Below are 57671 nucleotides of genomic sequence, written 5' to 3' on the forward strand. Positions count from 1 at the left end.
GGGGACTCGAACCCCTCGGGGACAACCTGCTGGACGGACTGCACGGCCTCTGGCGGATCCTGCTTAACGGCGCGCCGGCCAGCACACTGGGCCTGGTCCACGTTTTCGCCCTGAGCGCCGCAGCCCTGCTGGGCGCCCATCTGGTGTTCACGCTGCTGCTGACCTACTACCGGATCCTGCGCGGCAGGCGGCGGCACCGTGACATGCTGAACCTGCTCAGCAGCCCTTCCGCGGATACTCCTGCCACCCTGGTCATCCAGCATCCGACTCCGGTGGCCTACTGCCTGCCCGGCGGTGCACGATCGGTCACCGTGCTCTCCGACGGACTGTTGAACATGCTTTCCAAGGAGGAGCTGGCAGCGGTCCTGACCCACGAGCGGGCCCATCTGGCCCAGCACCACCATCTGCTGCTCTGGGCCTTCGCCGCCTGGCGCGCTGCCCTGCCCTGGCTGCCGACATCGCTCCTCGCGCAGCGTTCGGTCAATGAGCTCATCGAAATGCTCGCCGACGACGAGGCACTGCACGAGGTGGACCGGAGCACCCTTGTCCGCGCCGTGGCCATTGTCGCTTCCGGAACCGCCGCGCCTGACCCGGGAGCGGACACGCCGCGGTCCGGGCAGCCCGGCCCCCGAAACGCCCCCCTGCTCCTGGGAAGCCCTGAGGCTTCCGAACCGCTGGGCACAGCGGGCAGGCTCAGCCGCCTGCTGACGCCGCGGCCGCCGCTGCCCCGCTGGCAGCAGTGGGCCGTACTGGGCCTCTCGCTCCTGCTGCTGGCCGTACCGACCACGCTCCTGATCGCCCCGGGGCTGCTGGACTAGCGCTGCCGGACTGGAGCTGCCGGACTTGAGCTGCCGGACGGCGCCCCTGCAGCGCGCCGTGCGGCCGGAGTCATCTACTGCTAGGCGTCAATCCGGTCCCGGTCCAGCATGGCGGCACCGGCAATGATGAAGTCCTTCCGCGGGGCCACGTCGCTGCCCATCAGCAGCTCGAACGCCCGCTCGGCCGCAGCTGCTTCGGAAATGCGCACCCGCCGCAGCGTACGGTGCCGGGGGTCCATGGTGGTCTCGGCCAGCTGGCCCGCGTCCATCTCGCCCAGGCCCTTGTAACGCTGGATCGGTTCCTTGTAGCGCTTGCCTTCCTTCTCCAGCCGGGACAGCACCTGGTGCAGTTCCTTTTCACTGTAGGTGTAGACCATCTCGTTGCTCTTGGAACCGGCGTTGATGACTTCCACGCGGTGCAGCGGAGGAACGGCCGCGTAGACCCGCCCGTCCTCCACCAGCGGGCGCATATAGCGGAAGAACAGCGTCAGCAGCAGTGTCCGGATGTGCGCGCCGTCGACGTCGGCGTCGGTCATGAAAATGACCTTCCCGTAACGGGCCGCGTCAAGCTGGAAGCTGCGGCCGGACCCGGCACCCACCACCTGGATCAGTGCCGCACACTCGGCATTGGAGAGCATGTCCGCCACGGATGCCTTCTGCACATTGAGGATCTTCCCCCGGATCGGCAGCAGCGCCTGGTAGTCCGAGGACCGGGCGAGCTTGGCTGTGCCCAGGGCGCTGTCACCTTCCACGATGAACAGTTCCGAGCGTTCCTGGTCATCGATGCGGCAGTCCGCCAGCTTGGCCGGCATGGTCGAGGTTTCGAGCGCGTTTTTCCGGCGCTGGGTTTCCTTGTGCACGCGGGCGGAGATCCGGGACTTCATCTCCGCCACCACCTTTTCCAGCAGCTGCGATGACTGGGCCTTGTCGGCACGCGCGGTGGAGTTCAGCCGGGCCGTGATTTCCTTCTCCACGACCTTGCTCACAATGGCCCGCACCGCAGAGGTTCCGAGGATTTCCTTCGTCTGGCCTTCAAACTGCGGTTCGGCCAGCCGGACGGTGAGCACGGCGGTGAGGCCGGCGAAGACATCATCCTTTTCAATCTTGTCGTTGCCGGCCTTGAGCTTGCGGGCATTGGCTTCAATAACCTTGCGGAAGGTTTTCAGCAGGCCCTGCTCAAAGCCGGTCTGGTGGGTTCCGCCCTTCGGCGTCGCGATGATGTTCACGAATGAACGGATGGTCGTTTCGTAGCCGATCCCCCAGCGCAGGGCGATGTCCACCTCGGCCTCGCGCTCGATTTCGGTGATCCGGCTGTGTCCGCTGTCATCGAGCACAGGGACGGATTCCTTGAACTTCCCCGAGCCGTGCAGGCGCCAGACATCGGTGACGGCGGCGTCCGCGGCCAGATAGTCGACAAACTCCGCGATCCCGCCGTCGTGGTGGAAGACCTCTTCCACGGGGCCGTTTTCTCCGGGCGTTCCCGGCAGCCGCCGTTCATCGCGGAGGGTGATCCGCAGCCCGGGCACCAGGAACGAGGTTTGCCGGGCCCGGGCCTGCAGCTCCGTGTAGGAGAACTTGGCATCCGGCGTGAAGATCTGCCGGTCCGCCCAGTAGCGGATCCGCGTGCCCGTGACGCCGCGCTTGGCCTTGCCGACCACTTCCAGGCGTGAGCCGTCCAGGTACGGAGAGAATTTGGCCTCAGGTCCGGGTTTCCTGCCGGTGTCCTCAAAGCGGCCGGGCTCTCCGCGGCGGAAGGCCATCTGGTACGTCTTGCCGGCACGGTCCACCTGCACGTCGAGACGGGAAGACAGGGCGTTGACCACGCTCGCACCCACACCGTGCAGTCCGCCGGAGGCCGCATAGGATCCGCCGCCGAACTTGCCGCCGGCGTGAAGCTTGGTGAACACCACTTCGACGCCGGAGAGCCCGGTTTTGGGCTCGATGTCCACGGGGATGCCGCGTCCGTCGTCGTGGATCTCCACGGAACCGTCCGGGTGGAGGATGACCTTGATACTCTGCCCAAAGCCTGCAAGGGCTTCGTCGACCGAGTTGTCGATGATTTCCCACAGGCAGTGCATCAGGCCGCGCGAGTCGGTGGACCCGATATACATGCCGGGACGCTTGCGGACGGCTTCCAGTCCTTCCAGAACGGACAGGTGCCGGGCGTTGTAATCAGAACTTGGGGGCGCCACGTGCGTTGAAACTCCTTGGTGCCGGCTGCAGTGCCGGTAAAGATATCCGGGAACAATCGGGGACTCCTACAAGGTTAATCCCCACCGGTGACACTTCCGTCCAACGACTCAGCCGCGTGAGACTGCCCACACGGGGATGCTGAAAGGCTACGCGCAGAGCGAAAGGCGGTCCGTCCTGCAAGGGAGTGGGGGTCAAAGATGGTTATATGAAGTATCAACACCCTTGAGGAGGCAACTCATGACAGCAGCAGTAGCAACCCGTGAGCTGAATAGCTTGGACCGCTGCGATCGTTGCGGCGCACAGGCATACGTACGTGCCGTACTGGAATCCTCCGGTGGGGAACTGCTTTTCTGCGGGCACCACGCCCGGGCGGTGGAGGCTAACCTTCGTCCGCTCACTTCGGAATGGCAGGACGAGACGTCACGCCTGAACGAGAAGGCACCGGTCTCCGCAGAGTAGACCCGCAGTGGCCCCAACGGCCGGCGAAGCCACGGAGTAACGTCCGCGACGACGCGGCGCACCAATCTTGAAGAAGTCCCCTTCCGAGCCGGAAGGGGACTTCTTTTTGTCCTGTTCCCCGGGCAGATCCCGCACCCGGGGCACGGCCGGCTTTGGCACGGAACGACTGCACCCCGCCCGCAGAAGCGGACGGGGTGCAGTGTGCAGTTGTCCCGGCTGGCGGGCAGCTGCCTCCTAGTCCAGGTAATCCCGAAGGACCTGGGACCGGGACGGGTGGCGAAGCTTGGACATGGTCTTGGATTCGATCTGGCGGATACGCTCCCGGGTGACCCCGTAGACCTTGCCGATTTCATCCAGTGTTTTCGGCTGGCCGTCGGTGAGGCCAAAGCGCATCGCCACGACACCGGCTTCGCGCTCGGACAGCGTGTCCAGAACGGAGTGCAGCTGTTCCTGCAGCAGGGTGAAGCTGACGGCATCCGCGGGAACCACGGCTTCGGAGTCCTCAATGAGGTCACCGAACTCGGAGTCGCCGTCTTCACCCAGCGGGGTGTGGAGGGAGATCGGCTCGCGGCCGTACTTCTGGACCTCTACGACCTTCTCGGGGGTCATGTCCAGTTCCAGTGCCAGCTCTTCGGGCGCAGGCTCGCGGCCCAGGTCCTGAAGCATCTGCCGCTGGACGCGGGCCAGCTTGTTGATGACTTCCACCATGTGCACCGGGATGCGGATGGTGCGGGCCTGGTCTGCCATGGCACGGGTAATGGCCTGGCGGATCCACCACGTGGCGTACGTGGAGAACTTGAAGCCCTTGGTGTAGTCGAACTTCTCAACGGCGCGGATCAGGCCCAGGTTGCCTTCCTGGATCAGGTCCAGGAAGAGCATGCCGCGGCCGGTGTAGCGCTTGGCCAGCGACACCACGAGGCGAAGGTTGGCTTCAAGCAGGTGGTTCTTTGCGCGCTTGCCGTCATGGGACACCCACTGCAGCTCGCGCTTGAGCTTGGGGTCCATCTGCTTGTCTTCGGGCAGCAGCGCGTCGGCTGCAAGTTTTTCTTCGGCGTACAGGCCGGCTTCGATCCGCAGGGCGAGGTCGACTTCCTGCTCGGCATTCAGCAGGGCAACCTTGCCGATCTGCTTCAGGTAGTCCTTGACCGGGTCAGCTGTCGCACCGGCGGACACGACCTGCTGTGCAGGGGCATCGTCATCGTCGGCGTCGGAATAGACGAAACCGGATCCCGTGGGGGCGGCTGCGGCATCCGAAGCGTCAGCAGCGTCAGCGTCGGGCTCGACCTCGGGGCTGTCGACCTCTTCATCCACCTCGGCCTTGGCAGCCTTGGCGGTTTTCACAGCGGTCTTTCGGCCGGCTGCGGTGGTGGCGGCCTTCGCCGGAGCCTTACGCGAGGCAGCAGGCTTGCGGGGCGTCTTGGCAGCGGTCTTTTCGCCGGAAGCAGCCTCCTTGGCGGCCGCCGCGGACGGGGCCTGCGTTGCAGCAGTGCGCTTATTTGCAGTGTCAGTCTCTTCGACTGCAGTTGTCTTTCTCGGCGACACAGAAAACCTTTCATACGGCGGGTTGTGGCACCGCCATTGGGGGCAACACCACTATGACCCTGTCAAGTCCGTGCTTATTTCCAAGTGTGACGGCTAGGCATGTCCTGATAGAACACGCAGCGCCGGTGTTTTGTTCCGCCTGTCACTGGGACTGGCAGTTCAAAGGACACTTGATACACGAACCCGACCGGGTCTCGGTTCCCATTGTCGCACGTTTTCCGTTCCGGCACAGCATGCCCCGCACCGCCGCTGCGTGTCCCCCTTCCCCCTTAGCCGTCCGGAATGCCGGGCCACGAGCCGGTCCGCGAGCGGGTCCAGTCAGGAAGAATGCCCGTGCCAAGCAGTTCCCGCAGCAGCAGGGCCAGGCGGTATCCGGCACGGGCCTCCAGAGCGTGTTCCAGGTAAATCTGGGCCCGGGACCCCCGCCCCCGGGCCCACTCCATCCAGGCAAGAAGCGATAACAGGGCAGCCTTGGAATCTCCGCCGGCAACGGGTACCAGATCGGTGAACACCGCGTGTGCCCGGTCCAGCAGTGTCCAGTCCGGAGCATTGATCCCCTGGCCCACGAGGATGCTGCGGAACTCCGCGGCCGCCCGCTGCGGACGCCGGGCCCGCGGCACCGGGAACGCAACGGGTTCCCTCAGGCCGGCAGGGGCAGCGCCGGGAAGCAGCGGAGGATGAAGCTGCCGGCGGACCAGTCCGTTCGCTTCGGCACCATGGAACGCTGCCTCTTCCCCCACCGCCGCCAGCACCAGCAAGGTGTCCCGGACCTGCCGGTCGGCAAGGCTGGCAAGGAGGAACCCGGCGCATTCCGCGTTACGGTGCGGCGGCTCCTCCCGGTTTCCGGCCTCGGACCCGGAAATGTCTTCCGCATACGGTGCAGCCCCGGCGCCGGGGGCGTGGTCGGCGCCCTGCCCGGCACTGCGGGGCAGTGCGCCGGCGAAGCATTCGGTCCACAACCTCAGGGTGAGCCGGAACTGGTCCCGTTCACACCAGCGCCCGGCAAGCTGCCCGGCGAAGCGTTCCTGCTCCCGGGCCACTGTGCTGCCGTTCGGCCACTGTCCGGGGAAGGACTCCGCCACCGCGCGCTCGAGGGTGGCGGCAAAGGCACTCCCCCGGTACACCAGTTCCGTGTTGAGCATGCTGTCCGCTATCCGTGACCGGGGCGTTCCGGGCCAGGGACAGCAGCCCGGGCGGAGGCAGAAGTAGTCCCGCCAGGTATGCTCGCCTACCAGCCATCCGTCCTGCAGGGGGATGCCGGCCTTGTCCAGTTCCTTCTCCAGGCGCCGGACCAGCGGCCTGTACGGCGGATTTGCGGGGTCCTGCCAGGGGGCGTCCGTATACATCGCCAGCAGGACGCCGTCGGCCTCCGTGTCCGCGGCCAGGAAACGGCAGGCGGTGGCCGCATACGCTGCGTTCCCCGCTCTGGCGGCCTGACCGGGCGGCAGGTCCAGCCGCAGCGTTGCCCCCAGCCTGCCCCCGCAGAGGCCCATCAGCACCAGGGACTCCCGCGGCTCAAAGCCCAACGTATGGGGGATCAGGCTGAGGATGTCTGCCGGAGCGCTGACGCGGTAGGGATTTCGCGGGGTGCCGTCGGCCGGTTCTGTACTCATGGCCCAAGCGTGCCCGGCTGCCTGCCCGCAGCGCAGAGTCTTCCCGGCGCCTGTGCATCCGCCGCCGAAGGAGCCCCCGTGTCCGGGGCGGTGGAGGACAAGTGGCCGTCCACGGCGGTACGGACACGCCGGCAGCCACCGGGCTCACTTCCAGCGGAAGACCCTCGCCGCCACCAGGGCGCAGATGACGGCCCAGCCGAGCATGACCGCGAAGGGAGCCGCCGTGACGGCGCCTCCATACCAGGCTGCCGTGAGTGCCTGGGTCATGGCACCCAGCGGAGTGAAGGCCGCCACCTGCCGAACCCCTTCGGGCATCAACGGGCCCGGTGTCCAAAGCCCGGCAGTGAACATGCACACCATGAAAACCAGGAACCCGATGCCATAGGCATTCTGGGCAGTGCCGGCGACGGCGGCGATGAGCGATCCCACGGCCATCATGGCTGCGGCTCCGCAGACCAGGACGAGGACAACCAATCCGGCCCTACCGGGCATCCGGCTGGCAAAAGCGATTCGCGCCAGCAGGACGGTGACCGCCACCGCGACGGTGAGAGATGCGGCGCTGACGATCCATTGGGCAAAGAGGATGCGGTGCGCCCCCACGGGTGTTACACCCAGGCGGCGCAGGACCCCGCTTTCCCGGTAGCCGCCGATGGCCGACGGATAGTTGGTGACTGCCACACTGGACAGTGCCACCGCAATGGACAGCGGCACGAGAGGGTCGATGGGCCGCAGGACAGAGTAGACGGGATCTGTGCCTCCCAGCGGGGTCCTGGTACCGGGGATCACGAAACCCTGAAGCAGCAGGATTGCCGAGGGCAGCACCAGTGCCATAAAGACGCTGAGCGGGTTGCGCACGTACAGTGCCGCCTCAGTTCGGGTCAGGGCTCCCAGTGCCCGCATTGCTCATCACCTCACTCGGCTGCCGCCTGCTCCAGGAAGGCCAGGTACGCCTCTTCCAGCCCCCCGGGTCCTGAAGCCCCCGTACCGGCGGCGGCCAGCAGGTCCGCGGGGCTGCCGACGAAGCGGGTCCGGCCGGCGTCGATGATGGCCAGGCGGTCGCACAGGCGTTCGACGTCGTCCAGGTAGTGGGTGACGAGCACCACCGTGATGCCGTCCTCCTTTACCTGCTGTATCAGCTGCCTTACGTCACGCCTGCCCTGTGGATCGAGTCCCGTGGTCAGCTCGTCGAACACAACGACGTCGGGTCCGCCCACGAGGGCGAGAGCAATCGAGAGGCGCTGCTTCTGCCCGCCGGAGAGCTTGCCGAAAGGGCGTTTGCGGTGTCGGTCCAGCCCGACCGTCCGCAGCAGTTCCGATACGTCTGCGGGCTCGGGGTAAAAGGCGGCAAACAGGCGCAGGGCCTCCTCCACGCGCAGCGCCGGGGGCAGTGCTGCGGCCTGAAGCTGATAGCCCACGCGTCCGCGCACCGTTGCCCTGTCTTCGGCGGGATCGACTCCGAGAACGGTGACCCGGCCGGCATCGGGCCGCACCGTGCCGGCCACGCACTCCACCGTAGTTGTCTTGCCGGCCCCGTTGGGTCCGAGGATGCCGAAGGTTTCACCCGCTTCAATGGAAAAGGTGACGTCCTCGAGGGCCGTGACCTTCCGAAAGGATTTAGCGAGTCCGTTCACGCTTACCACTGTGCCGGCGGGCACCTGCGCCCTGGTCATGCCGTTCATTCTGGCGGCCGTGCCGCCGGAGGGTCAAGGGTGCCCGGGCGGAGGCGGCGCCGTCCCGGAGAAGGAGGACCAGCGGCGGGCGGAAGCCGGCTAGGAGGCTCCCGGTCCCCGGCGTTCCTCACGGCGGCGCTGCCGTTCGCGGGCCAGGGCGGCACGCAGCGGCGGCAGCGGCGACCCTTCGTCGGCGAGCCGGGCGCGGATCAGGCCGCGGGTGCGCAGGATCCCCAGCACACCGACGGCCATCACGGCGAACTGCACGGCCAGGGCAATCCGGAACGAGCCCAGGGCGTACAGGTCTCCGCCGGAAAAACCGCTGCTGTTCAGCGCATCCAGCACCACGCCGATCAGGTACATGCTGACCAGGGACGCAATGAAGCCGCCGATGTTGACGATTCCGGTGGCGGTGCCCAGCCGGTGGCTGGGATTGAAGGTCCGGGCAAAGTCGAAGCCGATCATGGACCCGGGACCTCCGACGGCCAGCAGCGTCACCAGGAGCACCAGCAGCCACAGCGGGGCCGGTCCGGGGTACAGCAACACGGCGGCCCATCCTGCGGCCATGGCTGCAGCGATCAACAGCACCATGGTTGACCGGCGCAGCGGGTGCCGGCCGACCCACGAACCCATCCAGGGACCGCAGATAATACCCACCACCACGAAGTAGGTCATCAGCCCCGAGGCGACGGCCGGTGACACGCCCTCGGCGCTGACAAGATAGGGGAACCCCCACATCATCACGAACACCGTGCCCGGGAACTGGACCGTGTAGTGGGTCCACATCCCCAGGCGGGTCCCCGGCTGGGCGAAGGCATCCGCCAGCGAGGTGCCGGTCTGCCTCAGCGGAAGCGGCACCGGTGCCTCGCTGCCCTCGGGCCGGTTCCGCACGCAGGCCAGAGCCAGGACAAACGCCAGGAGGGACAGGGACGCGGCAGACAGAAACGCCGGGCTCCAGCCGAACCGGTGCAGCACGAAGGCAAACGGAACCGCGCTGACAATCTGGCCCAGCTGGCCCACAATGCCGGTGTACTGGGTGAGGACCGGGATCTTCCGCCCGGAGAACCATGCCGGAAGCAGCCGAAGAACGGAGATGAAGGTCAGGGCGTCTCCGGCTCCCACTAGCGAGCGTCCCAGGATGCCGGCGCCGACGGATTCGGCGGTGGCGAGTTGGAACTGGCCCGCGAACATCAGCGCCGCACCCGCGGCGATCAGCAGCCGGGGACCGAACCGGTCCACCAGCACGCCCACCGGTATCTGCAGCCCGGCGTACACCAGCAGCTGGACCACCGTGAAGATGGACAACACTGAGGCGGTGGCGGAAAAACGTTCCGTCGCTTCGATTCCTGCCACGCCGAACGAGGTGCGCTGCGTGACGGCCACCATGTAGGCGAAGACGCCCACCGCCCAGACGATCCTGGCCCGCGGCCCGTTCATCGGTTGACCTGCCCCGTGCAGAGGCAGGCGAACCCGCTGTCAGGCTGCCCCGGGGCGTCCGTTCCCGTGCTCGCTGCCGTGGCCTTCTGCCGTGCCCTCGCTGGCATGTGGTGCAATCTCCTGATCCGCGTCTTCGCTCGGTTCGCTACTGCTGTCGGCACCGTGGGTTTCCGGCCACAGCGCCTCGGATTCCTCTTCGGCCTGCGGGCTCGCCAGGTAGGCCTCCACCGCCGCTCCGATTTCCTCGGCATCCGCCAGCTCGTCATTACCCTTGACCAGCAGGGAGCGCCGGACGGTGCTTTCGGTGTACTGGTCATAGCGCTTCTCGAGCGTGGCCACCACACCCTTGACCTCGGCCGAGGCCTCGACCTGCTCGGTGATCTGCCGGTCCACGTCGCGGCCTGCCTCGCGGAGCCTGTCTGTCGGCAGCACCAGCGACGCGGCGGCACCGAGATACTCGAGCCCGGCGACGGCGGCCGGCGGGAACTCCGCTTCGGCCAGGTAATGCGGTACGTGCACCACGTGTCCAACGACGTCGACGCCTGCCTCCACCAGCCGAAGCTCCAGCACGTGCCCGACGGCGGCCTGTACCTGGGCGATCGGGGTCCAGGAACTGATGCCCTCGACCAGGTCCGGACGGTTGCCGTGTGTCGTCACGCCGATGGGACGGGTGTGCGGGACAGGCATCGGAATGGAGTGGACCCAGCAGACCAGGCTCACGTCGAAGGACTTCACCAGGTGCAGCACCGCCGCAGTGAAGCGTTCCCACTGCAGATCCGGTTCGAAGCCGGTCAGGAACAGGAACGGCTCACCCAGTCCGTCGTACATCCGGTGCAGCTCGAGCCTCGGCGGCTCGTAATCGCTGAGGTGGTCCTCGATAAAGGAAATCTGCGGGCGCCGGTTGCGGTAGTCAATCAGCTGGTCCACGTCGAAGGTGGCCACCAGGTCATGGTCCAGGGCGTCAAAGAGCTCATCCCGGATCTGGCTGACCACGTGGCCGGCCTCCGCGAAGCCGGTGAAACCGGCAATGAGCTTCAAGCCGGAGAGGTCCCCGGAGTCCGCGACCTCCGGATTCAGATTAAACAGGGTCAGCGGATCAAGCATGTCTTACCCCTTCCGGGAACTCATGTGCTCTCGGCACAGAACGCTGTCCGCCGGTGTTCCCGGCTGCCGCAGACCGCTGCTGTGCCCTTCTCCAAGGGTAAACGCCCGGACAGGTGCGTTTCATTCCGGGTCCGGACCGCAGGGCCCGCGGCGGGCCCCGAACCGGGAGCAACGTTGCCGCGTGCGGGTGTTCAGAGACTACGATCGGTGGAATAAGTGCAAGGAAACACAGAAACGTAAGGAAGCAGCTTCGTGAACAAAGCCAGTGAACCCAGCCTGTCGGCAGTATCCAGGGACGGGCGGAAGGTGTCCGCCAGCGCACTCGTGATCGGTGTCGGGCAGACCCCCGACGGTCCCGTCCTCATCGAAAGCCCGCTGTCCCCCAAGGCCTCTGCCGCCCTGGCTGCTTCGCTGCCGCTGCTCGGCATCACCGGTGCCGCCGATGAAGTCCGCCGCCTGCCTGGCCTGCCCGAGGCCGATGCCGACATGCTGGTCCTCACGGGCCTGGGCAAGGTCTCCGCCGGCACCGCCCTGACCGAGGAAGCCCTGCGCCGCGCCGCCGGATCCGCCGTGCGCCAGATCGCCGGCACCGCCTCAGTGGCCCTGGCCCTGCCTGCCGGCACCGTGGCCGACGCTGCCGCCGTCGCCGAAGGCGCCCTGTTCGGCGCCTACAGCTTCACCGAACACCGCAGTGCCGCCACCGCCGGCAAGGTCCCCGCTCCGGTCCCGGAAATCATCGTCATTACGGCAGCCGCCGATGAGAAGGCCCTGAAGCCCGCCTTCGACCGTGCCCGCATCCTGGGCCGCGCCGTCAACGCCACCCGCACCCTGGTCAACCAGCCGCCGAGCCACCTTTACCCGGAGACCTTCGCGGCAGCAGCCAAGGACCTGGCCAAGTCCCTGCCGGTGAAGGTCACCGTGATGGATGAGAAGAAGCTGGAACGTGAAGGCTTCGGCGGCATCCTCGGCGTCGGCAAGGGCTCGGCCCGCCCCCCGCGCCTGGTCAAGCTCGAATACTCGCCGCTGCGCTCGAAGGCCAAGCTGGCCCTCGTCGGCAAGGGCATCACCTTTGACTCCGGCGGACTGTCCCTGAAGCCCGCCGCCGGCATGCAGGCCATGAAGTCGGACATGGGCGGCGCCGCCGTCGTCCTGAATGCCCTGCTGGCCATCGCCGAACTCGGACTGCCCGTCAAGGTCACCTCCTGGCTCTGCATTGCGGAGAACATGCCCTCCGGCACTGCCCAGCGTCCCTCCGACGTCATGACCACCTACGGCGGCCGCACGGTCGAGGTCCTGAACACCGACGCCGAGGGCCGGCTGGTCATGGCCGACGGCCTGGTCGCCGCCAGCGAGGAGTCCCCGGACGTCATCATCGACGTCGCCACCCTGACCGGCGCCCAGATGATTGCCCTGGGCAACCGGGTATCCGCAGTGATGGGTGAAGAGGGCGTCCGCGACGCCGTCAAGGCGGCAGCGGACCGTGCAGGCGAACTGTTCTGGACCATGCCGATTCCCGAGGAGCTGCGCGCCAGCCTGGACTCCCAGGTGGCGGACATCGCCAACCACGGCGAGCGTTTCGGCGGCATGATGACAGCCGCCACGTTCCTGCAGGAATTTGTCGGCGAGGTCAACGGAACCAAGATCCCGTGGGCACACCTGGACATCGCCGGGCCGGCGTTCAATGAGGGCGCCCCCTACGGCTACACGCCGAAGGAAGGCACCGGCGTCGCCGTCCGTACGCTGGTGGCCTACGCCGAAGACGTCGTGGCGCGCGCCTCATAACATCCACATCCGTTCCGTGAAACGGAATTGACCCCTGTGGCAGGTGTTTCTCCTTACACTTCGCCTCCTACCGCCTGTCTCCAAGTGGATGCCGGTGGTAGGGGGCGATAGGGTGAGACCTGATCACAAACGCCCAATAACTCACCGGCGCGCATGGGCGCGTCAACGAAAACGCGAGGGAGCGTCCAAGTGGCCGATAAGGCAGCTGCGCAAGAGTTCGACATCCTGATCCTCGGCGGAGGCAGCGGCGGCTACGCCGCAGCGCTTCGCTCCGTGGAGCTGGGATTCTCCGTAGGTCTGATTGAGAAGGGGAAGCTGGGCGGGACCTGCCTGCACAACGGCTGCATCCCCACCAAGGCGCTCCTGCACTCCGCTGAAATTGCGGAGAACGCGAAGACCGCCTCCAAGTACGGCATCAACGCCACGTTCGACTCCATCGACATGACGGCTGTGAACTCCTACAAGGACAACATCATTGCGGGCAAGTTCCGCGGCCTGCAGGGCCTGATCAAGTCCAAGGGCATCACCGTCATTGAGGGCGAAGGCAAGCTCACCAGCGAAAAGACCATCGAGGTCAACGGCGAGACCTACACGGGCAAGAACATCATCCTGGCCACCGGCTCCTACTCCCGTTCACTGCCGGGCCTGGAAATCGGCGGCAAGGTCATCACCTCCGACCAGGCCCTGAAGATGGACACCGTGCCCAAGAGCGCGGTCATCCTCGGCGGCGGCGTCATCGGCGTCGAATTCGCCTCGGTCTGGAATTCCTTCGGCGTGGACGTCACCATCGTGGAGGGCCTGCCCTCCCTGGTTCCGAACGAGGACGCTGCCATCATCAAGCAGCTCGAACGCGCCTATAAGAAGCGCGGCATCAAGTTCAGCACCGGCATCTTCTTCGACAACGTCCAGCAGAACGACGACGGCGTCGTCGTCACGCTGGCGGACGGCAAGAAGTTCGAAGCCGACCTGCTGCTCGTCGCCGTGGGCCGCGGCCCCGTCACCGCCAACCTGGGCTACGAAGAAGCCGGCCTGACCATGGACCGCGGCTTCGTCATCACCAACGAGCGCCTCCACACCGGTGTCGGCAACGTCTACGCCGTGGGCGACATTGTCCCCGGCCTGCAGCTGGCCCACCGCGGATTCCAGCAGGGTATTTTCGTTGCCGAGGAAATCGCCGGCCTCAAGCCGGTGGTCGTTGACGACGCCAACATCCCCAAGGTCACTTACTGCGAGCCGGAAATCGCCTCTGTCGGCCTGACCGAAGCCAAGGCCAAGGACAAGCTGGGCGCCGAGAACGTCGAGATCCAGGAATACAACCTGGCCGGCAACGGCAAGACCTCCATCCTTGGTTCCTCCGGCCTCATCAAGATGGTCCGCGAGAAGGACGGCCCCATCGTAGGTGTCCACATGATCGGTGCCCGCATCGGCGAGCAGATCGGTGAAGCCCAGCTGATCGTTAACTGGGAGGCGTACCCTGAGGATATTGCCAGCCTGATCCACGCCCATCCGACGCAGAACGAGGCGCTCGGCGAAGCTGCTATGGCCCTGGCCGGCAAGCCCCTTCACGGTTAATACAAAAGCTTCACTCCCCCGGGCCGCACGCCGCGTGCGGATGCGGCCCGGGGACATCATCACCAGCACCAGCGGCACGGCTGGTCACAAAAGATCTAACAAGGAGAAACGGGGACAATATGTCTGAAACCGTGAACTTACCCGCCCTCGGCGAAAGCGTCACCGAAGGCACCGTCACCCGCTGGCTGAAGAACGTGGGCGACCGCGTCGAGGTCGACGAGCCCCTGCTCGAAGTATCCACCGACAAGGTAGACACCGAGATCCCCTCCCCCGTGGCCGGCGTGATCGAGGAAATCCTCGTGGCCGAAGACGAAACCGCCGAGGTCGGTGCGGCACTCGTGCGCATCGGCGACGGTTCCGGCTCCGGTGACCAGCAGGACGACGGCGGCAGCGCAGCCAACCAGGAAGCTCCCGCCGCTGAGGCCCCCGCCGCCGAAGCTGAAGAGGCTCCGGCAGCCGAAGAGGCTCCCGCCTCTGAGTCCGGCTCCGATTCCGGCTCCGGCGAAGGCACCGAGGTCACCCTCCCCGCCCTTGGCGAGTCCGTCACCGAAGGCACCGTCACCCGCTGGCTCAAGGCCGTAGGCGACGACGTCGAAATGGATGAGCCGCTGCTCGAGGTGTCCACCGACAAGGTCGACACCGAGATCCCCTCCCCGGTTGCCGGCAAGCTGCTGGAAATCCGCGTGAACGAAGATGACACCGCCGAGGTTGGTGCGGTCCTCGCCGTCATCGGTTCCGGTTCCGCCGCTCCGGCCAAGGCCGAACCCAAGGCCGCCGAGCCCGTGGCAGCAGCTTCCAAGGACGAGCGCGAAGCTCCGGCCGTCGAGCCGGAGAAGAAGGAAGCCCCGAAGCAGGAAGAGAAGAAGCCTGAACCCAAGGCCGAGGCTCCGAAGCAGGAAGCACCCAAGCAGGAGGCACCCGCCTCCTCCGATTCCGAGGGAACCTACGTCACTCCGCTGGTCCGCAAGCTCGCCAACCAGCACGGCGTGGACCTCTCCACGGTCAAGGGTTCCGGCGTGGCCGGCCGCATCCGCAAGCAGGACGTCCTGGCAGCTGCCGAAGCCATGAAGGCCGAGGCCTCCGCTCCTGCCCCCGCCGCCGCACCGGCCGCTGCCGCGTCGTCGGATAAGGCAGCTCCGGCCAAGGTCAGCGACGAAAGCGCGAAGCTGCGCGGCACCTCGGTCAAGGCACCGCGGATCCGCCAGACCATCGCCCGCCGCATGGTGGAGTCCCTGCAGGTGTCGGCCCAGCTGACCCAGGTCCAGGAAGTGGACATGACGCGCATCGCCAAGCTGCGCGCCTCGGCCAAGAACTCCTTCCTGGAGCAGAACGGCGCCAAGCTCACCTTCCTGCCCTTCATCGCCAAGGCCGTCACCGAGGCGCTGAAGCAGCACCCGAAGTTGAACGCCTCCTATGACTCCGACGCCCAGCAGATCACGTACCACGACGCCGAGCACCTCGCGATTGCCGTGGATACCGAAAAGGGCCTGCTGGTTCCCGTCATCGCCGATGCCGGCGACCTGAACATCGCCGGCCTGGCCAAGCGCATCGGCGACGTCGGAGCGCGCACGAAGGCAGGAAAGATCGGACCGGACGAGCTGTCCGGCGGAACCTTCACCATCACCAATATCGGTTCCGTGGGTGCCCTGTTCGACACTCCGATCATCAACCAGCCGCAGGTGGGCATCCTGGGCACCGGCGCCATTGTCAAGCGTCCCGTCGTCCTCACCGACGCCGAGGGCAATGACACCATCGCCATCCGGTCCATGATGTACCTGTCCCTGTCCTACGACCACCGGCTGGTGGACGGAGCGGACGCGGGCCGGTTCCTGCAGACGCTGAAGGCACGCCTGGAAGAAGGCAACTTCGAGTCGGATCTGGGACTCTAGTTCCCACCGGCACCGCCTGAACAGGGCGTCCTCCCCCGCAGGGAGGGCGCCCTGTGCCGTTAACGCCCTCCGTGATTTTCTCTACATGTTGTAGAAAAGTTACGCGCGCGGCCGCTGATCCGGCATTGAAGCTGACAGTGCGTCAGTAAGCTGGGAGTATGGACATCCTTCACAGCTTCCTTGTTTTCCTGCACATCCTCGGTGCCGCAATCATCGTTGGCCTCTGGTTCGCACGGATCAAGAATCCGACCGTGCTGCCCGGCCAGTTCCACGGTGCCCTGCTCCAGCTGGTCACCGGGCTGGCCCTGGTGGGTCTGAACGAAGCCGGGGACGGTGACGTGAACCACCTGAAGGTGGGCATCAAGCTGCTGATTGCCCTCGTTATCGCCGTACTCGCCTTCATCGGCCAGCGCCGCTACAAGAAGGACGAAAAGGTCTCTTCCGGACTGGCCAACAGCGTGGGTATCCTCGCGATCGTCAACATTGCCGTAGCCACTATGTGGTAGTCCGCACAACTGCGGAAATAGGATGGGATGGTGTGCCGGCTTCTGCCGGCCCCGTCCCATCCCTGTTTTAAGGAGACCCCCATGGCTACAGTCCGCTCAGCCCACACCGTCTGGAACGGCAACCTCTTCGACGGGAAGGGGAATGTCACCCTGGATTCCTCCGGCCTGGGAACCTACGACGTCACGTGGAAGGCCAGGGCCGAGGAGGCCAACGGCAAGACCAGCCCCGAGGAACTCATAGCGGCCGCACACTCGGCCTGCTTCTCCATGGCCTTCAGCAACGGCCTGGCCGAGGCCGGCAAAACCGCCGAGCGGATTGAAACGTCCGCGGACGTCACCTTTGTGCCCGGCACCGGCATTACCGAAAGCCGGCTCAAGGTGACCGCCGTTGTTCCCGGCCTCACCGCCGAGGAGTTCACGGATATCGCCGAAGCCGCCAAGAGCGGCTGCCCGGTCTCGCAGGCACTGGCCGGCATTACCATCACCCTGGACGCCACTCTCGAATCCTAGGATTCGCGCCCGAAAAGCAGCGCAGAGCGGCCCCTGTTCCCCTTCGGAACAGGGGCCGCTCTGCGCTGTTTTCGGGACCGGCCGTGACCGGGCCGGACCTAATTACCGCTGCACAGGACCGGTCCGGGCCGGCAGGGTGTTGGCCGCTGAACGGGGCGCGTAGCCTCGGTTTGAGGCGAGCCCGGAGACTACGCCGGAGACCGCTTTCGATCCCATCGCAACTGCGTCTAAAGGTGGAGCAATGAACCTCACGCCCAAAGAAATAGACAAGCTGTACGTGTACCAAGTAGCTGATCTGGCCCGCAAGCGGCGCGAACGGGGAACCAAGTTGAACGTCTCCGAGGCCACCGCCCTCATCTGTGAGGCGATCATGGAAGGCGCACGTGACGGCCGGACCGTCGCCGAGGTGATGGAACTGGGCAAGACCATCGTCTCCGAAGGGCAGTGCATGGACGGTGTGCGGGAGCGCCTGCCGCTGCTGCAGGTCGAGGCGACCTTCGTTGACGGCAGCAAGCTCGTCTCCTGCCACGATCCCATCGGGGTGTGATTGATTTGACCCGGCCCGCCGAACCGCGTGCGACGGTGGTGCTGGTCGGCGGACATGAAAGCGGCAACGGGACGGATTTGTCATTCCTGACGGGGGCTCTTCCGGACGCCCGCATCTCCGCTGCCGGCCGGCCATTGCACAATATGCTCACTCAGCTGAGCGGGGGGCCCGGCAGCGGGGCCGGGCGCGCACCCGTCGTCGTGCTGCCCATGACCTTCGGCCGCAACCCGACCCTTGTGGCCGATGCCGCCAAGACCCTTCGGTGGCTCAGCGCGGGGGCGACGTCCCGCGAGGCCGCTGCGCCGCCTTTGGCCCTGGCCGACCCGTTTGGCACCGGTGACCACCTCACGGCGTGGCTTCGGGCCGCCGCCGCCACCGTGCACCGGCGCGCGCCCCGCGCCGCGGTCCTGATCACCGCGGATGCTGCCAACCCCTTTGACGACGCCGAGCTCTACCGGATTGCGCATCTGGTCCGTACGCACGGGGCGGGGAATCCGGTGGAGACAGCCACCGTCGAGGACACGGGCGGGCTCCTGGCGGCCCTGCGCCGGCTGCGGCTGCTCGGCAGCACGGAAACGGTCCTCGTTCCGGCAGGATTCCGGCGGACGGCCAGCGTTCACGGGGAGGCCGTGCCGTTCGGGGAAGACGGTTTCGCCGGCGCCGGGTTCTACGGACCCCTGCTCGGCGAGCAGGCGGTGCTCCGCGTCATCGGTGAGCGTGTGCGCGACGCCCTGCACAACCTCGGCCACGGCCGCACCGGCATCGAAGCCGGCCTGACGGCGGACCACGGTCATGGCTACGCCCACTCGCATGCCTTTGAGGAGTCCAACGGCGCCTCCCACACGCACAGCCACGGAGCGGCCGGCGGCCACACCCACCACCCCACCCCGATCGGTACGAGCTGACCGGAATCGCATCTAAACACACCGCGTGCAGCGACGCTGCGCCGCCAGGGAAGGAACAACCATGCTGGGCAGCCCTACCTACCACCACCGCGAAGAAGACATCGAGATCAACGCCGGCAGGCCAAGCGTCACCCTGCTGGTGAGCAACACCGGCGACCGGGCCGTGCAGGTCGGCTCGCATTTTCACTTTTTCGAGACCAACAAGGCGCTTTTGTTCGAACGCGAACTGGCCTACGGCATGCACCTCGATGTGCCGGCAGGTACCGGAATCCGCTTCGAAGCAGGTGACACCCGCGAGGTGACCCTCACCGCGTACGCCGGAAACCGGCGGGTCATTGGCTTCAACAACCTCGTCGACGGCGGGCTCGACTCTGCGGCAACGAAGATCCGGGCCATGGCGCGGATGAAGGAACTCGGATTCCAGGACGGAAAACCGAGCTCCAAACCCAGTGCAAACAATGCGGGCCCTGCAGCGCAAACGGGCCGCCCAGAAGAGGGGAAGAAGTGATGGCGAAAATCTCGCGCAAGCAGTATACCGATCTCTTTGGTCCAACCACCGGAGACCGGGTCCACCTGGCCGATTCCAATCTGGTGATCGAGATCGAGAAGGACTACAACGAGGGCCATTACGGTGACGAGGTCGTCTACGGCGGCGGCAAGACCGCACGCGACGGCATGGCGGCCGATCCCCAGGCGACTGCCGCGGAAGGCGTGCTTGACCTGGTGATCACCAACGCAATCATCCTGGACCCGGTGCTGGGTGTCATTAAGGGCGACATCGGTGTGCGTGACGGCAAGATTGCCGGTATCGGCAAGTCCGGCAACCCGCATACCCAGAGCGGAGTGGATCCGCGCCTGGTGGTGGGCCCCGGGACCGAACTGCTGGCCGGCGAGCACTTCATCGCCACCCCCGGCGGCATCGACTCGCACGTGCACTACATTTCGCCGGAACAGGCGCTGGCCGCCCTCTCCAACGGCATCACGACCCTCTTCGGCGGCGGCACGGGACCCACCGACGGCACCAACGGCGTCACCACGACTCCGGGCGCCTGGAATCTCGCCCGGCTGCTGGAATCGGCCGAAGGGATGCCGGTCAACATGGGCTTCCTCGGCAAGGGGAACGGCTCGCTGCCCGATGCCCTGATAGAACAGGTCGAAGCCGGCGCATGCGGACTCAAGGTACACGAGGACTACGGCACGACGCCGGCTGCGCTCAGCAACGCACTCTCCGTGGCCGATGACTACGACGTGCAGATCTCGGTGCATACAGACAGCCTCAACGAGGCCGGTTATGTGGAGGACACCCTCGACGCCATCGACGGCCGCACCATCCACACCTTCCACACCGAGGGTGCCGGCGGCGGCCACGCCCCGGACATCATCAAGGTGGCCGGCCACCCGAACGTGCTCCCGTCTTCGACGAACCCGACCCTGCCGTACACCGTCAATTCGGTGGATGAGCTGCTCGACATGGTGATGGTCTGCCACCACCTCTCCCACGACGTCCCCGAGGACGTCGCCTTCGCGGATTCCCGGGTACGGGCCGAGACGATTTCCGCGGAGACGGTTTTCCACGATGAAGGGATCATTTCGATGGTCTCGTCCGATTCCCAGGCCATGGGCCGCATCGGCGAATCGTTTATGCGCACCTTCCAGATCGCCCACCACTGCAAGGACCAGCGCGGCCCACTGCCGGAGGACAGCGGCGACAACGATAACTTCCGGGTGCTGCGCTTCCTCGCCAAGATCACGATCAACCCAGCCATCACCCAGGGCGTGTCCGACTACATCGGCTCGCTGGAAGAGGGAAAGATCGCCGATATCGTGCTCTGGCCGATCCAATCCTTCGCTGCCAAGCCCCGGCTGATCGTCAAGGGAGGCCTGATCAACTGGGCCTTGATGGGAGATCCGAACGCCTCGCTGCCCACCCCGCAGCCGGTGTTCTACCGCCCTATGTTCGGCGCGCAGGGCAAGGCCCTGCAGAGCACGCGGGTGACCTTCATGTCGAAGGCGGCTATCGACAAGGGCGTGCCGGAGCGGCTCGGGCTGGAGAGCCAGGTGCTGCCGGTGCACCGCTGCCGCGGCATCGGCAAGGAGCACATGGTCCGCAACAACGCGACGCCGGTCATCGAGGTGGACCCCGAGACGTACGACGTGACGTATAACGGCACGCTGGCCACGATCCCGCCGGCCCAGTCCCTGCCGATGACCCAGCTGTTCTTCCTCGCCTAGGGCCGCGGCATGGCAAATGTACGCCAGCTGCTGACGAGCCTGCAGTTCGCGGACTCGGCCTTCCCCAGCGGCTTCTACACCATGTCGCACGGGCTGGAAGGATACAGCCAGGCCCGCCTGGTGTCCCGTGACGGAGTGCAGCCGCTGCTGGCCGGGTTGCTGCTGCACTCCGTGGGGCCTTCGGATGCAACGGCCCTGGCCGCGGCGCACCGGGCGGCCGGCGACGGCGACGTCGAGCTGGTGCAGGAGATCGACCAGCGGCTGTTCGCTTCCAAGCTGAATGCGGAAATGCGCACCGCGTCCGTGCGCAGCGGACACCAGCTGATCGATCTCGGCGCCGAGCTGACCGACCACGCCCTGCTCGCCGAATACGCCGGGAGGGTGCGGCTGCACAGCACACCCGGCTGCCAACCGGTTGCGGCAGCTGTTGTGTACGCGGCAAACGGGGTATCGACCCGTGACTCCGTGGCATCGGATCTGTTTGCCTTTTCGGCGAGCTTTGTCGGAGCCGCCCTGCGGCTGCGCCTGACCGACCACCGGCAGGCACAGGCCGTCCTGCTTGAAACGGCCGGGGTGATCGAGCAGGCGACGGAGGCAGCCCTCGAGCGCGATCTCGCTGACCTTGGCGGCTGCGCCCCCATGGCAGACATCATGTCCGCCCGGCATGAGCGGGCCGAGGCGAGGCTGTTCGCCAGCTGAGGCCCGCTTCGACGAGCTACCTAAACACTGCGGCGCCGCCACCGGCGCCGAAACGCAGATTCACCGGAAAGAAGGAACCAATGAGCGAGAACGTATTGAGGATCGGCATCGGCGGCCCCGTGGGCAGCGGTAAGACCGCGCTGACGGAGGCACTGGTGCCGCTGCTGATCGAGGCCGGCCGCACCCCCGGCGTGATCACCAATGACATCTACACCCAGGAGGATGCCCACCATGTCCGCAGGGAACTGGCCGGCATCCTTGACCCCGAGCGCGTGGTGGGTGTTGAGACCGGGTCCTGCCCGCATACGGCCGTGCGTGATGACCCAACCATGAACCTGGCCGTCGGTGCGGAGATGCTGGAACGGTTTCCCGAGATTGACACGCTCATCTATGAGTCGGGCGGTGACAACCTGACGCTCACCTTCTCGCCGGCGCTGGCCGACGTCTTCGTCTTCGTGCTCGACACCGCCGAGGGCGAGAAGATGCCGCGCAAACGCGGTCCCGGCATCACCGACAGCGACATCCTGGTGATCAACAAGATCGACATCGCGCAGTACGTCCGCACCGACCTCGACGTGATGGAGTCCGACGCACACCGGGTGCGCGAAAACAGGCCAGTGGTGCTGACCAACTCCCTCACGGGCTTCGGCGTCGATGAACTCCACCGGCAGATCATGACGCAGTGGAACGGTGCCAGAACCGAGCTCATCGGATGACGTTACGAGCGACGGAACCCCGGAACACGCCGGTTGCCGCAGAGGATGCCGCAACGGGCGCAGACGGAGTCGCCCGGGTAGGCCCGTCTCCGGTACGGCCGGCACCCCGGACCGACGCACGGGCACCCGGCGCGGGCGGCTACCGGCTCGAACCGGAGTTCTATGAGCCCGCCAGGGTGCCCTCCGAGGTGCTGCGGCATACGGAGGAGGCGTGGCAGAACCTGCCCGTTGGCAGCCCGGGGAAGGTGGGCGTTCTGCAGCTCGGCTTCGCCCGCAACCGGGACCGCACCGAGCTGGTGCAGCACTACCAGAAGTCGCCGCTGCAGATCATGCATCCTCTCTACTTCAACCCGCTGCGCCCCGACATGGCCTACACCTACCTAATGTCGTCGGGCGGCGGCATCCTGCAGGGGGACCGGCTGCGCACCGACATGAGTTTCGGTCCCGGCACGTCGGCGTATGTGACCACGCAGACGCAAACGCGCGTCTACCGCATGGCCCACGACTATGCCTCGGCGATCGTGAACCTCACGGTGGATGACGACGCCTACGTGGAGTATCTTCCCGAGCCCGTTGTGCCCTTCGCCGATTCCCGCTTCTACCAGCAGACCTCTGTGGTGATCGACGAGTCAGCCACCCTGCTGCTCGGCGAGACCCTGTACGCGGGCAGGCTCGCCCGCGGGGAGCGGCACGCCTACGACCTGTATGCCTCCGATCTGGAGGTGCGGCGTCCGGACGGCCGGCTGGTCGCCCTGGACCGGGTGCGGCTCAGTCCCGGGTCGGGAGCGGGCGGCGCCGGCGTGAACGGGCTCGATGTGCTTGCCGGCCATGACGTACTCGCAATGCTCTACGTCTTCACCCCGCGCGCTCCGACAGCCCTGCTCGCGGACACTTTGCTCCGGGCTGTCGGTGAAAGCGGCGGCGATCTGGTCTTCGGGGTGAGCACATTGCCCGGTGATACAGGCGTGTGGATGCGTCTGGTGGGCAACGACACCGTGGCCGTGGCGGCCGCGAACACAGCCGCGGCGTCCGCCGTGCACGAGTTGCTGACCGGGCGGCAGGCACCCGTGATTCGAAAGAGCTAGAGAGGGGACCAACGGTGGACAAACAGTCGAACGCTCAGGAGGCGGAGGTGACGCCGGGGCGCTCTTACCGGGCGCAGGTGGTTCTCGCCTTCATTCCGGTCGGGCTCCTGCACATTGTGGGTTTCGGGCTGTTCTTTTTCCTGGTCGAGCCGCTGCATCTGCAGCTGGGTTCCTCCGTCTTCGGGGTTGGCATTGCCGTGGTGGCCTATGTGCTGGGTGTCAGGCACGCCTTCGACGCCGACCACATAGCAGCGATCGACAACACCACCCGCAAGCTCGTCGACCTGCGCAAGCCGGCCGCCGGAGTCGGGCTGTTCTTCTCCCTGGGGCACTCCACCATTGTCTTCCTCATGGCGGCGCTGCTGGCGCTCGGAGTGAGCTGGGCCGTGGGGCTCAGCAGTGACGGCAACGAGGTGCGAAACGGCCTGGGCGTGTTCGGGACGATGGTTTCCGGAGTCTTCCTGCTGCTGATCGGACTCATCAACGCCGTCGCGTTCATCGGGATCCTCAAGGTCTGGCGGGCCTCACGCAACGGTGACCTCGACGAGCTGGAGCTGGAGCGGCATCTGCAGGGCCGGGGCCTTATCAGCCGCCTCATCCGGCCGATGCTGCGGACCATCGACCGGCCGGGAAAGATGTACGCCGTCGGTTTCCTGTTTGGGCTCGGTTTCGACACCGCAAGCGAAATCGCCCTGCTGGTGCTTGCCGGAACGGGGGCGGCCACGGGACTGCCCTGGTACGCCATCCTCTGCCTGCCGCTGATCTTCGCTGCCGGCATGAGTCTGTTCGACACGCTCGACTCTGCCGTCATGGTGAAAGCCTACGGCTGGGCCAGCGTCAATGCGGTTCGCAAGCTGTACTACAACCTCACCATCACCGGGCTCTCGGTGATGATTGCCGTCATGATCGGCGGCATCGAGCTGGTCGGGCTCCTGAACGAGAAACTCGGATTGCGGGACCCGCTCACCGGGTGGGTGGCCGGCATTGACCTTGAGAATGTGGGTTACATCGTCGTAGCCACGCTGGTGCTGGTCTGGTTGACCTCCACTGCCTACTGGCGGCTGGGACACGTGGAGGAGCGATGGGCGCTTGCGAGCGGCGGCGGCGGGGGCGGCGCGGCCGGGCCCGGCGGGACGGAGTTTGGAGAGAGGCCGGCGAAAGGGGCGGCGCCTGACGACGCCCCGGGAAAGGAACCGACGTGAGCAGCGCCAGTGCGGCCGCACCGAGCCCGTCCATCTCAGGCACGGACTGGCTGAAGGGCTGGTGCCAGGGGCTTTCGCAGATATTCTTCCAAAGCAACGTCTTCACGGCGCTGCTGATTCTCGCGGCCTTCGCCGTGGCCGACTGGCGCATGGCACTGCTCGTGCTGATCGGCTGCGCGGCAAACACCTTGGGCGGGCGCCTGCTTAGGGCCGACACGTCGTCAGTGGCGTCGGGGATGCAGGGGTTCTGCGGCGCCCTCGTCGGGGCCGGGACCTACGCGGCCATCGGCGGTCAGTGGGCTGCCTATCCGATTGCGCTGATCGGCGGTCTGCTCTGCGCCCCCGTGACATGGCTGGTGGTCACGCTCTTCACGAAGACTCCGTTGAAAGTCTTCAACCTGCCGTCGACGACGGCGCCGTTCTGCATCGTCGCCACCGGAATACTGCTCAGCACGGAGGCACTCCACGTGAACGGGGCGCCGTCGACCACCATCGACTCGGATGCGGTGGCCTTCGCACGTTCCCTGCTAACCAATGTGTCCGAGGTGGTCCTGGTCAACAACGAGTGGTCGGGGGCGCTTATTCTGCTCGGGCTGTTCGTGGCCAGCTGGAAGGTAGGGCTTGCCGGGGTGCTCGGAAGCGTGGTGGGGAGCCTGTGCGCGCTGGCGATGGGCGAGAGCCTCACCGAGACCGCGAACGGCCTTGCCGGCTACTCCGGTGTGCTGACCGCCATTGCCCTCGCGGTGGTCTTCCTGCGAAGCAGTGCGCTTTCCTGGGTACTCGCCGTGATTGGCACCGTGGTGACCGCCGTCGTGACGCTGCTGATGCATGACATCAACGCCCCCACCTACACGTGGCCGTACATCCTCACCACCTGGGTGTTCCTGGTCATTGCCCATTACCTTCCGGGGGCCAAGCGGACGTGATCCTGCCGCGCGCCCGTATGGCCGCAGTGGGGGCGCGGCACCCTCCCGACCGGCGTCCGGCGTGACAGGAGATACGTCGGTCCCCCGGTGCCGGCGTTGAGGGGTTTAGAGCTCCGCACCTATCCACAGGCCGATGACGGCGGCGGCGACGGAGAGCACGAGCATGACAATACCGCTGATGAAGGACGCTCCGTAGCGGCCCTGCTTGATCAGCTGCACCGTTTCGTAGCTTGCCGTGCTGAAGGTGGTGTAACCGCCGAGGAACCCGGTGCCGATCACGATACTGAGGTCCGTCGACACAAAATGCTCAATGGTGAGGCCGGTGAGAAAGCCCAGCACGAGGGAGCCGGAAACGTTGATGATCGTTGTTGCCCACTGGAACGACGTCTTCAGGTGTGCGCGGATGAGTCCGTCCACGATGAACCGCACCGTGGCGCCGAGCCCGCCGGCCAGTGCGAGAAGGAGGAAGATCCCGGGGGTCATGACGCGTCCTCCTGGTTGTTCTTGTGCTGCCGGCCCGAGCCCCGGGCATTGACGGCACTGGCAATGGCGATACCCGCCCACGTGGCGCAGGCGCCCACGAGCACCGTGCCCAGGGCGTAGATCAGCGCAACCCAGGGCAGCCCGTCGCGAAAGAGCACGGCGGTATCCGTCGCCAGGGAGCTGTACGTGGTGAAGCCGCCGCAGAACCCGGTGCCGAGCAGCAGCTTGAGGTTCGCACCGGTCGGTCGGGACTTGTCCAGGCGGGTGACCGCTTCATAGAGGTAGCCGAGCAGGAAGGCGCCCACGATGTTGATGATCGGGATGGCCACCGGCACCGAGCCGAGGTTCGGGATAAGCAGCGAAAGTCCCTCACGGCTGGCGGCACCGGCTCCGCCGCCGAGGAAGACGAGGGCGATAGCGGCCCCGCGCAGATATGCCGGGCGGCTGCCGGCACTCATTTCGTGCTCCGAGGCCGTGTGGTATCCGTGCCGGGCTTCTCAGCGAAACCCCCGGGCTGCCGGAGGACCTGCCGAAGGATCTGCCGAGTCAGGACCGGAGGAACGCCGGTAGCGAGCGGGCGCTGCAGTGGAGGATTCGGGGAAGTTCCCATCTAAGCGAGGTTACTCGTGCGGCGGACTGCCTTCAACGCTGACCGGGCGAGGGCCGCGGAAAGCGCCCGGACCCGGCAGGCACCGCGGAGTGCCGGAGTGCCCCGCGGTGCTGTCCCGGCGTCCCTAGCGCCGGCCGTCCCTGCCCGCAGCGTCCGGTAAGGCACCCTCACTGACGGGTGCCGGCACCGCCGGGCCGGCGTCCGGGGCCTGTGCCTGGGGGCGCTTCGGCAGCGGAGCAGGCTGGAGTGTCCGGTACCCGGAAATGGCCGGCGGCTCGTCCGTCGGCAGCTCGGACAGCATCTCGTGCAGGATACCCACACCGCGTTCCAGCTGCGGATCCTCGCCGGCCACATAGGCATGCGGCGGGAAAGCCACTTCGATGTCGGGTTCCACGCCGCGGTTTTCCACGTCCCAGCCGACGCCGCCCGTGAACCAGTAGGCGTACCGCGGCTGGTTCACCACGGTTCCGTCCACCAGATCAAAGCGTCCGTCGATTCCCACGACGCCGCCCCACGTACGCGTGCCGACCACCGGGCCGATGCCCCGCAGCTTGGAAACCTGGGTAACGATGTCACCATCGGATCCAGCAAATTCATCAGTGAGGATCACTACCGGTCCGCGCGGAGCGTGGGACGGGTAAGGAGTGGGGGTGCCTGCCCGCGGGACGCTCCAGGCCGTGACTTTCCGCCCGATCAGTTCGGCAACCAGCTGGGACGTGTGTCCGCCCCGGTTGCGCCGGACATCAACCAGCAGGGCCTTCATGGACGCTTCCTGGTCCAGGTCCCGGTGCAGCTGCGACCAGCCGTTGGCCACCATATCCGGGATATGCAGGTAGCCGAACTCGCCGTGGGAGGCTTCCCGGACGGTGCGGCGGTTGGCGCTGACCCAGTTCTGGTACCGCAGGCGCTCCTCGCTCCGCAGCGGAACGACGGCGATCCGGCGCCGGGACGGCACACCGTCATCGTCTGTGGTCACGACCGTCAGTTCCACGGTCCGGCCTGCGGCGCCGGCCAGCAGGACTGCCGGTCCTTCCGCCGCCGGAACCGGTTGTCCGTCCACGGCGGCGATGATGTCGCCGGGATGGACGTCGGCGCCCGGGGCACTGAGCGGCGAGGTGGCCTGCGGATCCGAAGATTCAGCACCGAGGATCCGGACCACCTCCCATCCGCCGGCTGTCGGGCGCAGATCGGCGCCGAGGAAGCCCTGTCCGCCGGAGCCCTGTTCGGTGACCGGAGCCGGAGTGACATAGGCATGGGACGTGCCCAGTTCGCCGTGCATTTCCCACAGCAAATCCACCAGGTCGTCATGGCTGCCCAGGTTCTGCACCAGGGGACGGTACCGGGCGTGGACGCCCGTCCAGTCCAATCCGCCCATGTCCGCTGCCCAGAAGAAGTCCCGCTGCAGCCGCCACGCTTCGTCAAATGCCTGGCCCCACACCTTCACCGGATCTATCCGGACCCGGATACGCTCCAGGTCCACGCGGACGTTCTCCGCCGAATCGTCCTCCACCCGGGCTGCTGCCGGCACCATACGGACGCCGCCCTCGTGGCGCAGCACTACCTTGGTGCCGTCGCCGCTGACTTCGAAGTCGTCCAGCGCCGGGACCAGAACGGAGACGTCCTTCTTCGCAAGGTCAAAGCGTTCCAGACGGGAGGACGGGTCCCTGTCCACCGCCGTTGCCCGGCCGTCGCCCGTGACGCCGTAAAGGTCCGAGGCCTGCCACAGCAGGCACCCTTCCGCCGTCCGGAGCTTCGCATAGCGCCCCTGCGGAACCGGAACTGCAATCAGGCGGTCACCGATGCGCTCGGCATCGACCCGCACGGGAGCAACGGTGCCGTCCGGGGTTTTCTCCGCGGTGCCGGGTTTCACCCCGTCGGATGCCCCGGACGCGCCGCCCGCTGCAGCTACGGAAGTCCCGGATACCGACGGGCCGAACGGCGAGGGTGTCCCGGCTGCCAGCGCGGCCAGGAACGGCTTCGTGGAAGCCGGGAAGCTGAGGTCGAACCGGTGGGTGTCATACACCGGATCGAAGCTGCGCTCCGAAAGGAAGGCCAGATAGCGGCCGTCGGTGGTGAAGGACGGATCATGGTCGGTGAACCGGCCGTCGGTGACGTCGACGGCCGGAGCCGCCGTGTCCAGCACGGACCGGAGGCGGATACGGGAGTGCCCTTCAGCGCTGGATGGTTCCGCCCAGGCCAGCCACTGCGAGTCCGGGGAGAACGCCAGCTGGTCGACGGCACCGAACTCGGACGCGGCTACGGGCAGAAGTTCTGCCCGCGCGACGTTCAGCACAAAGACTTCACCGTATTCAGTGGCCACTCCCACACGCTGTCCGTCCGGGCTGGGAACCACTTGGCTGACACGGGTGGGGCGGTCGAACCCGACACGGACAGGGCCGGCGGTTCCGCCCGCACCGGTGGTACGCGCACCGCCGGGGGCCTCGGCCGCCGGGGCATCCCGGTACCCGGCACCGGTCCGGGTTTCCTCCGTGTGGACACCGCCCAAAGGAGCGGCAGCACCGCCTGCCGAAACCGGGCGGGGCAGCACAAAACCGTTGCTCCCACCGGGCCCGGCCGGTTTTCCGCCGGACTGTCCGCCCCCGTCCGCCGGAGCGGCGGCGTCCAGGGCAGCGTCTTCGAAGACATCCCTGATATAGATGGCTTCCTCACCGTCATGATCCGCCACGTAGACGGCACGGGATCCGGCCAACGGCCGGCCCAGCCGGGCGCGGACAGACGAGTCCGCTTCAATCACCCGTGACGGACCATCCCGGTGGGTCAGCCAGTGCAGCGTGCCGTGGCTTTCCACCAGGCTTGCGGTGCCCGTGGCATCAGGAACGACCTCCGCAAGATGCTTCGAAACATCCAACGGACGGGGCCGCCGGGCAGTGCCGGCCGAGCCCAGGGAAATATCCACGGGCTGCGCTTCACTGTCCAGGGAAGGCAGCAGCCAGATGCGGCCCGCCGATTCGAACACGATCCGGCTGCCGTCGGAAGACGCATGCCGGACGTAGAAGCCTTCGAAGTCCGTGTGCCGGCGGAGATCCCCGCCCCGCGGGGTAACCGAATAGAGGTTGCCGTAGCCTTCGTGGTCAGACAGGAAGACCACCCTCCCGTCGATCCACATCGGGTCTGACAGGTTGCCGTCCAACTCGGGCACGAGCCGAAGGAATTCTCCGTTGCCGTCAGCATCGATCCAGAGCTTTCCGGCGGTTCCGCCGCGGTAGCGTTTCCACCAGGCCTGTTCGCGCGTCAGCAGGCTGCCGATCACCATCGGGCGTTCATCGCCGACGGCCGGCCCTTCCGCCAGGGTCTCCACGGGCCCGTACGGCAGCTTGACCGGAGCCGAACCGTCGAGGGGAACGGCAAATGCCCAGCGCAGCCTGTTGTCCTCCTGCTCCACCGAGCAGGTAGCAATCACCTGACCGGCAGCGTTGAATCCCTTCAGACGCGTGCTCTGGCTGCCCCAGAAGGTCAGCTGCCGGAAATTGCCGCCGTCGACGTCGGCGGTGACGATCTCCGGCGCGCCGCCCTGGACCACCTGCCACGCCAACCTCGTCCCGTCCGGGGAGAACTTCGGGCTGCGCGCCGGCAGTTGGAGGGCGGAAACCCGCCACGCGCGGCCGCCGTCCAGAGGAGCCATCCAGACATCGTCTTCAGCGACGAAAGTGAGGAGATCCCCGTGCAGGTCAGGGTAACGAAGGTATGACGTTGGACTCATGGGACGATCCTATCTATCGCCATGGACGCACGGTTGGCTTTTTGCGTCATGACGGAGCCAGTACCCGGCTGATGCGCCACATCCCCTCACTGCGCACCAGCACCAGCATCACTTCCTGCTGCTGTGCCGGCTCGTGCCGGAGAACTGCGCCGGTGCGGTCAACGCGCGTGTAGGCGGAGACCTGCATCCGCACGCGCAATTCGGCAGACCCGGCTTCCGGTGCCTCCCGCCGGACGGGCTGCCCCGGCATTGTTGGCTCCGCCGGCACTGTTGTCTCCGCCGGCACTGTCCCGAGGCGCTGCAGCACGTCCACTGTCATGACCAGCCCGGCCAAGGTCTGGCCTTCTGCGGCCAGCCGGCCCACCTGTTCCTGATCGGCCAGCTGCGCTTCCGACCCCGGAGCGTTAACATGGTCGAGCAGTGCCGGGTCCGCACCGGTGAAGGCCCGCGTCCGCAGTTCGGCGAGCGCCGCCAGGGCACGTGCCGGATCCTCGGCAGCGGTTTCCGCCCGCAGGGACTCCACCGCTATTTCTTCCGTCGCAGGTTCCGCGGGTTCCGCCGGGGAGGCTGCGGGTGCGGCCAGCGTTGCTGCGTCCCGGGCGGTACCCCGGGAATTGCCGGAGGAACCGTCCCGGGCATCGACGGCGGCGCCGCCGGCCCGCAGGAGTTCAGGGGCGGCGAGCGCTATGACCGCGAGTATCAGAACCACGGCCACCACCGCGGCCGCGGTGACCGGAAACATCCCGGGCCCACGGAACCGGACCGTGGACGGTTGACGGCGGCCGCCTGCCCGTACCCCGCCCCCGGGTGCCCCCTGAGGGTCCGGCCTGCCGCTCCCGGCAGACCTCCCCCGCACAGGGTTTCCCCGCACAGACCTCCTCCGCGCCGTCGGCCCAGCGGAGCCTCCTCCGCTGCCCCCGTGACGGCGACGCCGTGGCTGCGGCTGTTCCGGCCCCTCCTCCGGTCTCCGCCCGTCTCTGCGTTCCCGGTCCCGCCTCCCCTCCAGCCTTCCGGCAGCACCGCCTCCGCGCTGCCGTCCGAGGAGGCGCCACCGCCCCTTCCATCCTCCGGCGCCCCGTCCCCCAGCGCCGGAACCGGCCGATCCTGTCCGGCGGGTCAACAGCTCGGGATGGACGTCCGGGTGGACCGCAGCCACCAGGTCAACGGGCAAGGCAGGAAGGCAACGGTAGGCCGCAGCGGCGAATTGTTCGGCGTCGGGCCGCTGGTCGGCATCTTCGGCCAATCCCGCTTCCAGCAGGGCGGACAGCTCCCGGCCCACCCCCGGAACCAGGATCGGCAGCGGAGGCCGCACCCGGCTGGCCGGAGGAACACGTCCGGTCAGCAGAAACCACCCCACCGCGGCCAGCGCGTAGATATCCGATGCCGCCCCCAGCCCGGCGTCTCTTCCTTCCCTGCGCCCGGGAGCGGCAAAGCCGGGAGTCCCCGGATGTCCGGTACCGGGTTCACCCAGCAGCCTGCCCGAGCCGAAGTCCGCCAGCAGCGGCCTGCCCTCGGAAGTGAAGAGGATGTTCCCGGGCGATACGTCCCCGTGGGCCGTGCCCCGCTGATGGAGGTATCCCAGCGCGCCTGCGATCCCCACAAGGATGCTGACGGCTTCTCCCGGCTGGATAGGACCCCGTGCTGCAACCAGCCCCGCAGCGCTGCCGCCGGGCGCATAGGCGACAACCAGCCCCGCACCCTGGTCCGTGTCCACCACCTTGTGCACCTTGACCAGGTGGGGATGTTCCAGCCGGGACAGGATGTTTCCTTCGCGCCGGGCACCAAACGCGTTCATTGCCGCCTGTTCCCGGCGGGCAGGGACCTTCAGGGCAAACCGGGCACCGTCGGGGTCCAGGACAAGCCAGACTGCAGCGCTGCCCCCGACGCCCAGCAGCCGGTCCACCCGGAAGCCCGGCACCTCCGGTGCAGGAGGCGGCAGGGGCGGCGGCGTGCCTCCCCGGCAGGCGTAGGCGTCATCGGGCGGGCCGGTCGGCGGGATTCTCTCCATAGCGGAAGTCTTAGCCTCCCCCGGCGCCGCCGGACAGTTATCCACAGGGTAATAGCGCACTTCGCGGTTGCCGGGCCCCGCCGACGGCGGCCAAGGCAGAGTGTGGTCTACATTACGTCCGCGGGGGTCTAGGCTAGGGGCCATGGCTTTGGAGTTCACCCGCGTAGGCCTGGCTCCGCACTACGTGGATTATTCAGCAGGCTGGGATCTCCAGCAGCAGCTGCACCGGCAGGTACACGAGGGCAAGGCACCGGACACGGTACTGCTGCTTGAGCACACTCCGGTCTATACGGCAGGGCGCCGTACCGAGCCGCACGAGCGCCCTTTCGACGGCACCCCGGTAATCAACGTGGACCGCGGCGGGAAACTGACGTGGCACGGCCCCGGTCAACTGGTGGGTTACCCGATCCTGAAGCTCGCTGATCCGTCCGCTGTCCGGGCGTATGTCGATGCTCTGGAAGGAACGGTCATCAGCGTGCTGGCGGACTTCGGGATTACCGGCGCCCGGATCGAAGGGCGCTCCGGTGTCTGGGTCCGCGGAGACGGGCTGCCCTACGGAGTTCCGGACCGGAAGATCGCCGCCGTCGGCATCCGCGTCCACCAAGGCATCACCATGCACGGCTTCTCCCTGAACTGCAGCAATGACCTGGCGCCCTACAGCCAGATCATCGCCTGCGGCATCACCGATGCCGGCACCACCTCGATCAGTCTCGAAACAGGGAACACGGTGGCCCCGACCGACGTCGTCGCCCGCATTGAAGCAGAACTTGCTGCCCGCGAAACGGACCTGACCGGCACCACCCCCTCGACAGACCTCTCCGGCACCGGCGCCCTCCCCGCCGGCGTCCGGCCGAAAGGAGCCCTGCTGTGACCCTCGCCCCTGAAGGACGACGCCTGCTGCGCATCGAACAGCGCAACGCCGCCGTTCCGGTGGAACGCAAGCCCGAATGGATCAAGGCCAAGGTAAACATGGGCCCGGAATACGTGGAGCTGAAGAAGCAGGTAAAACAGGAAGGGCTGCACACGGTCTGTGAGGAGGCCGGCTGCCCCAACATCTTCGAATGCTGGGAGGACCGTGAGGCAACCTTCCTCATCGGCGGGTCCGAGTGCACCCGGCGCTGCGACTTCTGCCAGATCGACACCGGCAAGCCCTCACCGCTGGACCTGATGGAGCCCACGAAGGTGGCCCGGTCGGTGCAGAAGATGAACCTGCGTTATGCCACCGTCACGGGGGTGGCCCGCGACGACCTGGCGGACGAGGGTGTCTGGCTCTACGCCGAAACCATCCGGAAGATCCACGAGCTGAATCCCGGCACCGGCGTCGAGATCCTGATTCCCGACTTTTCCGGGAAGGTGGAGCACATCATCGACATCTGCGAAGCCCTGCCCGAGGTCTTCGCCCACAACGTGGAGACGGTTCCCCGACTGTTTAAGCGCATCCGCCCCGCCTTCCGCTATGAACGCTCCCTCGACGTCATCACCCAGGGGCAGAACATGGGCATGGTCACCAAGTCCAACCTCATCCTGGGCATGGGTGAGACCCGGGAGGAGATTTCCGGAGCGTTGAAGGACCTGCGGGATTCCGGCTGTGATCTGATCACCATCACCCAGTACCTGCGCCCCAGCGAACGCCATCTCCCGGTGGACCGCTGGGTCAAGCCCCAGGAATTCGTCGACATCAGCACCGAAGCCGAGGAACTGGGCTTCCTGGGCGTGATGAGCGGTCCGCTGGTGCGGTCCTCATACCGCGCCGGGCGGCTCTGGGCCGGGGCCATGCGCCGCAAAGGCCGGGAACTGCCCCCTCAGCTGGCCCACATCGAGGATTCCGGGAGCACGCTTCAGGAAGCCTCCTCCATCCTTGCCCGCAGATAGCCGGCCCCGCAGCCCGGGCATTCATCCCGCCAGCCGCCACGCCGGACTGCTCCGCCCCGCTGCACGCGCTTCATGACCGCACGTCCGCATCACGTAGAATGAACTCATTATGGCCAAAAGCACCGATTCAGACGCATCCCAGAGCGCCCGCAAAGGCCTCTTTTCCCGCAAGCCGAAGGGGGGAAAGAAGCCCAAGAAGGACGGGCGCATGAAGCAGATTGCCCAGGTCTTCACCATGACCCGGCGCAATGATCCCAACGTAGTGTGGCTGATGCTCGGCGCGTTCATCGGCATCATCGCCTTGGGCCTGCTGATCGGCTTCCTGATCGACAACTGGATTACGATGCTCATCATCGCCGTCCCGCTCGGCCTGCTGGCGGCGATGTTCATCCTCTCCCGCCGGGCCGAACGTGCGGCGTTCTCGCAGATCGAAGGCCAGCCCGGAGCTTCCGGTGCTGCCCTGAGCGTGCTGCGCCGCGGCTGGATCCTTGAGGAACAGCCCGTCGCCGTGAACCCGCGGACCCAGGAAGCCGTCTTCCGCGCCATCGGCCGGCCAGGCATCGTCCTGGTCACCGAAGGCTCGCCCGCCCGGGCCAAGGCACTGGCCGACGCCGAACGCCGGCGGATGAACCGGATTGTCCCCAAGGTCCCGGTCACCGTTATCCAGACCGGCCGCGGCGAAGGACAGGTTCCGCTGGCCAAGGTGGCCACCACGGCCAAGAAGCTGCCGAAGGAACTGACGAAGCAGGAAGTCGCCACCGTCAACAAGCGGCTTGCGGCGCTCGGTACCCGGCTTCCCATCCCCAAGGGTATTGACCCGTACCGCGCCCGTCCGGACCGCAAGGCAACCCGCGGACGCTAGCCGATCTTCCTTTCAAAGGGCCCCTGTTTCTGACCAGTTCAGTTCGGGGGCCTTTTGTCTGCCTTCAGACCGGCCCCGGCAGGAACACGTCCGCGCCGTCGAGCCGGGCCAACAGGGCGCATTCTTCTTCCCGGGTGAGCCCGGCACCCCGTGAACGTTCGACGCCGGCCGCTTCCTCCCAGGCGAGCGTGTCGGTGAGGGTCTGCTGCAGCGGACGAAGCCGGAGCCCGGCAGCAGTTGCCCGGGCGTTGGACCGGGCGTTCATCCCGTGCCAGTCCGGGTCCGCCAGCCACAGCGGCAGCGATCGGGGACCGGACCATTCCCGGACACCCTGCCCGAGGAGCCAGCCGCCCGGGGCAGGCACGGCCGAACGCGGAAGGACCGACGGCCCGGCACCGGGGAAGGAAGCATCAGCTTCGGCCGCGCCCGGTGCTTCCCCGCCCGCCGCCGCTGCCAGAGCCAGATGCTGCTGCAGCGGGACCGTCTCCCCCACTGCATTGAACACCCCGGCCGTCCGCTCTTCCGCCACCTGCACCAGCCACCGCGCCAGGTCCCGGACGTCAATAAGCTGGGTGGGCTGGTCCGGCGCGTCGGGCACAAGGACGCGGCCCTCGGCGCCGTCGGCGTGGGCAAACCGCAGCGGCCAGTAGCCGCTGCGCCCGGAGAGATCCCCTGGCCCGCCGATCAGTCCGGAGCGCACAATCGCCCGGCGTGACGGACCGAAGCCGGCAGTGACAGCAGCTTCGCAGGCCACCTTGGCCTGCCCGTAACTGTCCATTCCCTCCATCACCTCGGCCGTCAGCGGCGGCAGAAGCGGGGCATCCTCATCCTGCCCGAACTCCTTTTGGCTCGCGTACACGTTGCCGGTGGAGACAAACCCGTAGAACCCCGCCGACGGCGCCAGGTCCCGGACGGCCCGCCGGACCTGCCCCGGTTGGCGGGATACATCGATGACAGCGTCCCACTCCTGCTGCGCAGCGGCGGACAGGCCGCCGTCGTCCTCCCGGTCCGCCGGCAGGAAGCGGACACCGTCAGGAACCGTGCCGGACGTTCCGCGCGCCGCACACGTGACCTCGTGGCCTGCGGACAGCGCGGAAAGGGCTGTCTGGTGTCCGAGCCAGGCGGTTCCGCCCAGGATCAGCAGCTTCATACCCGCAATCTGCCAGATGCGCGGGAAAACGGAAAGCTAGTGCTTCACCTTCACCAGCACCGTGCCCACGGCACGGTCATGCAGGCCGCGCTGGTCCGCGTCGAACACCACGGCCGGGATCACCAGGCACAGCAGCACGGTGCGGACAATCGCTGCCGGAATGCCGGCGGGCCGGCCATCCATCTTCTGCACCTGCAGGCTGAAGACGCGGTGCCCGATGCTGTAGCCCAGCAGACCGACGAGCACTATCTGTTCGGCCGCAAAGACCGCCAGGATGGCGAAGTCGTCTCCGCCGAAGAGCCAGTAGGCAATGAGGGAAGCGATGGCCCAGTCAATGAGGATGGCGCCGAGCCGCGGACCTACGCGGGCTATGGACCCCGGACCGGTCCGGGGGCGGCCCAGGCGCTTCCCCGGCCACGTACTCTCGTCGGAGGGAGGGCCTTGCAGCCAGGAACCTATATCGCTTCTATCTACCACGGTTAAAGACTACCCGGGGGGTTCCGATGTAAATAAACCCCCTATTATCACTGTCCCGGGAGGTTGCGGATAGGGTGGAAGGGAGACGATCGACTGCGTAACCTACCGGAAACACATGTGTCACCGCCGGGAAACCCGGCCCCTTTAGGGTCAAAGTGATGCGCCGGACGGTCAAAAGCCCCGGCGCCAGCCAGGTCTTGCAGCCCGGGGTCTTCCATCCAAATAGTTGTATAGGAGCACATAAACGATGTTCAAGAACGCGGACGAAGTCCTCAGGTTCATCGCTGACGAGCAAGTGAAGTTCGTTGACATTCGATTCACCGACGTTCCCGGAGTGCAGCAGCACTTCAATGTGCCGGCCAAAACCGTAGATGCCGATTTCTTCGTCAACGGTCAGCTGTTCGACGGCTCATCCATCCGCGGCTTCCAGGGCATTGCAGAGTCCGATATGCAGCTCATCCCGGACGTCACCACCGCGTTCCTGGATCCGTTCCGTATCGAGAAGACCCTCGCGCTGAACTTCTCCATTGTGAACCCGCGCACCGGCGAACCGTACCACCGCGATCCGCGCGGCGTGGCCGAGCGCGCCGAGGCCTACCTGGCTTCCACCGGCATCGCCGACACCGCGTTCTTCGGTTCCGAGGCCGAGTTCTACATCTTCGACAACGTCCAGTACGAGTCCGCTCCGAAGGGCAGCTTCTACAAGGTGGATTCCATCGAAGCCCCGTGGAACAGCGGCCGTGAGGAAGAGGGCGGCAACCTGGGCAACAAGACTCCGTACAAGGGCGGCTACTTCCCCGTAGCACCCGTGGACAAGCAGGGTGACCTGCGTGACGCCATCAGCGTGGAGCTGGACAACGTGGGCCTGGAAGTCGAACGCGCCCACCACGAGGTCGGCGGTGCCGGCCAGGCGGAAATCAACTACAAGTTCACCACCCTGACGCACGCGGCCGACGACCTGCAGAAGTTCAAGTACATCGTCAAGAACGTCGCCGACGCCTGGGGCAAGTCCGCCACCTTCATGCCGAAGCCGATCTTCGGTGACAACGGTTCGGGCATGCACTGCCACCAGTCGCTGTGGAACGGCGGCGAGCCGCTGTTCTACGACGAAAAGGGCTATGCCGGTCTTTCGGATCTGGCCCGCTGGTACATCGGAGGCCTGCTCAAGCACGCTTCCGCCGTACTCGCCTTCACCAACCCGACGGTCAACTCCTACCGCCGCCTGGTCAAGGGCTTCGAAGCACCGGTCAACATGGTCTACTCGCAGGGCAACCGCTCAGCGGCTATCCGCATTCCGATCACCGGTTCCAACCCGAAGGCCAAGCGCCTCGAATTCCGCGCACCGGATCCTTCCTCCAACCCGTACCTGGCTTTCTCAGCCCAGCTGATGGCCGGCCTGGACGGCATCAAGAACCGCATCGAGCCTGCGGACCCGATTGACAAGGACCTCTACGAGCTGCCGCCCGAAGAGGCCAAGCACATCCAGAAGGCACCGGGTTCCCTCGAAGAGGCCCTGGTCGCCCTGGAGAACGACAATGAGTTCCTGCAGGCCGGCGGAGTGTTCACCCAGGACATGATTGACAGCTGGATCGCCTACAAGCGTGAATTCGAGATCCTGCCGCTGGCACTGCGCCCGAACCCGTTCGAGTTCGAGCTGTACTACGGCTGCTAAGTAGAGTCCGCGGCTAAACCGGAAACGGTCCGCACAGGGTCCGCACGGGCTGCCGGCACTTCGGTGACGGCGGCTCGTGCGGACTTTTCTTTTCCGGACGCGGTGCCCGCAGCCGCGGAAGGCAGGCACCCGCCGGGGCAGCGACGTCGCTTACATTCCGGACACTGTTCAGTTACCCTCAGCTCCACCCGACCGTTCAGGTTGCTGCGGCGGGTCTCGTTCGAAGCGAATCCCGTTCAATGGAGGCCAGGAGATGCACGTGGGTGATTACGACGTCATCGTCGTCGGCGCGGGAGCTTCCGGCGGGCCCCTCGCGGCGCGGCTGTCCGAAGATCCTGCCCGCAGGGTCCTACTCGTGGAGGCCGGACCGGCCCCGGAAACACAGGACGGCTTTCCCCGGGACCTGTTGGATGCAGCACTGATGACCGGTGCCCTGCCCGGCCATCCCAACAACTGGGGCTTCAACGCCCATCTGACCCCGGACCTGCCCTACACCGTGGCCCGCGGAAAGATCCTGGGAGGATCCACCTCCCTGAACGGCACCTATTACATTCGCGGCCGGAAACAGGACTTCGACACCTACGCGGAAATGGGCAACGCCGAATGGGCGTACGAGAAGGTTCTCCCCTACTTTCAAATGCTGGAGCACGACCTCACCTTCGAGGGGCAGCCCGGCCACGAGGGCAAGGGGCCGGTGCCCATCAGCCGTGTGGCCCCGCATGAACAGACCATTTACACTAGGGCCTTCATCGCCGCGTGCAGGGAGGCCGGGTTCGGCTGGGAAGAGGACAAGAACGGCACTGGTGCACCCGGCGTCGGACTGCTGCCCATGAACGCCGTCGGCGGCATCCGCATGAACACAGGCCTGACCTACGTGAATCCGGCGCGGAGCCGTCCCAATTTCACTGTCTGGGGGGACACCCTGGCGCGCAGGGTCATCCTTGACGGCACCACCGTCACCGGGCTCGAGGTAGGCCGGGAAGGCCGGGAAGACATCGTGACAGCCCCGGAAGTTGTCCTCTGCGCCGGTGCCTTCAAGTCCCCGCATCTGCTCGCGCTTTCCGGCATCGGCCCCCGGTCCGAACTCGTGTCGGCGGGAATCCCCGTCGCCGTTGATCTGCCCGGGGTCGGCAAGGGGTTCAGCGACCATCCGGATATCACCTTCAACTGGGTCCCGAAACGGCGCCTGGATGACGAACATCTGCGCTTCGGATTCCAGGCCGTCCTGAACTACAACTCAGAAGGCTCCACCTACGACGGCGATCTCGAGATTCTGCCCATGATGCGCACCATGATGGCCATGATGGGGCTGGAACAGGGCAACCGTGCCAAGTCGATGATGGACATCGCCCGGCGCCCGGTCGCCTTCCTCCGGTCGATGAGGGGCGTTTCCCTCAGGCGCTTCCTCCAGCAGCTCCGCCGCAGTAATGACCTGGCCATGGCCATTGCCGTCCAGCAGGCCGAGTCCCGCGGCAACATCCGGACCGTGTCCGCGGATCCGCTGACCCAGCCCGTCATCGACTACAACTACCTCAGCGACGAGCGCGATGTGGTCCGGATGCGTGAAGTGGTGCGGATGTCGGTCAAGCTGCTGCACTCTGAAGCATTCAAGCCGTATTTCCGGAAGACCACGGAGATCGACGCCGAGACGCTGGCGGACGATGCCCGGCTGGACGGCTGGATGAAGTCCCATCTGGCAACCGCCATCCATGCAGCCGGCACATGCAAAATGGGGGACGATCCCGCGGCCGGCCATGTGGTCGACCAGTTCGGACGGGTGCACGGCGTGACCGGCCTCCGGGTAGCAGATACCTCGATTCTGCCCTTCACCCCCTCGCGCGGGCCTGCGGCGACGGCGATGCTGATCGGCGAACGGGTTGCCGCGTTCATGACCCGGGACGACGCGCAAAACAGCCAGCCTACAGGCTCACACCCTCGGGAAGCTCCGGGGCATCGAACTTCTGCCGCTCACACTCGGCCTTCAGCTGGGGATAGGTCTCCGCGATGAGGTCCAGGATCCGGTTGCGGACCACCAGGTAGGCTTCCGCCACCCCCACCACGCCCTTGAATTCCTTCAGTTCCTCCTCGTAGGAGGTCTGCTGGTGGCGCAGGTAGTTCACGGTCAGCCGGTTCAGCCGGGACGGTGCCGTGGACAGGCTTGCCGGTGACTGTTTGCCCCGCAGCCGGCCGTTGAAGTGGGCGATTGCCTTCTGCCGGACGGCGTCCCAGGGCTCCGGCGTAATCCGCAGATCCAGCGCTTCGGCGACGGCGACCGCAGCCTTCTTCTTGGCCAGGGCACGCTCGCGGGCTGCCAGCTGCCGGTTCCGGGAGGATTCGCGCGCCTTTTGGTACTCGGGTGTGGCTTCGATGGCCTGAACGCGTTCCAAGGCGTAGAGCTTCATCGGCGCCGCCTTGCGGGAAAAGGGATTACGCGCGGTTTTGTCCGGTTCCGGCAGGAAGGTTTTAATCTGCCCGTCGGTCCAGCCCCGGTCCTTCTTCAGATCATTCGCGATGAGCATGCCCTCGCTGTTGGCGGGCTTGGGACGCGGCGGATGGTGTTTGCCTCTGGGCACGGTGCTCCCCGGATGTAGAAGTGGTGTTTTTCCATTCTAGAAGAGCCGTGGCAGGGGCCCTGAACGCAAAAACGCCGCCATTCCCGGAAGGGGAACGACGGCGGAGACTTCTCCTGCGCTAGGCCGTGGCCTCAGCGATGACCTGGCCCGTGGCCGGCCCTGCGTTCAGCATCGCGATTTCGGCGGCCGACACTCCCCCGGCAACCAGCGCACACCCGGCCACAATGGCCGCGATCTGTACCGTGAATCGTGAAGTGGTGGTCCTGGTGCGTGTTACAGCGACGTGCTTCAACATATAGCTGGATGCTCCCTTCAAGAGGCATGGAAATAGCACTCCGGACACAAGAAATCGATGTGCCGAAAAGCGGTGGCGTCTGCGCCGGAGTGGGGTTGTTGCGGTTCGTCGCCCAAGGCGGACCGCGGATGTCAGGAGAGGCTGCGCGTGGTGCCGATACCGGCTGCGCTTATGGGGCCTTCGGATCCTGTCCGCTTTCCATTCTAGTGGTATTACCTTCTGCGCTCAAGGTGCGAGGCCCGGGATGGCAGTACGTTTGAACACATGCAAGTTGATCAGCTTGACCTGTCCATTCCCGTCGGCGAGGGGACCGTATCCGCCGTTATGTCCCGTCCCGAGGGCGCGGAGGTGACCGTCGTCGTCGCCCATGGCGCCGGCACCGGGATGGAGCACCCCTTCCTCACCGGGTGTGCCGGCGCATTGAACGACGGCGGCGCGGCCACCCTACGCTTCAACTTCCCGTACCGCGAAGCCGGGAAGAAGTTCCCGGACCGGGCTCCCGTGGCCGTCGAAACGTGGAAGGCCGTTATGGCCGCGGTGGCGGAGCGCGACGGCGGCGGGCCGGTCTGGGCGTGCGGGAAGTCATTCGGCGGCCGGATGGCCTCCATGGCGGTGGCCGAGGGCATGCAGGCGGCCGGGCTGGTGTACCTGGGCTACCCGCTGCATCCGCCGGGCAAACCGGAGAAACTGCGGGACGGGCACCTGTACGGCCTGGCCCTGCCGATGCTGTTCCTCCAGGGCACGCGGGATCCCTTTGCCCTGCCGGGAGAGCTGGAACCGGTGGCGGAGCGCATCGGCCCGAACGCGCACGTCCAGCGCGTGGAAGGCGGCAACCACTCCTTTGAGATCCGCGGGCAGAAGCGTACGCCGGATGCCATCGGTGCCGGACTCGCTGAGCCGGTCCTGCGGTTTATCCGGGCCACGGAAGCCGGGAGGAGTTGATGGCCAGCTACGCGATGAAGCTCCTGGAGCCGTATCTGCGGCTGACGCGGAAGCCGCTGACAGCCACGGCGGAACGCACCGAGGCGAGGCTGGCAACAGCCAAGCGGGCGGCCTCCGTTCCCCGGAGCCTGCTGCGAACGTGCCGGGTGGAGCAGCGCAGCGTCGGCGGGTTTCCCTGCTATTCCGTGCGGCCGCGCACGCCGGGCGCCGCCGGGGGCCCGGGCATTTCCACGGTGCTGTACCTGCACGGCGGTTCCTACATCAGCCCCATCAGCGCCTGGCATTGGCGGTTCATTTCCCGTCTGGCGGCAGCAGGGCACCGGGTGGAAGTTCCGCTGTACGGGCTGGCACCGGAGCACTCCCACCGGGATGCGTTGCCTCTGCTGGCGGCGGTCTATGAAAACCTGCTGGACGAAGCCGGCCCCGAAAAGGTCGCCTTTATGGGGGATTCAGCCGGCGGCGGCCTGGCGCTGGCCTTTGCCCAGCAACTGCCCGGGCTCTCGCTCAGCCAGCCGGCCCGCATGATCCTGATGTCCCCCTGGGTGGACCTGGCCATGGAGAATCCCGAGCTTGCCGCGGTGGAAGCCGTGGACCCGTGGTTGAGCCGGGCCGGTCTGCGGGTTGCCGCACGGGCCTGGGCATCCGGCGACGATCTGGCGGATCCAAGGGTGAGTCCCCTCAAAGGTCCGCTGGCGGGACTGCCGCCCACGGATCTGTTTGCCGGAACCCATGACCTGCCCTCTCCCGATATACGCCGTCTGGCGGCCCTGATGCGCGACGCCGGAACGCCGGTTTCACTTCACATTGCCGACGGCGGGGTCCACGTCTACCCGCTGCTTCCCGTGCCCGAAGGCAGGGCCGCCAGGACCACGATCGTGGAGCTGCTGAAGTACTGAGCCGGCAGCGGCCTCCCGGCAAGGCCCCGGCTGCCCCCGCGGCCCCGGCCTTGTCCGGAAGCCCCCGGACGCACCGGTTCCGGGGAGGCCCGGCTAGGATGTGCGCTCGTAGCGCCACAAGGTCTTCTCCATGACGAGCCGGTGCCGTGCCGGTCTCCCGGCCGCGGCGGAAGGAGTGCCGGCGTCGTACTCCTCGTCGCCCGCCCAGGCCAGAACCGCCGCGGGCTCGTACCCGGTGAGCGGACGGGTTTTGAAGGTTTCCGGTTCGGCATCCGAAATACGGGCCAGGGCTGCGTCGGCGGAGGAGTCATTGCTCAGGGAGTGCAAAGTGACCCAGGTGGGCGCCACCAGCTGCATCAGTCCGTTGCGGTGCCGGTCCAGGGCATCCGCAGGCTGCAGCCAGACGTGGTTAAGCAGCTCCCCCGGGTTGAGCCGGATATCCCCGGCGGGGGCCTTCGCCGCGAAGAACCAGGTCTGGTAGCGCCGGGGGATGTTCTCCGGCGGGATCCAGCAGGAAAGCGGCACCAGGTCCCCGGCACGCAGGACCAGTCCGGTTTCCTCGGCGGTTTCGCGCACCCCGGCGGCCCGGGCGGCCGCTGCTTCGGGCGCTCCGCCGCTGCGGTCTTCCGGGTCCACCCGTCCGCCGGGGAAGACCCAGGCCCCTCCGAAGGAACCTGCGGTGGGGCGCTCCAGCAGCAGCACCTCCGGGCCGGCACCGGAATCCCGCAGCAGGACAACAGTGGCCGCCGTACCGGTCAATTCACTCATGCGTTGAAGCATAGCGAACAGGCCGGCGGCAGCCACTGTGGAAGACGTCCGAAGCGCTAGAGCACCTTGGCCAGGAAATCCTGCAGGCGCGGAGCCTGCGGACTGCCGAAGAGCAGGTCCGGAGTGTTTTCCTCGACAATGTGGCCGTCCGCCATGAAGATCACCCGGTCGGCAACCTCGCGGGCAAAGCCCATCTCGTGGGTGACCACCACCATGGTCATGCCTTCACGCGCGAGGTCACGGATGACCTGCAGCACCTCGCCCACCATCTCCGGGTCGAGGGCCGAGGTGGCCTCGTCAAAGAGCATGATGTCCGGCTGCATCGCCAGCGCCCGGGCAATGGCCACACGCTGCTTCTGCCCGCCGGACAACTGTGCCGGACGGGCATCCGCCTTGTCCGACAGGCCGACGCGGTCCAGCAGCGCCAGGGCAGTTTTGCGCACCTCCGCCTTGGGCGCCTTCTTCAACTGCACCGGAGCGAGCATGATGTTGTCCAGCACGCTCATGTGCGGGAACAGGTTGAAGTGCTGGAACACCATGCCGATGTGCTGGCGCACCTCGTTCAGGTTCACCTTGGGATCGGTGAGATCGAACCCGTCAACCTTCACCGTGCCGCCGGTGATGTCTTCAAGCTTGTTCAGGCAGCGCAGGAAGGTGGACTTTCCGGAACCGGACGGCCCGATGACGCAGACCACTTCGCCCTCGGCGACGCTGACGTCCAGGCCCTTCAGGACCTCGTTGGATCCGTAGGATTTCCGCAGCCCGATGGTTTCGATCTTGCTCACTTGTTAAACCTCTTATCCAGGACGTCCGCCAGCTTGGTCAGCAGCGTAATGACGATGAAGTACAGGGCCGCCACGATGATCAGGACTTCAGCGGTGCGGAAGTTCACGGCGTAGATCTGCTGTCCCTGGTAGGTCAGTTCCGCAAAGCCGATGACGGCCAGCAGGGAGGTGTCCTTCAAGGTAATGACGAACTGGTTGATGAAGGAAGGCGTCATGATCTTGATGGCCTGCGGAATGATGACCTTCTGCATGGTCTTCCCGTAGCCCAGCCCGAGGCTGCGTGCTGCCTCCATCTGACCGGGATCCACGGACTGGATGCCGCCGCGGACAATCTCGGTCATGTAGGCGCCCGCGTTCAGGCTCAGCGTCAGCACGCCGGCGGTGAGGACGTCCACCGGCTGGCCGATGATCTGCGGCAGCCCGAAGTAGAAGAAGAAGGCCTGGACCAGCACCGGGGTGCCGCGGAAGATGCTCACGTAGATCGTGGCGATGCCGCGCAGGATCCGGGAGGAGCCGACCTTCAGGAAGCCGAAGAACACACCCAGGATGAGGGCGAAGAACAGCGACAGTGCGGTGGCCAGCAGTGTCCAGCCCATACCCTTGGCGAAGGCCGGGGCGTTATCGGTGATCAGCGACCAGAAGCTGGAGTCGGCTGCGCCGGCTTCCAGGTAGGTGTCCAGGATCTCGTCGTACTGCCCGCTGTCCTTCAGCTCGGCCAGGCCCTCATTGAAGGCAGCCAGAAGTTCGGCGTTCGTGCCCTTGTTGACGGCGAAGCCGTAGGAACTGCCGGCTTCCTTCTCGGTCACGGTTTTCAGGCCGTTGCCCGAAGCCACGCCGTAGGCGAGCACGGGGTAGTCGTCGAAGACGGCCACGGAGCCGCCGGCCTTGACGTCGTCGTACATCTGGGCGGACTGCGCGAAGGCAACCACGTCGAAGCCGTACTGGTCCTTGATGGACTCGGCGAAGGTCTGGCCTTCGGTGCCGGTCTTCACCGCCACGCGCTTGCCGCGCAGGTCTTCGTACGAGGCGACGTCGTCGTTGTTCTCCGCGACGGCCATCTGGATGCCCGACTCGAAGTACGGGTCCGAGAAGTCGAAGACCTTCTTACGTTCGTCCGTGATGGACATCCCGGCAATAACACCGTCCACCTGATTGGACTGCAGCGACTGCAGGGCCGCATCAAAACCGAGGGACTGGATGTCAACGTTAAAGCCCTCTTCCTCGGCGATCGCGTTGAGCAGGTCCATGTCGATGCCGACCAGTTCGCCGTCTTGGCGGAACTCGAACGGCGCGAAGGTCGTATCGGTACCGATGGCGAAGGTCTCACCCTCCACACCGTCCGCGGCGAACGCGCCGGCCGCCGGTATCCCCAGCAGCAAAGCCAGGGCCGCAAGGAAGGTGGTCAGCGGTACGGCCAGTCTGGCCGGGCCCTTTAAGGCCCGTTTGCCTTTAAGCAAAGTAAACGTCTCCTAGCTCTTTCATTGCGGCACACGCCGCAAATACCCCCATAGAGACTACCTAGAGCATTGGCAATGCAACGAACTGAAAGGGGGTGCCGGGGACGTGAGCTATGTCCCGTATCCGTAGAAATACCGTTCGAAGACGGCCCGGGAGTGCCTGGTGGCCTTGAGGTAGTCCTCCTCCAACTCGCCGCCGCGGCCGGCGCCGTAACCGCACCAGCGGGCCACGGCATCCAGTTCCCGGCGGGAGGAGGGCAGCACATCCGGGTTCCGTCCGCCGCGGATGACGTTTGCGCTGCGGACCCGGCTGGCAAGCAGCCAGGCCTGCCGCAGGGTCTCGACGTCGGCGGCGGGAAGCAGCTTTGCCGACTCAATGGCGTCCAGCGCCGGAAGGGTTGCCGTGGTCCGCAGCTCCGGCACCCGGCGGGCATGCTGGAGCTGGAGCAGCTGCACCAGCCATTCAACGTCGCTGAGGCTGCCCCGTCCCAGCTTGAGCTGCCGGGAAGGATCCGCTCCCCGGGGCAGGCGTTCGGCTTCCACGCGCGCCTTGATCCTGCGGATCTCCCGGATGTCCTTGGCGGTAACGTCCTCCGGATAGCGCACCGGATCGATCAGGGCCATGAAATCCTCGGCCAATGCGTCGCTGCCGGCCATCGGACGTGCCCGCAGCAGGGCCTGCGCCTCCCAGATCACGGACCAGCGCTCGTAGTAGCCGCGGTAGGACTCCAGGCTGCGCACCAGGGGCCCCTGCCTGCCCTCGGGACGCAGTCCGGCGTCGAGGACCAGGGGGCGTTCGGCCCGCACGGCCGGGGTGCAGGGCTGCTGCAGGTACGTGGAGATCTGGGAGACCACCTTCTCAGCCTGGGCCTGGGCTGCCGCCGGGTCGACGCCGGGCAGCGGGCGGTGCACGAACATCACGTCAGCATCGGATCCGTAGCCGATCTCCCGTCCGCCCTGCCGCCCCATCGCGACTACGAGCAGGTCCGTGAGTTTCCCGTTGCCGGCGAACACCTCCGACTCCGCCACGTGCAGGGCACCCAGGACGGCAGCCCGGTCTGCATCCGCCAGGGCGCGGCCAACCTCCTGCTGGCTCAGCAGTCCGGCACTGTCGGCCACGGCGATGCGCAGCATCTCCCGGCGGCGGATCAGCCGGATCAGCCGCATGGCCTCCCCCGGCTCCGGATGGCGGGACATCTTCGACTGGATTTCCAGCCACTGCGTGTCGAAGGGCACCGGTACGAGGTCCTTGTCGGATCCCAGCCAGGCGGTGGATTCCGGCGAGACCTCCAGCAGATCGGTAATGAACCGGCTGGAGGAAAGGATGGAGCACAGCCGCTCCCCCGCTGCCGAGGAATCCCGCAGCATGCCCAGGTACCAGTGGGTGTCGCCCAGGGATTCACTCAGCCGGCGGAAGCCCAGCAGGCCGGCGTCGGGGTCCACACCGTCGGCGAGCCAGGCCAGCAGCACCGGAAGCAGCTGCCGCTGCAGGGCGGCGCGCCGGCTCACCCCCACCGTCAGTGCCTGGATGTGGCGCATCGCACCGCGGGGGTCCACATAGCCCAGCGCCGCCAGGCGTGCCTGCGCGGCCTCGGGGGTCAGCCGCACCTCGTCCGCGCTGAGGTGCGCGGCCGTGCTGAGCAGCGGCCGGTAGAAAATGCTCTCATGCAGCCGCCGCACCAGCCGCTTGGTGCGCTGCCACTGTTCCTGCAGGCGCTCGGCGCTGGGACGTTCGGAGGACAGGGATCCGGCGCTGGCCTTCGCCAGTGCCCGGAGGGCGGCCTCGTTCTCCGGCATCAGATGGGTTCGGCGCATATGCACCATCTGGATGCGGTGTTCCAGTACGCGCAGGTAACGGTAGGACTCGTCCAGCTCGCGCGCGTCACTGCGTCCGATGAAGCCGGCGTCGCTGAGGGCCGCGATCGCAGCGGTGGTGGCGCGCACCCGGAGGCTTTCATCCACCCGGCCGTGCACCAGCTGCAGCAGCTGGACGGTGAATTCGACGTCGCGCAGCCCGCCGCTGCCGAGCTTCAGCTGCCGGGCTTCCTCGTGGGCGGGAATGTTGTCGGTGACCCTGCGCCGCATGGCCTGCACGGATTCCACAAAGCCGTCCCGTTCGGAACTGGCCCAGATCAGGGGAGCAACAGCTTCTTCGTAGCGTCGTCCCAGCTCCCGGTCCCCCGCCATGGCCCGGGCCTTGAGCAGCGCCTGGAACTCCCAGCTGTGTGCCCAGCGCCGGTAATAGTTCAGGTGCGAGTCCAGGGTGCGCACCAGCGGGCCGTCCCTGCCTTCGGGACGCAGGTTGGTGTCCACCTCCCAGAGCGGGGGCTCCGGTGCCGAGGCGTTGATGGCGCGGGAAATCCCGGCGGCTAGCGCCGTGCCGATTCCGGAGGCCCGTTCTTCGGACAGGTCCGAGGCTTCAATCACATAGATGACGTCCACATCGGAGATGTAGTTCAGCTCCCGCGCGCCGGCCTTGCCCATGCCGATCACCGCCAGGCGTACGGCGGAAATCTCGTCGGCGGGGTAACTTGCCGCCAGCTCGGCCCGCGACACTGCCAGGGCAGCCTCCAGCGCCGCGCCGGCCAGGTCCGCCAGTTCCCGTCCGGCCGCCGGCAGGAAGTCCGTGGGCGACGCCGCACCGAGGTCCCGGACGGCCAGGTCCAGCAGGTGCCGCCGGTACCGGGACCGCAGCGCCACGTAGGCTTCGGTACCGGTCAGCCCGGCCACGGGTGCCGTGCCGCCGCCCGCGTGCACGGCATCCAGCAATGACGCCCGCAGCGTTGCCTCGTCCGTGCTGCCGGGTTCGGCGCGCAGCTGCCGGTGCAGCACACCTACGTCCTCCGGGTGGCGCATCAGGAACTCCGCCAGGGCATCGGAGGCCCCCAGCAGCCGGAACATGGCTTCGCTGCTCTCGGCTCCGGCGTTCACCAGGTCCACCAGTTCCGGAGCGCGGCCAATCAGGCGTACCAGTGACTGGAGTGCCAAATCCGGATCCGCAGCGTAGGTGAACCCCTCGAAGAGGGCATCCTCGTCCACGCCCTCGAGTTCCGAAGCCGTCAGGAACCGCATGCTCTTTTCCAGGTCGCGGAAACCCGTGGCTATCAGCCGTCGAGTCTGGCTCATCGGTGCTCCTCTAGAGAATGCCCAGGTTCTTCTGCAGCTCGAACCGGGTCACCTGCTGGCGGTACTCGTTCCAGTCCGCGCGCTTGTTGCGCAGGAAGTTCTCGAACACCTGCTCACCCAGGATGTCAGCGACCAGTTCGGATTCCTCCATCACGCGCACTGCATCATGCAGCGACGCCGGCAGCGGGTCATGGCCCATGGCGCGGCGTTCGGCGGCGCTCAGGCTTTCAATGTCGTCCTCGGCTCCGGGCGGCAGCTCGTAGCCTTCTTCGATCCCCTTCAGGCCTGCTCCGAGCAGGACGGCGTAGGACAGGTAGGGGTTGGCCGCGGAGTCGATGCCGCGGTATTCGATCCGGGCGGACTGGCCCTTGTTCGGTTTGTACAGCGGCACGCGCAGCAGTGCGGAACGGTTGTTGTGTCCCCAGGACAGGTAGCTGGGGGCTTCCCCGCCGCCCCAGAGCCGCTTGTAGGAGTTCACGAACTGGTTGGTGACGGCAGTGAATTCCGGGGCGTGCCGCAGGATGCCTGCCATGAACTGGCGTGCGGTGGTGGAAAGCTGGAACTCGGCACCGGCCTGGAAGAAGGCGTTGCTGTCCCCTTCGAAGAGGGAAAAGTGCGTGTGCATGCCGGATCCGGGGTGGTGCGAGAAGGGCTTGGGCATAAAGCTCGCGTAGCAGTCAGTCATCAACGCGACTTCCTTGACCACCGTGCGGAAGGTCATGATGTTGTCCGCGGTCTGCAGGGCATCCGCGTAGCGCAGGTCAATCTCGTTCTGCCCCGGTCCCGCCTCATGGTGGCTGAACTCCACGGAGATGCCCACCGCCTCCAGCATGGACACCGCCGTGCGGCGGAAATCCTGTGCCACGCCGCCGGGGACGTGGTCGAAGTAGCCTGCCTGGTCCACCGGAACGGGCTGGCCGTCCTCGCCGAGTTCATCGGACTTAAGCAGATAGAACTCGATCTCCGGATGGGTATAGCAGGTGAAGCCCATGTCCGCGGCCTTGGCCAGCTGGCGCTTGAGGACGTTGCGCGGATCGGCAGCCGAGGGCTGTCCGTCCGGGGTGAGGATGTCGCAGAACATCCGGGACGTCTGCTCTTCGTCGCCGCGCCACGGCAGGATCTGGAACGTGGAAGGGTCCGGCTGGGCCAGCAGGTCCGACTCGAAGATGCGGGCCAGGCCCTCCACCGAGGAGCCGTCAAAGCCCAGGCCCTCCTCGAAGGCGCCTTCGACCTCCGCCGGTGCCAGCGCCACCGATTTCAACTGGCCCACGACGTCGGTAAACCACAACCGCACAAACCGGACATCGCGCTCCTCGATGGTGCGCAGAACGAACTCCTGCTGGCGGTTCATCCGTACCTTCTTTCCTGTAACCGGCCCAGAGACATGTGAAACCTTCTTCACTCTACCCACGCGGGCGGGATTTGGTCGGCAGACGGCGGGACGCCCGTCACATCCGTGCCGCCGGGCCGGTCCCGCAGGGGTGTTCTTTAGTAGGCTCGGACCATGACCAGTGCCGAACAGCCTCCTCCGTACGCCGCCACCGGAACGGATTCCTCCGCTCCGCCAGCACCGGCGCTGAAGAAAATCCGCATCTCCCACCTGCAGCAGCTCAAGGACAACGGCGGCCGGTTCGCCATGCTCACCGCCTATGACCAGTACGCCGCGGGCATCTTCGACGAAGCCGGCATCGAGGTCCTGCTGGTGGGTGATTCCGCTGCAAACAACGTCATGGGCCACGCCACCACGCTGCCCATCACCATGGACGAGATGATTGTCTTCGCCCGCTCGGTCACGGCCGGGGCCAGCCACGCGCTGGTGGTCTGCGACCTTCCCTTCGGCTCCTACGAGGTCTCCCCGGCCCAGGCCGTCGAATCCTCCGTGCGGCTCATGAAGGAGGGGCTGGTCCACGCGGTGAAGATGGAAGGCGGACGGCACTACGTGGAGCATGTGCGGGCACTGACGGCCGCGGGGATACCCGTGATGGCCCACGTGGGCTTCACTCCGCAGGCCGAGCACGCGCTTGGCGGCTACAAGGTCCAGGGCCGCGGCGAGGCGGGCGCCGCCGTGGTGCGGGACGCCGTCGCCCTCGCCGACGCGGGCGCGTTCTGCGTCCTCATGGAAATGGTGCCGGCCGACGTTGCGGCAGAGGTCGACGCCGCAGTGTCCGTCCCCACCATCGGGATCGGCGCGGGTAACGCCACCACCGGGCAGGTGCTGGTCTGGCAGGACATGGCCGGGCTGCGCGGCGGAAAGCAGCCGCGGTTCGTCAAGGCCTTCGCGGACCTGCGCACCGAGCTGTCCCGGGCGGCAAAGGCCTACGCGGATGAGGTCCGCAGCGGTTCCTTCCCCGGCCCGGAACACAGCTTCTAGGAAACGCCGCCTGCCCCGGAACACCGCTTCCGGGGAACACCGCGTCCGGGGAACGCCAGGCGGCACGGCCCTTGGGCCGCCCCCGCCTGAGGGCAGCAGCGGCCTAGTTGTCGTCCTCGGCGTCCCAGGCCTTGTTCCGTGCCTGCACCTTCTGCAGGGCAAGCTCGGCTTCCTCGCGGGTGGGGTAGGGCCCAAGCAGCTTCGTCCAGTCGGACTGCGGGCCTTCCTCAACCTCGTGGGTCACTACGTTGAACCAGTAATCGGCCATGGGGTCCTCCTGTTGACTGGGCGGGTGCCGGGGCGGTGCCCGCCGGATCGTCCCGGCGTCAGGCACGCTGACGATAAGATCGATGGTATGCCCCAGAAACTTGACACTGCACCTGCCGGACACCTGACGCCGGGAAACATCAGCCCCCGGCTGCGGGTTCCGGCGTCAATCCCCCGGCCCGAATATGTGGACAAGGAAGCGCCCACCCCGTTCACCGGGTCCGAGGTCAAGTCGCCCGAGACCATCGAGAAGATCCGGATTGCGTCCAAAATCGCGGCGCAGGCGATCGTGGAAGTCGGCAGGCACATTGCTCCCGGTGTCACCACCGACGAACTGGACCGGGTGGGCCACGAGTTCCTGCTGGATCACCACGCCTACCCCTCCACGCTGGGCTACCGCGGCTTCCCCAAGTCCCTGTGCTCCTCCGTCAACGAGGTCATCTGCCACGGCATCCCGGACACCACGGTGCTCAGCGACGGCGACATCATCAACATTGACATCACCGCTTACATCAACGGCGTCCACGGCGACACCAACTGGACGTTCCCGGTGGGCAATGTGGACGAGGAATCCCGCCTGCTGGTGGAGCGCACCCAGGAGTCCCTGCGCCGGGCCATCAGGGCCGTGGCCCCGGGCCGGGAAATCAACGTCATCGGCCGCACCATCGAGTCCTATGCCAAGCGTTTCGGTTACGGTGTTGTCCGGGACTTCACCGGCCACGGCGTGGGCGAAGCCTTCCATACAGGCCTGATCATTCCGCATTACGACGCCGCTCCCGCGTACAGCAGGCTGATCGAACCTGGAATGGTGTTTACGATTGAACCTATGCTCACTCTCGGCACCATTGAGTGGGACATGTGGGATGACAACTGGACAGTTGTGACCAAGGACCGCAAACGCACCGCACAGTTCGAGCACACCCTGCTTGTTACCGATGACGGTGCCGAAGTCCTCACCCTTCCCTGACCCGCTAGCCCGAGCACAGACCTACTACTGGAGAATCATGGCCAAGAAGCATAAGTCCGACAAGCACGTCGACGCCGTCATTGGAATCGATATCGGAGGCACGGGCATCAAGGGCGGCATTGTCGATCTGGCCAAGGGCAAGCTGATTGGCGACCGCTACCGGATTCCCACCCCGCAGCCGGCCACCCCCGAAGCCGTGGCCGGCGTTGTGGGGCAGATCGTCGCGGAACTGTCCTCCCGCCCGGGCGGCCCCGGACCCGACGTCCCCGTGGGCGTCACCTTCCCCGCCATCATCTCCCACGGCATTGCCCGTTCCGCGGCCAACGTGGATAACAGCTGGATTGATACGGACGTGGACACGCTGCTCACCAAGGCGCTCGGCCGCGACGTCCAGGTGATGAACGACGCCGATGCCGCCGGCCTGGCCGAGGCCCGCTACGGCGCCGGCCGCGAGGTGGACGGGACCGTCCTGGTGATCACCCTGGGCACGGGCATCGGCTCTGCGCTGATCTACAACGGCATGCTGGTCCCCAACGCCGAACTGGGCCACCTGGAGATCGACGGGCACGACGCCGAGACCAAGGCTTCGGCCTCGGCCCGGGAACGGGACGGAATCAGCTGGGAGGAATACGCCCAGCGGCTGCAGCGCTACTTCTCCCATGTGGAGTTCCTCTTCTCCCCCGACCTGTTTGTGATCGGCGGCGGAATTTCCAAGCGCAGCGAGGACTTCCTGCCGCTGCTGAGCCTGCGGACCCCCCTGGTCACCGCCAACCTGAAGAACAATGCCGGCATTGTCGGTGCTGCCCTGCAGGCCGCAGTGCACTTCAAGTACATCAAGTAACCCCGTCCGCACCGAACGGCGGGCCGGGACCCGGACAGCAGAGAAGCGGCGGAAGGATTTCCTTCCGCCGCTTCTCTGTGTTGACGATTGACAGTCTTGAAGGTCGACTCTGTTGACGATCGACTTTACTGTGCGGTCAACGGCCGCTGCGCGCCGGTGGGAACGCGTCCTGTGTTTTCCCGGGCCTCGGCCCGCAGCTTCTCAATGGCGGTCTCGAAGTCCTCGAGGGAATCGAAGGACTGGTACACGCTGGCAAAGCGCAGATAGGCCACCTGGTCCAGTTTCTGCAGCGGAGTAAGGATGGCCAGGCCCACCTCGTGGGCATCGATTTCAGCCACGCCGCTGGCCCGGATGGACTCCTCCACTTCCTGCGCCAGCATGGCCAGGTCATCCTCGCTGACGGGCCGGCCCTGGCAGGCCTTGCGCACGCCGTTGATCACCTTGCTGCGGCTGAACGGCTCCCCCACGCCGGAACGCTTGATGACGGACAGGCTGGTGGTCTCGACGGTGGAGAAACGCCGGCCGCACTGCGGGCACTGGCGGCGCCGGCGGATGGCCGATCCGTCGTCGGCCAGGCGGCTGTCCACGACGCGGGAGTCAGCGTTGCGGCAAAACGGACAGTACATATCCCGTCCTTTCGCGAAGGGGCCTTATGGTGCTCTCACTATAGGGCCCGCGCACGTGCATCACCAAGCGGGCAACCACTACATGTAGTGCCTGCAGAACTACATGTAGGCAGCGGTTACTCGAAGCGGATGCTGACCGCGTCGCCGTGCGCCGGCAGGTCTTCGGCGCGGGACAGCGCCACGATGTCCGCGGATACTTCCTCCAGCGCCTCACGGTTGTAGTTGATGAGCTGGATGGCGCGCATGAAGGTGGTGGTGTTCAGCCCGGAGGAAAAGGCCGCCGTACCGCCCGTGGGCAGGACATGGTTGGATCCGGCGCAGTAGTCGCCCAGGCTGACGGGACTGTAGTTCCCGACGAAAATGGCCCCGGCGCTGCGGATCCGCGCGGCCACGGCCTCGGCATCGGCGGTCTGGATTTCGAGGTGTTCGGCCGCGTACGCGTCGCAGACAGCGATGCCCTGCTCCAGGCCGTCCACCAGGATGACGCCGGACTGGGCACCGGACAGGGCGGTGCGGACCCGGTCGCTGTGTTTCGTAGTGCCCACCTGGCGGCCGAGCTCGTCCCGGACCTTCGCGGCGAATTCCTCGCAGGAGGTGACCAGCACCGACCCGGCGTTGGGATCATGCTCGGCCTGGCTGATTAGGTCCGCCGCCACCAGGCGGGCATCCGCGGTTTCATCGGCCAGGACCATGATCTCGGTGGGACCGGCTTCCGAGTCGATGCCCACCACGCCCTTCACCAGGCGCTTGGCGGTGGCCACGAACACGTTGCCGGGACCGGTGACGACGTCCACCGGGAGGATGGCCGGGTTGCTGCCGTCCGCCTGCACACCGTAGGCAAAGGCGGCAATGGCCTGGGCACCGCCGACGGCGTACACCTCGTCAATGCCGAGCAGTTTCGCGGCCGCAAGGATGGTGGGGTGGGGCAGCCCGCCGAATTCCTTCTGCGGCGGGGAGGCCAGGGCCAGGGAGGCAACACCTGCGGCCTGGGCCGGAACCACGTTCATGACCACCGAGGACGGATACACCGCCAGGCCGCCGGGAACATAGAGCCCCACACGGGAGACGGGCACCCATTTGTGCGTCAGCACGGCGCCGGAACGGATTTCGACGTCGGCGTCCGCGGGACGCTGGGCAGCGGCAAAGACCCGCGTCCGCTCGATCGCTGTTTCCAGTGCGGCGCGCACCGCCGGGTCCAGCTGCTCGAGCGCCGAGTCCAACGCTTCCTGCGGCACCAGCACCTGCTGCTGGTCCACGCCGTCGAACCGCTGCGCCAGGTCCGTCAGGGCAGCGAACCCGCGGGTGCGCACATCCGTGATGATGGCGCCGACGGCGTCGGAGGCGGCGTCGAAGGTGGTCTCGGCGCGCGGCATGGCGCGCTTCAGCTCCGCGGGGCTGAGATGCTGTCCGCGCAGGTCAATGGTGCGGAAGGAATCGAAGGCTGCGGCGGGGCTGGGAGAATTCACACCTACAGTCTACCCAGCCCCGTTCCCGGGCCGCTCCTTTGTGTCCCCGCAGTGCACCGGACTAGGCGTCGAGGCAGGCGGGGCCGAGCAGCACCTTCAGGTCGCCGAACAACGACGGCGTCGGGTTCACCCGCATGTCCACGCCCAGCTTCATCACCTCGACCGTGCGGGAGCCGTTGAGCCGGATCTGCACTTCGGAGGTCCCCGGATGGGTCCGGAGCACATCGCCCAGCTGGGACACGACGGTTTCCGTGGCCTTGTACGTGGCCATGGAGATCACTACGGGGCCGGAGTGGCCTTCGCTGAGGTCCGGAACGGTCAGTTCCTGGGCATTCAGGGTGACGGCGCCGTCATCGCGGCGCTGCAGGCGTCCGCGGACCACCACAATCAGGTCCTCAGCCAGCACGGCCGCAATCGGGCCGTAGACCTGCCCGAAGAACATCACTTCCATGGACCCGGCAAGGTCCTCGATCTCGCAGCGCGCATACGCGTTGCCGCTGTTCTTCGCGATGCGGCGCTGCAGGGAGGTGATCATGCCCGCAATGGTGACAATGGCGCCGTCGGGCGGGCCTTCCTCCCCCACGATGTTGGTGATCGTGGAGTCCGCATGCTGGCTGAGGATGCCTTCCAGGCCCTGCAGCGGATGGTCCGAAACATAGAGGCCCAGCATGTCGCGTTCGAAGGAGAGCTTGTCCTTCTTCTCCCACTCCGGCAGATCCGGAATGTCGATGCTGATCGAGTCCTCCGGTTCCTGGTCGCTAATGGCCGCAAACAGGTCGAACTGGCCCACGGCTTCGTTGCGCTTGAGCACCACCACGGAGTCGATGGCTTCTTCGTGGATCATCGCCAGTGGACGGCGGGCGTGTCCCATGGAATCGAAGGCGCCGGCCTTGATCAGGGATTCGATGGTGCGCTTGTTGCAGACCACCGCCGGGACCTTCATCAGGAAGTCCTTGAAGTTGGTGTACGCGCCCTTCTCCTCGCGGGCCGCTACCATCGCGTGCACCACGTTGGCGCCCACGTTGCGGATGGCGCCCATGCCGAAGCGGATGTCCTTGCCCACAGGGGTGAAGTTCACCGAGGACTCGTTGACGTCCGGGGGCAGCACCGTGATGCCCATCTTGCGGCACTCGTTCAGGTACAGGGCCAGTTTGTCCTTGTCATCGCCCACGGAGGTGAGCAGGGCAGCCATGTATTCGGACGGGTAGTGCGCCTTGAGGTACGCGGTCCAGTAGGACACCAGGCCGTAGGCGGCGGAGTGGGCTTTGTTGAAGGCGTAGTCGGAGAACGGCAGCAGGATGTCCCAGAGCGCCTTGATGGCCGCCTCGGAATAGCCGCGGTCCACCATGCCCTGGTGGAAGCCGGCGTACTGCTTGTCCAGCTCGGATTTCTTCTTCTTGCCCATGGCGCGGCGGAGGATATCTGCCTGGCCGAGGGAGAAGCCGGCCACCTTCTGGGCAATGGACATCACCTGCTCCTGATACACGATCAGGCCGTAGGTGGTGTCCAGGATTTCCCGCAGCGGTTCTTCGAGCTCGGGGTGGATCGGGGTGACTTCCTGCACGCCGGTTTTACGCAGGGCGTAGTTGGTGTGCGAGTTGGCGCCCATGGGACCCGGACGGTACAGGGCGATCACAGCGGAAATGTCTTCGAAGTTATCCGGGCGCATGAGCTTGAGCAGGGAACGCATGGGTCCGCCGTCGAGCTGGAAGACGCCCAGGGTGTCGCCGCTGGCCAGCAGGTCATAGGAGCCCTTGTCATCCAGCTCCAGCTGTTCCAGGTCCAGGTCCACGCCCTGGTTGTTCTTGATGTTCTCGATGGCGTCGGAAATGATCGTGAGGTTCCGAAGCCCCAGGAAGTCCATCTTGATCAGGCCCAGGCCTTCGCAGGTCGGGTAGTCGAACTGCGTGATCACCTGCCCGTCCTGCTCGCGCTTCATGATCGGAATGATGTCGATCAGCGGATCCGAGGACATGATGACGCCGGCGGCGTGCACGCCCCACTGGCGCTTCAGCCCCTCCAGGCCCAG

Annotated in this window: 49 protein-coding genes and 1 pseudogene (2 of these 50 running past the window's edge); 26 read left to right on the forward strand and 24 right to left on the reverse strand. The window is 66.5% G+C overall.

Going from position 1 to position 57671, the window contains the following annotated elements; translation table 11 throughout:
- Positions 1-818: the 3' portion of a M56 family metallopeptidase gene (locus tag GD627_RS10350; protein WP_152272416.1), read on the forward strand. 172 nt of this gene lie to the left of the window's left edge; the window shows 818 of its 990 coding nt (coding positions 173-990); its start codon lies beyond the left edge, outside the window; the stop codon is at positions 816-818.
- Between the two features lie 80 nt (positions 819-898).
- On the opposite strand, the gene GD627_RS10355 is transcribed toward GD627_RS10350, so the two are convergent.
- Entirely contained in the window at positions 899-3010 is a 2112-nt protein-coding gene (locus GD627_RS10355; protein WP_152272417.1) for a DNA gyrase/topoisomerase IV subunit B, read from the reverse strand.
- Between the two features lie 238 nt (positions 3011-3248).
- Between GD627_RS10355 and GD627_RS10360 the strand changes: the two genes are divergently transcribed.
- A complete protein-coding gene (locus tag GD627_RS10360) occupies positions 3249-3470 on the forward strand; it encodes a DUF7455 domain-containing protein (protein WP_146362357.1) in 222 nt (73 codons plus the stop codon).
- 234 nt (positions 3471-3704) lie between these two features.
- On the opposite strand, the gene GD627_RS10365 is transcribed toward GD627_RS10360, so the two are convergent.
- The 6 genes and pseudogenes from GD627_RS10365 to GD627_RS10390 all read right to left on the reverse strand — a co-directional run.
- Entirely contained in the window at positions 3705-5012 is a 1308-nt protein-coding gene (locus GD627_RS10365; RefSeq protein ID WP_152272418.1) for an RNA polymerase sigma factor, read from the reverse strand.
- A gap of 269 nt (positions 5013-5281) precedes the next feature.
- The gene (locus GD627_RS10370) at positions 5282-6625 is read right to left on the reverse strand and encodes a DUF4192 domain-containing protein (RefSeq protein ID WP_152272419.1); all 1344 of its coding nucleotides are present in this window, start codon (positions 6623-6625) and stop codon (positions 5282-5284) included.
- 144 nt (positions 6626-6769) lie between these two features.
- Positions 6770-7525: an ABC transporter permease gene (locus GD627_RS10375; protein ID WP_152272420.1), complete on the reverse strand. Its 756-nt coding sequence runs from the start codon at positions 7523-7525 to the stop codon at positions 6770-6772.
- Positions 7526-7536: 11 nt separating this feature from the next.
- Positions 7537-8295 (reverse strand): ABC transporter ATP-binding protein, encoded by a 759-nt coding sequence (locus GD627_RS10380; protein WP_152272421.1) that lies wholly within the window; start codon positions 8293-8295, stop codon positions 7537-7539.
- 99 nt (positions 8296-8394) lie between these two features.
- Positions 8395-9732 carry an MFS transporter gene (locus GD627_RS10385; protein WP_152272422.1) on the reverse strand — a complete coding sequence of 446 codons (1338 nt, stop codon included), beginning with the start codon at positions 9730-9732 and terminating at the stop codon, positions 8395-8397.
- A gap of 210 nt (positions 9733-9942) precedes the next feature.
- Positions 9943-10836: pseudogene (locus tag GD627_RS10390) on the reverse strand (proteasome assembly chaperone family protein); the annotation flags it as partial.
- Positions 10837-11088: 252 nt separating this feature from the next.
- On the opposite strand from GD627_RS10390, the gene GD627_RS10395 reads away from it, so the two are divergent.
- The 14 genes from GD627_RS10395 (at position 11089) to GD627_RS10460 (ending at position 25407) form a co-directional block, all read left to right on the forward strand.
- A complete protein-coding gene (locus GD627_RS10395; RefSeq protein ID WP_152272424.1) occupies positions 11089-12618 on the forward strand; it encodes a leucyl aminopeptidase in 1530 nt (509 codons plus the stop codon).
- A gap of 189 nt (positions 12619-12807) precedes the next feature.
- Entirely contained in the window at positions 12808-14190 is a 1383-nt protein-coding gene (gene lpdA / locus GD627_RS10400; protein WP_146362365.1) for a dihydrolipoyl dehydrogenase, read from the forward strand.
- Positions 14191-14309: 119 nt separating this feature from the next.
- The gene (gene sucB, locus GD627_RS10405) at positions 14310-16079 is read left to right on the forward strand and encodes a 2-oxoglutarate dehydrogenase, E2 component, dihydrolipoamide succinyltransferase (RefSeq protein WP_152272425.1); all 1770 of its coding nucleotides are present in this window, start codon (positions 14310-14312) and stop codon (positions 16077-16079) included.
- A 158-nt stretch (positions 16080-16237) separates the two neighbouring features.
- Positions 16238-16585, forward strand: coding sequence for a hypothetical protein (locus tag GD627_RS10410; RefSeq protein ID WP_146362367.1), 348 nt, complete (start codon positions 16238-16240; stop codon positions 16583-16585).
- Positions 16586-16666: 81 nt separating this feature from the next.
- A complete protein-coding gene (locus GD627_RS10415) occupies positions 16667-17095 on the forward strand; it encodes an OsmC family protein (RefSeq protein WP_146362368.1) in 429 nt (142 codons plus the stop codon).
- 241 nt (positions 17096-17336) lie between these two features.
- Positions 17337-17642 carry an urease subunit gamma gene (locus GD627_RS10420; protein WP_146362369.1) on the forward strand — a complete coding sequence of 102 codons (306 nt, stop codon included), beginning with the start codon at positions 17337-17339 and terminating at the stop codon, positions 17640-17642.
- Positions 17639-18547, forward strand: a complete 909-nt coding sequence (locus GD627_RS10425; RefSeq protein WP_152272426.1) for a hypothetical protein — start codon at positions 17639-17641, stop codon at positions 18545-18547. The genes GD627_RS10420 and GD627_RS10425 overlap by 4 nt, the downstream gene beginning before the upstream one ends.
- Before the next feature lie 61 nt (positions 18548-18608).
- Positions 18609-19055, forward strand: a complete 447-nt coding sequence (locus GD627_RS10430) for an urease subunit beta (RefSeq protein ID WP_152272427.1) — start codon at positions 18609-18611, stop codon at positions 19053-19055.
- On the forward strand, positions 19055-20779 hold the full coding sequence (gene ureC, locus GD627_RS10435) for an urease subunit alpha (protein WP_146362372.1): 1725 nt from the start codon (positions 19055-19057) through the stop codon (positions 20777-20779). The genes GD627_RS10430 and ureC overlap by 1 nt, the downstream gene beginning before the upstream one ends.
- Positions 20780-20788: 9 nt before the next feature.
- The gene (locus GD627_RS10440; RefSeq protein ID WP_152272428.1) at positions 20789-21478 is read left to right on the forward strand and encodes an urease accessory protein UreF; all 690 of its coding nucleotides are present in this window, start codon (positions 20789-20791) and stop codon (positions 21476-21478) included.
- An 80-nt stretch (positions 21479-21558) separates the two neighbouring features.
- Entirely contained in the window at positions 21559-22194 is a 636-nt protein-coding gene (gene ureG, locus GD627_RS10445; RefSeq protein WP_146362374.1) for an urease accessory protein UreG, read from the forward strand.
- A complete protein-coding gene (locus tag GD627_RS10450; RefSeq protein WP_152272429.1) occupies positions 22191-23279 on the forward strand; it encodes an urease accessory protein UreD in 1089 nt (362 codons plus the stop codon). The genes ureG and GD627_RS10450 overlap by 4 nt, the downstream gene beginning before the upstream one ends.
- Positions 23280-23293: 14 nt before the next feature.
- Entirely contained in the window at positions 23294-24481 is a 1188-nt protein-coding gene (locus tag GD627_RS10455) for a HoxN/HupN/NixA family nickel/cobalt transporter (RefSeq protein ID WP_210250488.1), read from the forward strand.
- Positions 24478-25407, forward strand: coding sequence for an urea transporter (locus GD627_RS10460; RefSeq protein ID WP_152272431.1), 930 nt, complete (start codon positions 24478-24480; stop codon positions 25405-25407). The genes GD627_RS10455 and GD627_RS10460 overlap by 4 nt, the downstream gene beginning before the upstream one ends.
- 105 nt (positions 25408-25512) lie before the next feature.
- Here GD627_RS10460 and crcB read toward each other — a convergent pair whose 3' ends face one another.
- The 4 genes from crcB to GD627_RS10480 form a co-directional block, all read right to left on the reverse strand.
- On the reverse strand, positions 25513-25890 hold the full coding sequence (gene crcB, locus GD627_RS10465; RefSeq protein WP_146362378.1) for a fluoride efflux transporter CrcB: 378 nt from the start codon (positions 25888-25890) through the stop codon (positions 25513-25515).
- Positions 25887-26348, reverse strand: coding sequence for a fluoride efflux transporter FluC (locus tag GD627_RS10470; protein WP_146362379.1), 462 nt, complete (start codon positions 26346-26348; stop codon positions 25887-25889). The genes crcB and GD627_RS10470 overlap by 4 nt, the downstream gene beginning before the upstream one ends.
- A gap of 276 nt (positions 26349-26624) precedes the next feature.
- Positions 26625-30221, reverse strand: coding sequence for a S41 family peptidase (locus tag GD627_RS10475; protein ID WP_152272432.1), 3597 nt, complete (start codon positions 30219-30221; stop codon positions 26625-26627).
- A gap of 46 nt (positions 30222-30267) precedes the next feature.
- Positions 30268-32229 carry a serine/threonine-protein kinase gene (locus tag GD627_RS10480; protein ID WP_194266027.1) on the reverse strand — a complete coding sequence of 654 codons (1962 nt, stop codon included), beginning with the start codon at positions 32227-32229 and terminating at the stop codon, positions 30268-30270.
- A gap of 142 nt (positions 32230-32371) precedes the next feature.
- Between GD627_RS10480 and lipB the strand changes: the two genes are divergently transcribed.
- The 3 genes from lipB to GD627_RS10495 all read left to right on the forward strand — a co-directional run bounded on the left by lipB (position 32372) and on the right by GD627_RS10495 (position 34963).
- Positions 32372-33100, forward strand: coding sequence for a lipoyl(octanoyl) transferase LipB (gene lipB / locus GD627_RS10485; RefSeq protein ID WP_152272434.1), 729 nt, complete (start codon positions 32372-32374; stop codon positions 33098-33100).
- Positions 33097-34101 (forward strand): lipoyl synthase, encoded by a 1005-nt coding sequence (gene lipA, locus GD627_RS10490; protein WP_152272435.1) that lies wholly within the window; start codon positions 33097-33099, stop codon positions 34099-34101. Before lipB ends, lipA begins: the two co-directional genes overlap by 4 nt.
- A gap of 109 nt (positions 34102-34210) precedes the next feature.
- Entirely contained in the window at positions 34211-34963 is a 753-nt protein-coding gene (locus GD627_RS10495; RefSeq protein ID WP_152272436.1) for a DUF4191 domain-containing protein, read from the forward strand.
- A 64-nt stretch (positions 34964-35027) separates the two neighbouring features.
- Here GD627_RS10495 and GD627_RS10500 read toward each other — a convergent pair whose 3' ends face one another.
- Complete coding sequence (locus tag GD627_RS10500) at positions 35028-36113, reverse strand: NAD-dependent epimerase/dehydratase family protein (protein WP_152272437.1); 1086 nt, start codon at positions 36111-36113, stop codon at positions 35028-35030.
- 36 nt (positions 36114-36149) lie between these two features.
- Entirely contained in the window at positions 36150-36590 is a 441-nt protein-coding gene (locus GD627_RS10505; RefSeq protein WP_146362385.1) for an RDD family protein, read from the reverse strand.
- Between the two features lie 247 nt (positions 36591-36837).
- Here GD627_RS10505 and glnA point away from each other — a divergent pair, with 247 nt between their 5' ends.
- Together glnA and mftG are read left to right on the forward strand one after the other, a co-directional pair.
- The gene (gene glnA / locus GD627_RS10510) at positions 36838-38262 is read left to right on the forward strand and encodes a type I glutamate--ammonia ligase (protein WP_152272438.1); all 1425 of its coding nucleotides are present in this window, start codon (positions 36838-36840) and stop codon (positions 38260-38262) included.
- 259 nt (positions 38263-38521) lie between these two features.
- Positions 38522-40270 (forward strand): mycofactocin dehydrogenase MftG, encoded by a 1749-nt coding sequence (mftG, locus tag GD627_RS10515; protein ID WP_194266028.1) that lies wholly within the window; start codon positions 38522-38524, stop codon positions 40268-40270.
- Here the strand turns inward: mftG and GD627_RS10520 are convergent.
- Together GD627_RS10520 and GD627_RS16480 are read right to left on the reverse strand one after the other, a co-directional pair.
- On the reverse strand, positions 40182-40835 hold the full coding sequence (locus tag GD627_RS10520; protein WP_152272440.1) for a hypothetical protein: 654 nt from the start codon (positions 40833-40835) through the stop codon (positions 40182-40184). The two genes, mftG and GD627_RS10520, sit on opposite strands and share 89 nt — an antisense overlap.
- A gap of 118 nt (positions 40836-40953) precedes the next feature.
- The gene (locus GD627_RS16480) at positions 40954-41130 is read right to left on the reverse strand and encodes a hypothetical protein (RefSeq protein ID WP_153297126.1); all 177 of its coding nucleotides are present in this window, start codon (positions 41128-41130) and stop codon (positions 40954-40956) included.
- A gap of 264 nt (positions 41131-41394) precedes the next feature.
- Here GD627_RS16480 and GD627_RS10525 point away from each other — a divergent pair, with 264 nt between their 5' ends.
- Together GD627_RS10525 and GD627_RS10530 are read left to right on the forward strand one after the other, a co-directional pair.
- Positions 41395-42072, forward strand: a complete 678-nt coding sequence (locus GD627_RS10525; protein ID WP_152272441.1) for an alpha/beta hydrolase family protein — start codon at positions 41395-41397, stop codon at positions 42070-42072.
- Positions 42072-42968: an alpha/beta hydrolase fold domain-containing protein gene (locus tag GD627_RS10530; RefSeq protein ID WP_152272442.1), complete on the forward strand. Its 897-nt coding sequence runs from the start codon at positions 42072-42074 to the stop codon at positions 42966-42968. The genes GD627_RS10525 and GD627_RS10530 overlap by 1 nt, the downstream gene beginning before the upstream one ends.
- Positions 42969-43061: 93 nt before the next feature.
- On the opposite strand, the gene GD627_RS10535 is transcribed toward GD627_RS10530, so the two are convergent.
- From GD627_RS10535 to GD627_RS10555, 5 genes are all read right to left on the reverse strand, one after another.
- Positions 43062-43736: an NUDIX hydrolase gene (locus tag GD627_RS10535; RefSeq protein ID WP_152272443.1), complete on the reverse strand. Its 675-nt coding sequence runs from the start codon at positions 43734-43736 to the stop codon at positions 43062-43064.
- 56 nt (positions 43737-43792) lie between these two features.
- Complete coding sequence (locus GD627_RS10540) at positions 43793-44521, reverse strand: amino acid ABC transporter ATP-binding protein (protein ID WP_146362392.1); 729 nt, start codon at positions 44519-44521, stop codon at positions 43793-43795.
- Entirely contained in the window at positions 44518-45978 is a 1461-nt protein-coding gene (locus GD627_RS10545; protein ID WP_246165428.1) for an amino acid ABC transporter substrate-binding protein/permease, read from the reverse strand. Before GD627_RS10545 ends, GD627_RS10540 begins: the two co-directional genes overlap by 4 nt.
- A gap of 111 nt (positions 45979-46089) precedes the next feature.
- Positions 46090-49104, reverse strand: a complete 3015-nt coding sequence (locus tag GD627_RS10550; protein ID WP_152272444.1) for a bifunctional [glutamine synthetase] adenylyltransferase/[glutamine synthetase]-adenylyl-L-tyrosine phosphorylase — start codon at positions 49102-49104, stop codon at positions 46090-46092.
- Between the two features lie 10 nt (positions 49105-49114).
- Positions 49115-50455: a glutamine synthetase family protein gene (locus tag GD627_RS10555; RefSeq protein WP_152272445.1), complete on the reverse strand. Its 1341-nt coding sequence runs from the start codon at positions 50453-50455 to the stop codon at positions 49115-49117.
- A gap of 153 nt (positions 50456-50608) precedes the next feature.
- Here GD627_RS10555 and panB point away from each other — a divergent pair, with 153 nt between their 5' ends.
- The gene (gene panB, locus GD627_RS10560) at positions 50609-51475 is read left to right on the forward strand and encodes a 3-methyl-2-oxobutanoate hydroxymethyltransferase (RefSeq protein ID WP_152272446.1); all 867 of its coding nucleotides are present in this window, start codon (positions 50609-50611) and stop codon (positions 51473-51475) included.
- 103 nt (positions 51476-51578) lie between these two features.
- On the opposite strand, the gene GD627_RS10565 is transcribed toward panB, so the two are convergent.
- On the reverse strand, positions 51579-51743 hold the full coding sequence (locus GD627_RS10565; protein ID WP_146362396.1) for an SPOR domain-containing protein: 165 nt from the start codon (positions 51741-51743) through the stop codon (positions 51579-51581).
- An 87-nt stretch (positions 51744-51830) separates the two neighbouring features.
- Between GD627_RS10565 and map the strand changes: the two genes are divergently transcribed.
- Together map and ppgK are read left to right on the forward strand one after the other, a co-directional pair.
- Positions 51831-52709, forward strand: a complete 879-nt coding sequence (map, locus tag GD627_RS10570) for a type I methionyl aminopeptidase (protein ID WP_152272447.1) — start codon at positions 51831-51833, stop codon at positions 52707-52709.
- 37 nt (positions 52710-52746) lie between these two features.
- Positions 52747-53550, forward strand: a complete 804-nt coding sequence (gene ppgK, locus GD627_RS10575; protein WP_152272448.1) for a polyphosphate--glucose phosphotransferase — start codon at positions 52747-52749, stop codon at positions 53548-53550.
- 125 nt (positions 53551-53675) lie between these two features.
- On the opposite strand, the gene nrdR is transcribed toward ppgK, so the two are convergent.
- The 3 genes from nrdR to dnaE all read right to left on the reverse strand — a co-directional run.
- Positions 53676-54176 carry a transcriptional regulator NrdR gene (gene nrdR, locus GD627_RS10580; RefSeq protein ID WP_146362449.1) on the reverse strand — a complete coding sequence of 167 codons (501 nt, stop codon included), beginning with the start codon at positions 54174-54176 and terminating at the stop codon, positions 53676-53678.
- Between the two features lie 116 nt (positions 54177-54292).
- Positions 54293-55642, reverse strand: a complete 1350-nt coding sequence (gene hisD, locus GD627_RS10585; RefSeq protein WP_246165429.1) for a histidinol dehydrogenase — start codon at positions 55640-55642, stop codon at positions 54293-54295.
- Positions 55643-55703: 61 nt separating this feature from the next.
- Positions 55704-57671 carry the 3' portion of a DNA polymerase III subunit alpha gene (dnaE, locus tag GD627_RS10590; protein WP_146362450.1) on the reverse strand. 1572 nt of this gene lie beyond the right edge of the window, so 1968 of the gene's 3540 nt are visible here — the last part of the coding sequence; its start codon lies beyond the right edge, outside the window — the gene reads right to left on this strand; the stop codon is at positions 55704-55706.

The sequence above is a fragment of the Arthrobacter yangruifuii genome, from assembly GCF_009192775.1.
GTDB lineage: Bacteria > Actinomycetota > Actinomycetes > Actinomycetales > Micrococcaceae > Arthrobacter_B > Arthrobacter_B yangruifuii.

Excerpts from the sequence above, each read along its gene's own strand:
- GD627_RS10360 (WP_146362357.1), top strand. The coding sequence starts at position 3,249 with ATGACAGCAGCAGTAGCAACCCGTGAGCTGAATAGCTTGGACCGCTGC.
- GD627_RS10370 (WP_152272419.1), bottom strand. The coding sequence starts at position 6,625 with ATGAGTACAGAACCGGCCGACGGCACCCCGCGAAATCCCTACCGCGTC.
- GD627_RS10375 (WP_152272420.1), bottom strand. The coding sequence starts at position 7,525 with ATGCGGGCACTGGGAGCCCTGACCCGAACTGAGGCGGCACTGTACGTG.
- GD627_RS10380 (WP_152272421.1), bottom strand. The coding sequence starts at position 8,295 with ATGACCAGGGCGCAGGTGCCCGCCGGCACAGTGGTAAGCGTGAACGGA.
- GD627_RS10385 (WP_152272422.1), bottom strand. The coding sequence starts at position 9,732 with ATGAACGGGCCGCGGGCCAGGATCGTCTGGGCGGTGGGCGTCTTCGCC.
- sucB (WP_152272425.1), top strand. The coding sequence starts at position 14,310 with ATGTCTGAAACCGTGAACTTACCCGCCCTCGGCGAAAGCGTCACCGAA.
- GD627_RS10410 (WP_146362367.1), top strand. The coding sequence starts at position 16,238 with ATGGACATCCTTCACAGCTTCCTTGTTTTCCTGCACATCCTCGGTGCC.
- GD627_RS10415 (WP_146362368.1), top strand. The coding sequence starts at position 16,667 with ATGGCTACAGTCCGCTCAGCCCACACCGTCTGGAACGGCAACCTCTTC.
- GD627_RS10420 (WP_146362369.1), top strand. The coding sequence starts at position 17,337 with ATGAACCTCACGCCCAAAGAAATAGACAAGCTGTACGTGTACCAAGTA.
- GD627_RS10430 (WP_152272427.1), top strand. The coding sequence starts at position 18,609 with ATGCTGGGCAGCCCTACCTACCACCACCGCGAAGAAGACATCGAGATC.
- ureC (WP_146362372.1), top strand. The coding sequence starts at position 19,055 with ATGGCGAAAATCTCGCGCAAGCAGTATACCGATCTCTTTGGTCCAACC.
- GD627_RS10440 (WP_152272428.1), top strand. The coding sequence starts at position 20,789 with ATGGCAAATGTACGCCAGCTGCTGACGAGCCTGCAGTTCGCGGACTCG.
- ureG (WP_146362374.1), top strand. The coding sequence starts at position 21,559 with ATGAGCGAGAACGTATTGAGGATCGGCATCGGCGGCCCCGTGGGCAGC.
- GD627_RS10450 (WP_152272429.1), top strand. The coding sequence starts at position 22,191 with ATGACGTTACGAGCGACGGAACCCCGGAACACGCCGGTTGCCGCAGAG.
- crcB (WP_146362378.1), bottom strand. The coding sequence starts at position 25,890 with ATGACCCCCGGGATCTTCCTCCTTCTCGCACTGGCCGGCGGGCTCGGC.
- GD627_RS10470 (WP_146362379.1), bottom strand. The coding sequence starts at position 26,348 with ATGAGTGCCGGCAGCCGCCCGGCATATCTGCGCGGGGCCGCTATCGCC.
- GD627_RS10475 (WP_152272432.1), bottom strand. The coding sequence starts at position 30,221 with ATGAGTCCAACGTCATACCTTCGTTACCCTGACCTGCACGGGGATCTC.
- GD627_RS10480 (WP_194266027.1), bottom strand. The coding sequence starts at position 32,229 with ATGGAGAGAATCCCGCCGACCGGCCCGCCCGATGACGCCTACGCCTGC.
- lipB (WP_152272434.1), top strand. The coding sequence starts at position 32,372 with ATGGCTTTGGAGTTCACCCGCGTAGGCCTGGCTCCGCACTACGTGGAT.
- GD627_RS10495 (WP_152272436.1), top strand. The coding sequence starts at position 34,211 with ATGGCCAAAAGCACCGATTCAGACGCATCCCAGAGCGCCCGCAAAGGC.
- GD627_RS10500 (WP_152272437.1), bottom strand. The coding sequence starts at position 36,113 with ATGAAGCTGCTGATCCTGGGCGGAACCGCCTGGCTCGGACACCAGACA.
- glnA (WP_152272438.1), top strand. The coding sequence starts at position 36,838 with ATGTTCAAGAACGCGGACGAAGTCCTCAGGTTCATCGCTGACGAGCAA.
- GD627_RS16480 (WP_153297126.1), bottom strand. The coding sequence starts at position 41,130 with ATGTTGAAGCACGTCGCTGTAACACGCACCAGGACCACCACTTCACGA.
- GD627_RS10525 (WP_152272441.1), top strand. The coding sequence starts at position 41,395 with ATGCAAGTTGATCAGCTTGACCTGTCCATTCCCGTCGGCGAGGGGACC.
- GD627_RS10530 (WP_152272442.1), top strand. The coding sequence starts at position 42,072 with ATGGCCAGCTACGCGATGAAGCTCCTGGAGCCGTATCTGCGGCTGACG.
- GD627_RS10535 (WP_152272443.1), bottom strand. The coding sequence starts at position 43,736 with ATGAGTGAATTGACCGGTACGGCGGCCACTGTTGTCCTGCTGCGGGAT.
- GD627_RS10550 (WP_152272444.1), bottom strand. The coding sequence starts at position 49,104 with ATGAGCCAGACTCGACGGCTGATAGCCACGGGTTTCCGCGACCTGGAA.
- GD627_RS10555 (WP_152272445.1), bottom strand. The coding sequence starts at position 50,455 with ATGAACCGCCAGCAGGAGTTCGTTCTGCGCACCATCGAGGAGCGCGAT.
- panB (WP_152272446.1), top strand. The coding sequence starts at position 50,609 with ATGACCAGTGCCGAACAGCCTCCTCCGTACGCCGCCACCGGAACGGAT.
- GD627_RS10565 (WP_146362396.1), bottom strand. The coding sequence starts at position 51,743 with ATGGCCGATTACTGGTTCAACGTAGTGACCCACGAGGTTGAGGAAGGC.
- map (WP_152272447.1), top strand. The coding sequence starts at position 51,831 with ATGCCCCAGAAACTTGACACTGCACCTGCCGGACACCTGACGCCGGGA.
- ppgK (WP_152272448.1), top strand. The coding sequence starts at position 52,747 with ATGGCCAAGAAGCATAAGTCCGACAAGCACGTCGACGCCGTCATTGGA.
- nrdR (WP_146362449.1), bottom strand. The coding sequence starts at position 54,176 with ATGTACTGTCCGTTTTGCCGCAACGCTGACTCCCGCGTCGTGGACAGC.